Origin of the sequence: Micromonospora sp. CPCC 206171 (genome assembly GCF_036906755.1) — a bacterium.
GTDB classification, from domain to species: Bacteria; Actinomycetota; Actinomycetes; order Mycobacteriales; family Micromonosporaceae; genus Micromonospora; species Micromonospora purpureochromogenes.
In genome coordinates this window covers 286,585-342,484 of sequence record NZ_JBAKHT010000003.1, presented here as the reverse complement: position 1 = coordinate 342,484, position 55,900 = coordinate 286,585, and the positions used below count along the sequence as shown (strand labels likewise).

Below are 55,900 nucleotides of genomic sequence, written 5' to 3'. Positions count from 1 at the left end.
CGCCGTCCGCCTGCTCGGCCGGGGTCGCCGCCGGTTCAGCCGTCAGCACCGTGCCCGCCTTGGTGTTCGGCACCAGGGGCGCCTTCAGCTCGCCGTCGTCGCGTGAGCCGTCGCCGTCCGCGCTGACCAGCAGGTCGACGTCGACCGGGAGCCCGAGGTCGGCCTCGGGCAGCTCGGTCACCGACAGCCGGACGTGGTAGGTGCCGGGCAGCGGATCCGCCGACCAGGGCTCGGCCCAGGAGCGCACCTCGCGCAGGGTGCAGCCGAGCGACACACTGCCGGCCGCCGCGTCCACCGTCGGGGTCTGCGCCCCGGCCGTGCAGGACTGCCGGCGGCGCAGCCCGTCGAAGACCTCGACCGTCCAGGCGGAGGCTCCGGTGCGGGCCTTCGGCAGCGACACCGTCGCGCTGATCTCGTGCCGCTGTCCGGCCGAGGCCGGGAACGACCAGTAGAGGTGGTCGCCGGTGGAGGCGCGCACCCGTACCGGCTGGCCGGCGGCGATGCCGGTGGCGGTGAGGAAGGACGTGCCGGCCCGGGTGACCGGGGTGGCGCCGGGCGACGGGGTGGGGGCGGCCGCCGCGGCGGGAACGGCCGGCAGGGCCAGCCCGGCGGCGAGCGTCGCCCCCGCCAGCATCATCGGGGTACGCATCTCAGTTCTCCCTCCAGGTGGCGACCCACCAGCGGGTGAGCAGCCCGGCGACCAGGCCGGTGAGCAGGCCGGCCAGGGTGAGCAGGGCGAGCAGCACCCAGCCCCGGCCCAGGTCGGGCGCGGCCGGGGCGGGGGACGAGGCGACCACGTCGACGGTCAGTTCGACCGGCATCCCCGGCGTGGCCCGGGTGCCCGGCCGGGGCGCGAAGGAGTTGCTCACCACCAGGCACACCGTCGTGGCGGGGACGGGCGTGGCACCGGGCGTCGGCGTGGCGCCGTCCTCCGTCGCCGACCAGCGCAGGCCCGCCGAGACCACGTCGGTACGCCCACTGCCGGCGTCCACCCCGCGTACCAGTTCCCGGCCGTCGGCGGCGGTGGCCCGCAGCAGCACCCCGTGGTCCGGGTTCACCGGTCGGTCCAGGGCCACGCTGACCGAGGCGCGCAGCTCCTGCCCCGGCCGCACCGGCACCCGGTACCAGCGGTGCTCGGAGAACGCCTCCCGGTCGCTGTAGACGCCCGAGCCGAGCAGCGGCGCGTTCGCGCACTCCGCCGTGCCGCCGACCACGGTGGGCGCGGCGGTGTAGGTCTCCTTCGCCCGGTCCACCAGTTGCTTGATCCGGCCGGTCAGCTCGTCGGCGCTCTGCGCCGCCGTGTACGTGCCGCCGGTCGCGCCGGCGATGCAGAGCAACTGCCGGCGTACCTTCTCGTCCGGGGCCAGGCCGAGGGTGTCGACCACCAGCTTGGTGCCCTGGGCGGCCAGCTCCCGGGCCACCTCGCAGGGGTCCGGCGGGGCGCAGGTGTCCTCGCCGTCGGTGATCAGCACGATCCGCCGGGCGGTGGTGCCGGTGCCGAGGTCCTGCGCGGCGGAGCGCAGGGCCAGCCCGACCGGGGTGAAGCCGGTCGGCCGCAGGGTGGCCACCGCCGCCTTCGCCTGCACCCGGTCGACCGGGCCGACCGGCACGATCTGCTGGGTGTCCAGGCAGCCCTGCTTCTTGTCCTTGCCCCGGTAGGTCGCGCCGAGCACCCGGATGCCGAGCTGGGTCTCCTCGGGCAGCGCGTCGACCACCTCGTTGAACGCCTGCTGGGCGATGGAGATCCGGCTGCGGCCGTCGATGTCCCGGGCCCGCATCGAGCCGCTGACATCGAGCACCAGCTCGACCTTCGGTGGCTCGGCGGGGGTCTCGTCGTCCGCCACGGCCGGCGCCGGACCGGTCAGCACGGTGGCCGCCAGCAGTCCGATCAGGACGGCCGCCGGTCGTCTCTTGTTGATCACCGGGCGGAGTGTAGTGGCGTCCATTTTGGATGATCATTTGGGGGCGGCTGGGCGAGCCTTCCTGTCGCCTTCCGCCCCGGGTGTCCGGCGCGCGACTTCGGCCCGGCGCCCCGTCACGTCCGGGTCGATCGGGTGCGCGTCCGTGTGCTTCTCGTGCGCCGTCCCGGTGCCGGACCCTCCACCGTCCGTCCGGCGGTGATCCTCGTGTTCGGGCAGGAAACGGTACGGACCTACACGCGCTTTGCGGCAGACCGTCGACAGAATGGTGACCATCCGTCAATTGCCGGAGGTAAACCTCTCTCCGCCTTGACATCGGTCGGGAATCTGACCCGAGTCGCCCCGTTGTGCCGGTGCCGAAGGGTGGTTAAGCTTTGTCTTGCGCGCCCCAATCGCCCGCTTCCCCCGTGGCAGGCGATCGGGGCGCGCTTCATTGTGTGCGCCGCCCCCGCGCTGCCGGTGTCTTCCGCCCGGCCCGCCGCGGCCGCCCCCGGGTGCGGGGTCAGATCCAGCGGCCGTCCAGCCACATTCGCGCCGACCAGTCGTCGTACGGCAGCAGGTTGCCCACGAAGATCGGGTAGAAGTACGCGAAGCAGAGCGCCACCAGCAGCACGTACGCGCCGACGATCACCCCGCCGATCAGCCGGCGGTCGTCGCCGCGCGTCAGGTCCGCCTCGGTCGCCGCGCCGCCCTCGGACGGGGTGACGATCGCCCCCAGCACGTAGACCACGGCGAGGACCAGGAACGGCAGCGCCGGGGCCGCGTAGAAGGAGAACATCGTCCGACCGTCGAGGGCGAACCAGAACCAGGGCAGCAGGCCGGCGGCGAGGCTGAGCAGGATCGCCCCGGCGCGCCAGTCCCGCCGGGCCAGGCCCAGCCAGGCGGTCGCGGCCAACGCCGGCAGGAACGACCACCAGAGCAGGGGCGTGCCCAGCAGCAGGATCTCCGAGGCACAGCTCGGCGCCCCGCACGTACCGTCACCCGACCAGTAGAAGGCCACCGGCCGGCCGAGCAGCAGCCACTGCCACGGCCACGACTGGTACTTGTGCGGGGTCTCCAGGCCGGTGTGGAAATCGAACGCCGCCCGGTGGTACTGGTACAGGTTGTTCAGCGCGCCGAGGATCGGGGTGTCGCTCAGCCCCGGGGTGTTCGGGTAGCGGGCGGCCAGCCGGTAGTAGCCGTCGTCGCCGAGCAGCCAGCCCGACCAGGTGGCCAGGTACGTCACGACCAGCAGCAGCCCGGCGAGCACCAGCCAGGGCAGCTCGTCGAGGAGCGCGTCGCGCCACGGACGGCGTACCCCGGCGGAGCGCCGGACGCCGACCTCCCACAGCAACGCCAGCAGCGCGAACGCCGGCACGAAGTACAGCGCGCTCCACTTCACCGCGCAGGCGCAGCCGAGCAGCACCCCGGCGGCCAGCCGCCACCACGGCCAGGTCCGCCAGCCGCCGGCCGGTCGCCCGACCCGCCCCGGCGCGGCCGGGTCGAGCCCGTCGTCCAACGCCCGGGCCCAGCGCCGCCGCCGGGCGTCCCGGTCCAGCACCAGGGCGCCGAACGCGGCCAGCACGAACAGCAGCAGGAAGATGTCGAGCAACGCGGTGCGGGAGAGCACCAGGTGGAAGCCGTCCAGCGCGAGCAGCAGGCCGGCCGCGCAGCCCAGCGTGGTGGAGCGGAACATCCGGCGGGCGATCCGGGTCAGCATCAGCACCGACAGGATGCCGGCCAGCGCCGCCGAGAACCGCCAGCCGAACTCCGGGGCGGTGGTGAACAGGTGCCCCGGCACCGAGATGTTGTGCTCCTGGTCGGCGTAGCCGAAGGCCCACTCGCCGAACCCGATCAGCCACTTGCCCAGCGGCGGGTGCACCACGTACGACGGGCCGTTGTCCTTGTAGTTCCACTCGACGCCCTTGTCGATCAGGCCGTAGCCGTCCCGGGCGTAGTAGATCTCGTCGAAGATCTTGCCCTTGGGGCTGCTCAGGCCGAGCAGGCGCAGGATCGCGGCGATCGCCACCACCACGGCGGTGGCGATCCAGGAGTTCACGTCCAGCCGGGCGTCGACGGTGGCGAGCCGGCGACGCACGACGGCCGGCACGCCGCCACCGTCGGTGGGCGGAATGCCCTGGTCGGGTCGGGTCGCGTTCGCGCTCTGCGCTGTCGACGCACTCGTCACCCGGCGATCGTAGGCTCTGGAGGTGCCCGGTGGCGCCCATCGTCCCCGACATCGGCACGCCGATCGATGAAGGAGCGCTCTCGTGGGTGAAATGTCCGAGCCCGGGCGCCTGGTCCTGCTCGGCGCGCCGCTGGGCAACCCGGCCGACGCCTCCGCGCGGTTCCGCGAGGTGCTCGCCACCGCCGACGTGGTGGCCGCCGAGGACACCCGCCGCCTCACCCGGCTGGCCCGGGACCTCGACGTCACGGTGGCCGGCCGGATCGTCTCCTACTTCGAGGGCAACGAGGAGAGGCGTACCCCGGAACTGGTCGAGGTGCTGACCGCCGGATACCTGGTCGCGCTCGTCACCGACGGCGGCATGCCGAGCGTCTCGGACCCGGGCTACCGGCTGGTCCGGGGCGCGCTGGACGCCGGCGTGCCGGTCACCGCCGCTCCCGGCCCGAGCGCGGTGACCACCGCGCTGGCGCTCTCCGGCCTGCCCTGCGACCGGTTCTGCTTCGAGGGATTCCTGCCCCGCTCGCCCGGCGGCCGGCGGTCCCGGCTGCGCGCCCTGGCGGCCGAGGAACGGACCCTGGTCTTCTTCGAGGCCCCGCACCGGATCGCCGGCGCGCTGGCCGACCTGGCCGCCACCTTCGGCGCCGACCGCCCGGCCGCGCTCTGCCGCGAGCTGACCAAGACGTACGAGGAGATCGTCCGCCGGCCACTCGGGGAGCTGGCGGACTGGGCCGCCGAGGGCGAGCCGCGCGGGGAGATCACCCTGGTGGTCGCCGGGGCTCCGGAGCGGCCGGCGGAACGCCCCGACGACGACGCGCTGCGCGCCGCGGTGGCCGAACGGGAGGCCGCCGGGCTGTCCCGGCGCGACGCGATCAGCGAGGTCGCCGCCGGGTACGGGCTGCGCCGCCGCGACGTCTACACCGTGGTGCACGCCTGACGCGCGTCGGCCTCACCAGGCGGCGATCAGCATGCCCACGGTGATCAGCACCGGTCCGCCGTACGCGCCGGCCGTTGCCCAGCGGCGCTGCCGCGCGTCGGCCAGCCGGGTCGCCCCGGTCCCGCGGGCGATGCCGGCCCCGCAGCCGGCCACCACCAGCAGCCCGAGCAGCCAGCTCAGGTGCCGGCCGAAACCGGTGCCGACGTACGCGGTGTCGTCGCCCGCCCCGGTCATCCGCGCCGCCAGTGCCGTACCGGTGGCCCGGCCCTCGCCCGGCACCCCGCTGACCCGGACCCCGTGGGCGAGGAACCGGCCCCGGTCGGCGAAGAAGACGCCCCGGCAGCGCTGGGTCAGCCCCTTCCCCGTGCAGTCCGTGATCACCACCGTGCCGGTGCGGGCGTGCCCGACCGCGAGCCAGAACGGCCCGGCGCTCACCCAGGCGAAGAACGCCGCGACCAGGCTCAGCGTCACCAGCACCGCCAGCCCCCGTACCGGGTCCGGCGGGTGCGCGGCGCGCGACGGGCGCGCTCGGGCGGGCCCGGCGGGCGGGCGCTCGCCGCGCTTCGGTTCCTCGCGCAGCGGCGTGCCGTCCCAGTGCACCTCCTCGATCGGCGCCCAGAAGGCGGCCTCGGAGTCCGCCGTACCCGCGTCGGTGGCGCGTTCGGCGCGCGGGGCGCGCGCCGGCTGACGGACCGGGACCCGGCGCGGCACCGCGTCGACCGGCGCGCCGGTGGTCGGCTCGACCTCGACCGGCGTCTCGTCCGGTCCCGGCACCACCCGCGGCTGCGGCGCGACCGCGCCACCCCGCGCCGGCGCGGCCGGCGGGTCGGTCCTGGTGCCCGGGGACTTCTCGCCACGCCCGGGTGCCGCTCGTCTGCCCGTCACGGCGTTCATTGGACACCGCGTCGGGGGAGAGGTCGGGCAGCTCAGGCCGCGTGTCGCCGACAAATCGGACGAACGGCCGGAGGTGGATCGACCGTCGGCGGTGTCGACCCCGACACGGGGAGGCCTATTGGTTCGCGGCCACCGGGGCGCGGTCACTAGGCTTGCTGGTCATGAGTCACGTTCTCGCGGCGGTCGCCTGGCCGTACGCCAACGGCCCGCGCCACATCGGCCACGTCTCCGGTTTCGGCGTTCCCTCCGACGTCTTCGCCCGGTACATGCGGATGGCCGGCCACGACGTGCTCATGGTCTCCGGCACCGACGAGCACGGCACCCCGATCCAGGTGCAGGCCGACGCCGAGGGGGTCACCCCCCGCGAGCTGGCCGACCGGTACAACCGGGTGATCGCCGAGGACCTGCGGGCGCTGGGGCTCTCCTACGACCTGTTCACCCGCACCACCACCCGCAACCACTACGTCGTGGTGCAGGAGCTGTTCCAGGGGCTGCACCGCAACGGCTACATCGTGCCCAAGGTCACCACCGGCGCGATCTCCCCGTCCACCGGCCGGACCCTGCCGGACCGCTACATCGAGGGCACCTGCCCGATCTGCGGTTACGACAGCGCCCGCGGCGACCAGTGCGACAACTGCGGCAACCAGCTCGACCCGGTCGACCTGATCGACCCCAAGTCGAAGATCAACGGCGAGACGCCGAAGTTCGTCGAGACCGAGCACTTCTTCCTGGACCTGCCGGCCCTGGCCGATGTGCTGCGGCAGTGGCTCGACACCCGGGAGGGCTGGCGGCCCAACGTGCTGCGCTTCTCGAAGAACCTGCTCGACGACCTCCAGCCCCGGGCCATCACCCGGGACCTGGAGTGGGGCGTGCCGATCCCGCTCGACGGCTGGCGCGACCGCGGCGACAAGCGGATCTACGTCTGGTTCGACGCGGTGATCGGCTACCTGTCGGCCTCCATCGAGTGGGCCCGCCGCACCGGCGACCCGGAGGCCTGGCGGAAGTGGTGGTCGGCCGACGGCGAGGGCAAGGACGCCCGCGGCTACTACTTCATGGGCAAGGACAACATCGTCTTCCACTCGGTGATCTGGCCGGCGCTGCTCTCCGGCTACTCCGGCGAGGGCGCAGGCGACGGCGAGTCGGGCGAGCTGGGCCGGCTCAACCTCCCCACCGAGGTGGTCTCCAGCGAGTACCTGACCATGGAGGGGCGCAAGTTCTCCTCGTCCCGCAAGGTGGTCATCTACGTCCGGGACTTCCTGGAGCGCTACGACGCCGACGCGCTGCGGTACTTCATCGCCGTCGCCGGCCCGGAGAGCAACGACACCGACTTCACCTGGGCGGAGTTCCTCCGCCGCAACAACGACGAACTGGTCGCCGGCTGGGGCAACCTGGTCAACCGGTCGGTCTCGATGGCGGCGAAGAACTTCGGCGCGATCCCGCCCGTCGACCCGGCCGGGCTCACCGAGGCCGACGAGGCGCTGCTCGCCACCGCCCGGGCCGGCTTCGCCGTCGTCGGCGACCTGATCGCCAAGCACCGGCAGAAGCAGGCCATCGGCGAGGCGATGAAGGTGGTCGCCGAGGCGAACAGGTACCTCTCCGAGCAGGCCCCGTGGAAGCTCAAGGACGAGGCGGACAAGCCGCGGATGGGCACCATCCTGCACGTCGCCCTCCAGGTGGTCAGCGACGCCAACACGCTGCTCACACCCTTTCTGCCGCACTCCGCGCAGAAGATCCACGAGCTGCTCGGCGGCACCGGCGTGCACGCGCCGATGCCGGTCATCGAGGAGGTCGACGACCTCGACGGCGGCCCGGCGTACCCGGTGCTGACCGGCGACTACACCGTCGGGGCGCGCTGGGAGTCCGTACCGGTGCCGGCCGGCCGGCCGCTCGCGGCGCCGAAGCCGGTCTTCCGCAAGCTCGACCCCTCCATCGTCGAGGAGGAGCTGGCCCGCCTGGCCGGCTGAGCCGCACGCGGCGGCGCGGCCCCCGGTGTTCCCCGGGGACGCGCCGCCGATCTTTTCGCCCCCCGCCGTCAGGCGCGGGCCATGCTGGGCTGGCTAAAGAAGTCCATCATCGCCCTGGTGACCTCGTCGGCGTGCGTCCAGGGCGTGCCGTGCGGGGCACCCTTCAGCGTGATCAGCTGGCTGCCCGGCAGCATCGGCTGGAGCCGCTGCCCGGTCGCCGGGTACGGCAGCACGTTGTCCTTGTCGCCCTGCACGATCAGCACCGGCACGTCGATCCTGGGCAGGTCACCCCGGAAGTCGGTCTGCCAGGCGGACACGCTGTCGTGGGTGCCCTTCGCCGAGGCCATCGTGCCGATGTTCCAGTGCGCCCGGTACGCCTCCTCGCTGACCGACCTGCCCTTGTTCTCCGAGTAGTTGAAGAAGGCGTCGCAGAAGGACGTCAGGTAGGCGAACCGATCGGCCAGGATGGCCTGCTGGAAGCCGTCGAAGAGCTTCTTGTCGACGCCCTCCGGGTTGTCCGCCGTCTTCAGCAGGAACGGCGCCAGCGGCGCCAGCAGCACCGCCCTGCTCACCCGGCTCGACCCGTACGTGCCCAGGTAGCGGGTCACCTCACCGGTGCCCATCGAATGCCCCACGAGCAGCACGTCCCGCAGGTCCAGCTCCGTCATCAGCACGTCGAGGTCCGCGCTGAAGGTGTCGTAGTCGTACCCCGTCGCCGGCTGGGCGGACGCGCCGAAGCCCCGCCGGTCGTACTTGATCACCCGGTAGCCGGCGTTCAGCAGCGGGATGGAGACCTTCTCCCAGGTCGCGCCGTTGAACGGGAACCCGTGGATCAGCACCACCGGCTGGCCGGAGCCGTGATCCTCGTAGTACAGGTCGATGGGGGCGGAGTTCTCCGCCCCGACGGTGATGAAAGGCATGCGGGTCTCCTGAGCCGTGGAAATCGGACGCCCGCGCTTTCCCGACCCGCTGCCCCTTATGCCCACGGCCGCTACAGTGCGTACGGCTGGTTCACCACCTGGTCGTCGGTGACCTCCGCCCCCGGTGCCCACGTCTCGTAGACGCCCCGTTCGTGGCACTGCGACCCGGTGTCGACCACCGAGTCCGGGTCCGGGTGGCACAGCCGCAACCGCAGCCACCCCGCCTCCTCCCGCAACACCAGGCACGGCACGTCCCGCCAGCGCGCGTACCGCAGCCGCCGGGCCACCCACTCCACCGGGTAGCGGGCGGCCCGGGTCATCGCCAGCACCCGGAAGCCGCCGGGCAGGTCGGCCACCGCCTCGTACTCGGTGCCGCCGTGGCCGCCGACCAGCTGCGTCGAGCGGGGCGCGTCGCCGGTGGGCAGGTAATCCTGGTCGGGGGAGAGCTCCGGCACCGCGGCGAGCAGGTGCCGCCACTGCGGGCCGACCATCCGCAGCCAGCCGCGCTGCTCCGCCTGGTAGCTGTAGAGCACCACCTCCACCCCCTCGGCGGTGTACGCCAGCAGGGTGGCGTTCGCCGGCAGCGGCAGGTCGGCGCAGTCCCGGGTGACGAACTCCGGGATGAGCTGCGCGTTGCTCGGCACGAAGCCGGTGCCCAGCACCGGCGGGCCGAGCCGGTCCCGGGGCGGCAGCGCCAGCAGGCCCCGGTGCGCCGGGCCGACCGGCACGTCGTAGTCGACCGGGTCGGCCGCCCGCCAGCGCAGCACGTACGCCACGTCGTCGCCGCCGCCCGCGCCGTCACCGCGCAGCACCGCCAGCGCCGCCGGCGTACGCAGGTGCGCCACGTCGTGCTCCCGGTAGCAGAAGCCGTGCGGCAGCCAACCCCGTACGTAGCCGGCGAGCTGCTGGGCGGAGAGCACCTTGACCATCCGGGTGCCGCGGCGCACCACCGCCGAGGCGCGCACGGTGGTGAGCGTCGGGTCCCCGGCCGCCGCGGGCTGCTGGCTGAGCTGGTGCACGTACGCCCAGCCGCGCTCCCGGTGCAGCGGCACCAGCAGTGGCGACTCCGGCTCCTCGGCCGGCTCCGCCGCCCCCTGCACCGCGCCGACCTCGGTCACGTGGACGAACCTGCGCCACGGCAGCGCCGAGCCGGGCCGGGGCGCCCACTCGAAACCGGGTGCCTCGTCGGCGCGGAACAACTCGTACGCCGCGCCCCGGGCGATCTCCTCCGCCGGGTACGTCGTGCCCTCGTGGACGACGCGCAACCCCGTGTCGCTGGCCTGATGGGTGACGGTCATCCTGCAGACGGTAATCGTGGCTCATGCCAGGCCGGTGAACAGTCGATGGCGTCCCGGAGACATGGCCCGGTGGCGGTGTGTGATGCTGGCCGCGATGAGTGAGCCGACCGAAACCCGCAAGCAGCGGGCCGCCCGCCGGGCCGGGGAGTTCCCGCCCGCGCCGGAGGCGTTGCCCCGACCCGTGCTCGACAGTCACACCCACCTGGACATCACGGTCAGCGAGGCGGGGGTGCCCGGCGGCGGTCCCGCCGACGACCCGGTCGCCGCCGCGATCGAGGTGGCCGCCGCCGTCGGCGTGGACCGGCTGGTCCAGGTCGGCGTCGACGTGGCCTCCTCCCGCTGGGGCGCCGACGTCGCCGAGAAGTACCCGGCGGTGCTCGCCACCGTCGCGCTGCACCCGAACGAGGCGCCCCGGCTGGCCGACCTCGACGAGGCGCTGCGCGAGATCGAGGCGCTCGCCGCCCGGGACCGGGTCCGGGGCGTCGGCGAGACCGGGCTGGACTTCTTCCGTACCGGCGACGAGGGGCGGGGCGCGCAGGAGGAGAGCTTCCGCGCGCACATCGCCATCGCCAAGCGGTACGGCAGGGCTCTGGTGATCCACGACCGGGACGCGCACGCCGACGTGCTGCGCGTCCTCGACGACGAGGGCGCGCCGGACACCGTGGTGCTGCACTGCTTCTCCGGCGACGCCGACTTCGCCGCCGAGTGCGTCCGCCGGGGCTACCTGCTCAGCTTCGCCGGCACCGTCACCTTCGGCAGCGCCGGCGCGCTGCGCGAGGCCGCCGCGCTCACTCCGCTCGACCAGATGCTGGTGGAGACCGACGCGCCGTACCTGACCCCGATGCCGCACCGGGGGCGGCCGAACGCGTCGTACCTGATCCCGCTGACGGTCCGGTTCCTGGCCGACACCACGGGCGCGGACCTCGACGAACTCTGCGCCGCCATCTCCGCCACCGGCGACCGGGTCTTCGGCCCGTGGTGAGCGGGCCCGGTCCCGCCGATACGCTACGGGGCGTGACCGGACTCCTCGGCCCGGCGGAGATCCGGGAACTGGCCGCCCGGCTGGGCGTCGCCCCCACCAAGAAGCTCGGCCAGAACTTCGTGCACGACCCGAACACGGTCCGCCGGATCGTCACCGCCGCCGGGCTGGCCCCGGACGACGTGGCGCTGGAGGTCGGGCCGGGGCTCGGTTCACTCACCCTGGCCCTGCTGCCGGTCGCCGCCCACGTGCACGCCGTGGAGATCGACCGGACGCTGGCCGGCGCGCTGCCGGAGACCGCCGCCCGGCACGCCGGCCCGGACGCCGCCCGGCTCACCGTGCACCACGCCGACGCACTGCGGGTCCGCGCCGCCGACCTGGCCGACCCGGCTCCGACCGCGCTGGTGGCGAACCTGCCGTACAACGTCGCGGTGCCGGTGGTGCTGCACCTGCTGGCCGAGCTGCCCACCCTGCGGCAGGGCCTGGTGATGGTGCAGAAGGAGGTCGCCGACCGGCTCGTCGCCGGTCCCGGCTCCAAGGTGTACGGCGTCCCGTCGGTGAAGCTGGCCTGGTACTCCCGGGCCCGCGCCGCCGGCAAGGTGCCACCGAACGTGTTCTGGCCGGTGCCCAACGTCGACTCCGGCCTGGTCGCCTTCACCCGCCGCGAACCGCCCCGCGCCGACGTCCCCCGGCAGCGCGTCTTCGCCGTGGTGGACGCCGCGTTCGCGCAGCGCCGCAAGACCCTGCGCGCCGCGCTGGCCGGCTGGGCCGGCGGCGCCGACCGGGCCGCCGCGGCGCTCACCGCGGCCGGCGTCGACCCCGGCGCACGCGGGGAGTCACTCACCGTAGAGCAGTTCGCCGCCATCGCCGCGTCGGCTCCGGCCGCCGCGCCCGCCGCGCAGTAGGCTGGCGCCGTGTCCGCCGGGGGCACGCCGCACGTGTACGCGTACGACCTGGTTGACGGCCGCCGCGAGCCGGCCGCCGACTCCGCCGAGGAGCTGATCGTGACCAAGCCGTTCGACATCCGCCCGCGCCGGCGGGACCTCGCCCCGTGACCGAGGCCTGGCGACCGGACGAAGACGACGAGCAGCAGCGGCGCGGCGCCAGCGGACCGGTCCGCGTCCGGGTGCCGGCGAAGGTCAACCTGCACCTCGGGGTGGGGCCGTTGCGCCGCGACGGCTACCACGAGCTGAACACCGTCTACCACGCCATCTCCATCCACGACGAGCTCACCGCCCGTCGGGGCGACACGCTCACCCTGACCATGGAGGGCGAGGGCGCCGGCGAGCTGGCCCTGGACGACACCAACCTGGTGATCCGGGCCGCCCACGCCCTCGCCGGGTACGCCGGGGTGATACCGCACGCCCGGCTGCACCTGCGCAAGCAGATCCCGCTCGCCGGTGGCCTGGCCGGCGGCAGCGCCGACGCGGCCGCGGCGCTGGTCGCCTGCGACGCGCTCTGGGGCACCGGGCTGTCCCGCGACGAGCTGGCCAGCATCGCCGCCGACCTCGGTTCGGACGTGCCCTTCCTGATCCACGGCGGCACCGCGCTGGGCACCGGCCGGGGCGAGGCGGTCAGCCCGGTGCTGGCCCGCCCCACCTCCTGGCACTGGGTGGTCGCCGTCGCCGACGGCGGCCTGTCCACCCCGGCGGCCTACCGGGAGCTGGACCGGCTCCGCGATGCCGGCAGCGCCGGTGAGCCGCTGGGCAGCACCGACGCGCTGCTCGCCGCGCTGCGCCAGCGCGACCCCCGGGTGCTCGCCGCCACCCTCGGCAACGACCTCCAGGACGCGGCGCTGGCGATGCGCCCGTCGCTGGCCGACACCCTCAAGGCCGGCGAGGCGGCCGGCGCGCTGGCCGGCATCGTCTCCGGCTCCGGCCCCACCTGCGTCTTCCTCGCCACCGACGCCGCCCACGCCGAGCGGATCGCCGGCGATCTGGAGGCGGCCGAGGTGTGCCGGGAGGCCCGGGTCGCCCACGGCCCGGTCGCCGGAGCCCGCATCACCTGACCGGCGCGTCGTCCCGCGCCCCTCGACACCCCGGGCGCCGGCCTCGCCCGGGGAGCGCCACGGCGCGTCGCGCCCGCAAGATCGACTCCAGGGCGGCGACCTGGGGGTGTCCGGGTGCCGGGGACACCCCCGTTCCGGCGACCCGGAGTTGATCGTGCGCGCCGGGCCGCGCGGGCGCTCCGGCCCGAGCCGCGCGGCGCGGGCGGCCGGGCGGTCCGCGTACCCTTGGAGGTCAGGCGTCCCCAGGTGCCAGCCGGCACCGGGACGCCTTGATCATGGGAGGTGAGGTCGTGGCCAACATCGTCAATTTGGACCGGGTGTCCAAGGGGTACGGCGCTGCCGGGCCGCTGCTCACCGACGTCTCGCTCGGCCTCGACGACGCCGACCGGATCGGCGTGGTCGGCCTCAACGGCGCCGGCAAGTCCACCCTGCTGCGGCTGCTCACCAAGCAGGAGGAACCGGACGACGGCCGGGTCACCCACCGCCGCGACCTGCGGGTCCTCTGGCTGCCGCAGAGCCTCACCCTCGCCCCCGAGGCCACCGTCCGGGACGTGGTGCTCGGCACCGCCTGGCTCGGCCAGAGCATGGGCGCCGAGCACGAGTGGGCCGGCGACGCCGGCGTCCGCGCCATCCTCGACGGCCTCGGCATGCCGCACCTCGGCCTCGACCAGCCCGTCGGCCCGATGTCCGGCGGCGAGCGGCGCCGGGTCGCGCTGGCCGCGCTGCTGGTCCGCGAGTCGGACCTGCTGATCCTCGACGAGCCCACCAACCACCTCGACGTCGGCGGCGTCGACTGGTTGGCGAAGTACCTGGTCGGCCGCAAGGGCGCGCTGGTCGTGGTCACCCACGACCGGTGGTTCCTGGACGCGGTCTGCAGCTCCACCTGGGAGGTCGCCGACCAGGCCGTCCGCGCCTACGAGGGCGGCTTCGCCGCCTGGACCCTCGCGCGCGCCGAGCGGGAGCGGGTCGCCGCGGCCACCGAGGCCCGCCGGCAGAACCTGCTCCGCAAGGAGATCGCCTGGCTGCGCCGCGGCCCGCCCGCCCGTACCTCCAAGCCGCGGTTCCGGATCGACGCGGCCAACGCGCTCATCGCCGACGTCCCGCCGCCGCGCGACACCATGTCGCTGCAACGGCTCGCCACCGCCCGGCTCGGCAAGCAGGTGTACGACCTGGAGCACGTCCGCCTGCACGCCGGCCCGAAGGAGATCCTGCACGACACCACCTGGCAGGTCGGCCCCGGTGACCGGATCGCCATCCTCGGCCGCAACGGCGCCGGCAAGACCACCCTGCTGCGGATGCTCGCCGGCGTCACCCGGCCCGACGGCGGCCGGTTCCACACCGGCTCCACCGTCCGGCCCGCGTTCCTGTCGCAGGAACTGGCCGAACTCCCGGGCCACCTGCGCGTCCTGGAAGCCGTCGAGGAGATCGCCCGCCGGGTGCAGCTCGGCGACCGGGAGATCTCCGCCGCCCAGCTCGCCGAGATCTTCGGCTTCGACGACCGGCGACTCTGGACGCCGGTCAGCGACCTCTCCGGTGGGGAGCGCCGCCGGTTGCAGATGCTCCGCCTGCTCGCCGGCGAGCCCAACGTGCTGCTGTTCGACGAGCCCACCAACGACCTGGACACCGACACCCTGGCCTCGCTGGAGGACCTGCTCGACTCCTGGCCCGGGACGATCATCGTGGCCAGCCACGACCGTTACCTGATCGAGCGGGTCACCGACGTCGCGTACGGGATGTTCGGCGACGGCCGGCTGGTGCACCTGCCCGGCGGGGTCGACGAGTACCTGTCGCGGGCCGGCGGCGCGGAGCCGGCGCGGGTCCCGGTGGCTCCCCCGGTCGCCCCGGGTGCCGCGGCCCCGGCCGGCATGTCGGCCGCCGAGGCCCGGCAGGCCCGCAAGGAGCTGAGCCGGCTGGAACGGCAGATCGCCAAGCTGGAACAGAAGGAGACCGGGCTGCTCGACCAGCTCGCCGCGCACGCCACGGACTACGCCAAGGTGGCCGAACTCGACGCGCAGCTCAAGGAGGTACGCGCCGAGCGCGAGCGGACCGAGGAGACCTGGCTCACCCTGGCCGACGAGATCCCGCCGCTCTGACCGCCGCCGCGCGCCCGTCCCGCCCCGAGACGGGGGCCGTGTGCGGCGTCACATCCCGGCGTGCGGGACAATCGTCGTCGACCTCTCTCATCCCCACGGCGTTGGAGACTCAGACATGGCCCATACCCCCGTCAACCACCCCGCGCGGCCGATCTACCGGGCGATCGGCGGGCTCGTTGGTCTGTACCTGGTGGTCTTCGGTGTGCTCGGCGTCATCGCGAGCGCCGGCAACGACCTCTTCGCCCAGGATGACACCAAGGTCCTGGGTCAGGGGACGAACCTCGGATTCTCGCTGCTGAGCATCCTGCTCGGCATCGTCGTGCTGGCCGGCACCGTGATCGGCCGCAACCTCGACGTGGCGATCAACCAGTTCCTGGCCTACGGCCTGATGGTGCTCGGCCTGGCCGAGCTGGCGTTCCTGCAGACCGACGCCAACATCGGCAACTTCAGCATCCTCACCGTGATCGTGGTGCTGACGCTCAGCCTGGTCCTGCTGATGGCCGGCATGTACGGCAAGGTCGGCACCGACGAGGAGAAGGAAGCCTTCGAGAAGGCCCGACTCGTCCTCTGATCCTGGTGGTTGCGCTCCGGCGACAACCGTCTGTGGTCCCGCTTCGTCCGTTGGCTTGCTCCCGGGCGGGGCGGGATCTCTCGTTGGCCCGGTGCCCGGCCGGCTGTTCACCGGACGGCGGAGTCCGATCTGAGGGACAATTCTCCGGAAAGAGGTCTTCTCGGATGGAGGGGTCATGGCGCACTTTCCGGTGAACCATCCGGCGCGCCCGCTGTACCGGGTCTTCGCCGGGCTGGTCGGGCTCTACATCCTGGTCTTCGGCGTCTGGGGCGTCTTCGAGACCTGGGGGCAGCCGCTCTTCGACCGGGGCCCCAACTGGGCGCTCGGACTCCGCACCAACCTGGCGTTCTCGCTGGTCTCCGTGGTCTTCGGGATCGTGCTGATGGTCGGGGCGTCCCGGCGCAGCAACCTCGGCCACTACATGAACCTGACCGCCGGAGCGGTCTTCATGGTCACCAGCCTCGCCATGATGTCCGTCCTGCAGACCACCGCGAACTTCCTGAACTTCTCCATGTCCACGGTGATCGTGTCGATGCTCTTCGGGCTGCTGCTGCTCGCCACCGGCCTCTACGACAAGGTCGGCACCGACGAGCACGCCGAAGAGGAGCGCCGCCGCCGGGAACACCCGGTCGCGCGGGCCGGCACCCGCTGAACCGGCCGGCGGTCAGGCCCGCTTGCGGGTGATCAGACCCGGCTTCGCCTCCAGGTGGGACAGCCCGTTCCAGGACAGGTTCACCAGGTGCGCCGCCACCGTCTCCTTGCGCGGCTTGCGCACCTCCAGCCACCAGCGGCCCGTCAACGCCACCATCCCGACCAGGGCCTGCGAGTAGAGCTCGGCCAGCTTCGGGTCGTACCCCCGGGTGGAGAACTCGGCCGCCAGGATGTGCTCCACCTGGTGCCCGACGTCGTTCATCACGCTGCTGAAGTTGCCCGTCGCCGACATCAGCGGCGACTCCCGGACCAGCACCCGGAACCCGCTGGTCTCCTCCTCGATGTAGGTGAGCAGCGCCAGCGCCGCCTGCTCCAGCAGCTCACGCGGGTGCCCGGCGGTCAACGCCGTGGTGATCCGGTCCAGCAGGGCGCGCACCTCGCGGTCGACCACCACCGCGTAGAGGCCCTCCTTGCCGCCGAAGTGCTCGTAGATCACCGGCTTCGACACCTTGGCCCGCGACGCCACCTCCTCGATGGAGGTGGCGTCGAAACCGCGCTCGGCGAAGATCTGCCGGCCGATCGAGATCAGTTGCTCCCGCCGCTGCGACGCGGACATGCGTACCCGGGAGGTGGGCTTCGCGGCCGCCGCGCCCGCCGCCCGCCGCCGTCCGTCGGTGGCCTCGTCCGCCATCTCGTCACCTCGCCGGCGCTCGGTGACGCCCTGTCGTGGGATGTACCTGCCGCCGTGCCCGTCTGCCTCGGTCACCCGGCCATACTGCCAGGTAACCTCCACAGGCATCGCCCGGTTTCAGCGCCGTGCGGCCGGCTTCACCAGTTTGGCGGCGATCCGATCCGGTTTCGGCCAGCGGACGTCCCGCGCCGCGCCGGCCTTCTCCAGCAGCCAGATCACCCGGGCCGAGATGTCCACCTGGCCGCGCAGCACGCCGTGCCGGGCGCTCGTCGGGTCGGCGTGGTGCAGGTTGTGCCAGCTCTCGCCGAACGACAGGAGCGCCAGCGGCCAGAAGTTCGACGCCCGGTCGCCCTGGCGCACGGCGAACGGCCGCTCGCCGTAGACATGGCAGACCGAGTTGATCGACCAGGTCACGTGGTGCAGCAACGCGATGCGGACCAGACCGCCCCAGAAAAGCGCCGTCCACGCCCCGGACCAGGACCAGGTCGCCAGGCCGCCCATCACCGCCGGCCCCAGCACGGAGACCACCACCAGCAGCGGGAAGAGCCGGTCCACCCGCCGGGTGTCGCGGTCGGCCAGCAGGTCCGGAGCGAACCGGGCCCGGTTGGACAGCTCCCGGCCGAACAGCCACCCCACGTGGGCGTGGAACAGGCCCCGGGCCAGCCCACGGACGCTCTCGCCGTAGCGCCACGGCGAGTGCGGGTCACCCTCGGCGTCGGAGAACGCGTGGTGCCGGCGGTGGTCGGCGACCCACTGGATGATCTCGCCCTGCACGGCGAACGAGCCCGCCACCGCCAGCGCCACCCGCACCGGCCGCGGGGCCTTGAACGAGCCGTGGGTGAAGTACCGGTGGTAGCCGATGGTGATGCCCAGCCCGGAGAGCAGGTACCAGAAGGCCGCGATGGCCAGGTCCGGGCCGCTCAGCCAACCGCCCCAGGCGACCGGGACGGCGGCGAGCAGGGCCAGGAAGGGTACGACCACGAAGGCCCACAGGGCGATCAGGATACCCGTGGACTGCGGGCCCTGGGTCAGCGGCTTCGGCCCGGTGGCACTCTCGTCCGTCACGGTCGACATGGCACCTCCCAGCGCAGATATACGCCTACGTCACCGTAACTTAGGGCTCCGTCCTGATGGAGTGAACAGTTGCGGACATGAATAAAGGACGTGCCGTACGCCTGTTCTAACGTTCCGGCCATGAGCGATCCGTCCGCCGACGAGGTGCGCCGCCTGCGTGTCGAGGAGAAGCTGTCCGTCCGCCAGATCCGGGCCCGGACCGGTCTCGGCCGCAACCGGGTGCACGAGCTGCTGCGCGGATCTGCAGCTCCTGGGCGCGGCGATCTACTGGTGCGAGGGATCCAAGTCGAAACCCTGGCGACGTCAGGACCACGTTCAGTTCATCAACAGTGATGCCCGCCTACTCCGGCTGTTCCTCCGCTTCCTTGAAACGTGCGGAGTCGACCGAAACGTGCCGACCTACCGGGTGAGCATTCACGAGTCCGCCGATGTCGCCGCTGCCGAGCAGTGGTGGGTCCACACACTCGAGCTACCGGCCACCCGATTTCAGCGGGCGACGCTGAAGCGCCATCGGCCGACGATCCGCTACAACACGCAGGAGGAGTACCACGGCTGCCTGGTAATCGATGTGCCGCGGAGCCGAGAGCTGTACTGGAGGATCGAGGGTCTCGTCGCAGGGCTCGGTGCAGCGATCACGTAGGGGTGGGGCCCCTGAGAGGGAGGCGCTAAGCTGTCTTGCGTCACAGTCGGCCGTGGTGTAATTGGCAACACCCGGGTCTTTGGTACCCGTGTTTCAGGTTCGAACCCTGGCGGCCGAGCCTTCTCTGATATCGCGCCGCACGTGGGGTATGGGACTAAGTGCCCGTCAGTCTGGTTAGCATGACCGCGAGACTGTCGCCTTCCCGACGGGAGCCACGTCGTGCCCCAGCCCCACCTCCGTACCGTCGTCGTGCTCGCCGCCGGTGAGGGCAAGCGGATGAAGTCGGCGCTGCCCAAGGTGCTGCACCCGCTGCTCGGTCGTACGCTGCTCGGTCACGTGCTGACCGCGGCCGCGCCGCTGGCCGCCGACCGCACCGTGGTGGTGGTCGGTCACGGAGCGGAGCAGGTCCGCGCGCACCTGACCGAGATCGCCCCGGACGCGACCCCGGTCCTCCAGGCGCAGCAGCTCGGCACCGGGCACGCCGTGCGGATCGCGCTGGACGCGGTGCCGGAGGCCGCCGGCACGGTGGTCGTGATCAACGGGGACGTTCCGCTGCTGCGCGCCGAGACGGTGGCCGCGCTGGTGGCGGCGCACGAGGGCGAGGGCGCGGCGGCGACCGTGCTCGCCGCCGAGGTGCCCGACCCGACCGGCCTGGGCCGGATCGTGCGCGATTCCGCGGGGCGGCTGGAGCAGATCGTCGAGGAGCGGGACGCGACCCCGGCGCAGCGCGCGCTGCGGGAGATCAACGCCGGCATCTACGCGTTCGACGCGGTGCGGCTGCGGGATGCGCTGGGCAAGCTCTCCACCGACAACGACCAGGGCGAGGAGTACCTCACCGACGTCTTCGGCCTGCTCGTCTCGGCCGGGGAGCCGGTGGGCGTGCACGTCGCCGCGGACCACGTCGAGACGCTGGGCTGCAACGACCGGGTGGAGCTGGCGGGGCTGCGCCGGCTGCTGCGCGACCGGGTCAACGAGGCGTGGATGCGGACCGGGGTGAGCATCCTCGACCCGGAGACCACCTGGATCGACGTCACCGCCACCGTGGAGCGGGACGCGGTGATCGACCAGAACACCCAGCTGCGGGGCACGACGGCCGTCGGCGCGCAGGCCGTCGTCGGGCCGGACGTGACGCTGATCGACACCCTGGTGGGGGCGGCGGCGACCGTGCTGCGCAGCCACGCGGTGGGTGCCGAGGTGGGTCCGGGGGCCAGCGTGGGGCCGTACGCGTACCTGCGCCCGGCCGCCCGGCTGGCCGAGAAGGCGAAGGTCGGCACCTTCGTCGAGGTGAAGAACTCCGAGATCGGTCCGGGCGCCAAGGTGCCGCACCTGTCGTACGTGGGTGACGCGACGATCGGGGCGAAGGCCAACATCGGCGCGGCGACGATCTTCGTGAACTACGACGGTGTGAACAAGCACCGCACCGTGGTGGGCGAGGCGGCCTTCATCGGCTGCGACACCAGCCTGATCGCGCCGGTGGAGGTGGGCGCGGGGGCGTACGTGGCGGCGGGTAGCGCGATCTCGCAGGACGTGCCGCCGGGCGCGCTCGGGGTGACCCGGGCCCCGCAGCGCAGCATCGAGGGCTGGGTGGCCCGCAAGCGGGCCGGCACGGTGTCGGCCGCGGCGGCGGAGCGGGCGCTGGCGGAGGGTGCGTCGGCCGACACGCCGGTCGCAAGGGAAGGTGAGGCAATCCACGGGGATGCCGAGACCGTGGGAAGGCCGTCGGCCGCGGGGGATACTGCAACCGAATAGTCCCCGGCTTCCGCCGCCGGGAACCACCGACCAACGGGAGCAGACGGGCCCATGGGCAGCATCGTCGCCGAAAACCGCAAGAGCCTGATGCTCTTCTCCGGACGTGGCTTTCCGGAGCTGGCCAAGGAGATCGGTGAGGTGCTCGGCGTCGCGCCGACGCCTTCCGACGCGTACGAGTTCGCCAACGGCGAGATCTTCGTACGGTTCAAGGACTCGGTGCGCGGTTCGGACGCCTTCGTGGTGCAGTCCGTCACGCACGGGGTGAACACCTGGGTCATGGAGACCCTGATCATGATCGACGCGCTGAAGCGCGGTTCGGCCAAGCGGATCACCGTGGTGCTGCCGTTCTACCCGTACGCCCGGCAGGACAAGAAGCACCGGGGTCGGGAGCCGATCTCGGCCCGGCTGGTGGCCGACCTGCTGAAGACCGCCGGCGCGAACCGGATCCTCACGGTCGACCTGCACACCGCGCAGATCCAGGGCTTCTTCGACGGCCCGGTGGACCACCTCTTCGCGATGGACGTGCTGGCCGAGTACGTGGAGCACAAGTACGCCGGCCGGCCGATGACGGTGGTCGCGCCGGACTCGGGCCGGGTGCGGGTGGCTGAGCGGTGGACCGACCGGCTGGGCGGCTGCCCGCTGGCGTTCATCCACAAGACCCGGGACCCGCTGAAGCCGAACCAGGTGGTGGCGAACCGGGTGGTCGGCGAGGTCGAGGGTCGGGTCTGCCTGATCGTCGACGACATGATCGACACGGGTGGCACGATCAGCAAGGCCGCCGACATCCTCAAGGAGTCCGGTGCGGCGGAGATCGTCGTCGCCTCCACCCACGCCCTGCTGTCGGACCCGGCGACCGAGCGGCTGAAGAACAGCCCGATCAGCGAGATCGTGGTGACCAACACGCTGCCGCTCCCGCCGGAGAAGCAGCTCGACAAGCTCACCGTGCTGTCGATCGCGCCGCTGCTGGCCCGGGCGATCCGCGAGGTCTTCGACGACGGGTCGGTGACCACCCTCTTCGGCGGCCTGAGCTGAGCGCGGCGCCGCGGCGGTGACCGCGGCGCCGCACCGTTCCCGCCGGCCGACGCGCCGGCGGCAACGGTGATGAGGGGACTGCCGGAAACCTCGGAATCAGCTCGGGTAGACTGGTGCGGTTGCCACGGCGAGGGTGCCCGGCGGGCCGCTGAAAAGCGCCGCACGGAGGCACCGTCATCGACGCGGTGCTCCGGGCAGTCGTTCATGACGCATGAGCCCCAGCGAGCCCCTCGCCCCAGCACCGCAAGACGACAAGCCGCCGTAGCGAAAGCATCAGGAGTTTCCCCGTGTCCGAGGTAAAGATCAGCGCCGAGCCCCGTACCGAGTTCGGCAAGGGTGGTGCCCGTCGTACCCGCCGGGCCGGCAAGGTGCCCGCCGTGCTGTACGGCCACGGCGAGAAGCCCAAGCACATCGCGCTTCCGGCGCGCGAGTTCGCGGCCGCGATCCGCAAGGGCGGCGCGAACCAGCTCTTCGCGATCGAGGTGAGCGACGGCACCCAGGTGCTGGCGCTGCCGAAGGCGATCCAGCGTGACCCGATCAAGGACACCTTCGAGCACGTCGACCTGCTGCTGGTCCGCCGGGGCGAGAAGGTCACCGTCGAGGTCGCGGTCCAGCTGACCGGCGAGGCCGCCAGGGACACCCTGATCGTGCACGACCACGACACCCTCTCGGTGACCGCCGACGCCACCAAGGTGCCGGACCACCTGGAGGCCTCGATCGAGGGCCTGGAGGCCGGCACCCAGGTGACCGCCGGCGACGTGCAGCTGCCGGCCGGCGTCGAGCTGGCCGCCGACGCGGAGCTGTTGGTCGCCTCGGTGACCGCCGCCCCGACCGCCGAGCAGCTCGAGGCGACCCTGCCCGAGGTCGAGGTGGCCGACGAGCAGATCGAGGCCGGGGTCGGCGAGGAGACCGCCGAGTCGTCCGAGGGCGCCGAGGCCGGCGAGCCGGCCGCCGCCGGTGGCGAGGAGAGCGCCGAGGCCAAGACCGAGGCCTGATCGGTTCGCAACGTTTACGGCAGGCGCTCCCGGCGGACAGCGGGGGGCGCCTGTCGGCGTATCGGGACACGTGCGGTGTGGTCCGATGGCGCCAGCGGGCGAGGCGGGACGGTGACGGCGGTGCTGCCCGGCGGCGCCGGCGGGCGAGGCGGGACGATGACGGCGGTGCTGCGCGGAGCGGGAGGGACGGGACGTGACGGACGAGGTGGGGCCGTGGCTGGTGGTCGGCCTGGGCAACCCCGGTCGGGAGTACGCCGGTAACCGGCACAACGTCGGTTTCATGGTCGCCGACCTGCTGGCGGGTCGGGTGGGGGCGAAGTTCGGTCGGCACAAGCGGGCGGTGGCGGAGGTCGCCGAGGGGCGGCTGGGGTTCGGTGGGCCGAAGCTGGTGCTGGTCAAGCCGCTGACGTACATGAACCTCTCCGGCGGTCCGGTGGTGGCGCTGGCCCAGTTCCACAAGATCCCCGCCGAGCGGGTGATCGCGGTGCACGATGAGCTGGACATCCCGTACGGCCAGTTGCGCATCAAGATCGGCGGCGGCGAGGGCGGGCACAACGGCCTGCGCTCGATGTCGAAGTCGCTGGGGACGAAGGAGTACGTCCGGGTGCGGTTCGGCATCGGCCGGCCGCCGGGGCGGCAGGACCCGGCGGACTACGTACTGTCGGATTTCGGCGCTGCGGAGCGCAAGGAGCTGGAGTTCCTGGTGGACCGGGCGGCGGACGTGGTGGAGTCGGTGGTCACCAAGGGTGTGGAGCCGACGCAGAACGCGTACCACGGGGCCTGAGGGCGGGGCGTACCGGGCACGGGCCGCCCCGGCCGGTAGTCTGCGCCTTCTGGCGTGCCGCGACCCGCGACCTGGATCGCGGCGAGGCGACGGGAGTGGTACGTGGGCAGTCCTCCGATGATCGACGGCGCGTTCGCCCGGTGGCTGGCGGCGCGGGCCGGGCAGGCGTTGCTGGGGTTGCGGGCCGAGATGGGCTTCGCGGACCCGGGTGCCCTGAAGTCGGCCGGGGACAAGGTCTCGCACGACCTGATCCGTACCGAGCTGGCCCGGTGGCGGCCCGGTGACGCGGTCCTGTCGGAGGAGGACGAGGGCTCGCGGCTGGCCTGGGCGGCGGAGGTGAACCCCGCGGCGGTGTCCCGGCTGACCGCCGACCGGGTGTGGATCGTCGACCCGCTGGACGGCACCCGGGAGTTCGCCGAGGAGGGGCGCTCGGACTGGGCGGTGCACGTGGCGCTCTGGGCGCGCAACGCGCCGACGCCGCACGGGCTGGTGGCGGGGGCGGTGGGGCTGCCGGCGCAGCACCGGGTGCTCGGCACGGACTACCCGCCGGCGTACCCGCCGCTGACGTTGGAGGCGGCGACCGCGGGTGGCGGGCGGACGCTGCGCCTGGCGGCGAGCCGGAGCCGGCCGCCGGTGTTTCTGACCGATCTGGCGGAGGACGTGGGCGCGCACCTGGTGCCGATGGGCTCGGCCGGTGCGAAGATCGCCGCGGTGGTGACCGGTGAGGTGGACGCCTACATCCACGCGGGCGGCCAGTACGAGTGGGACTCGGCCGCTCCGATCGCTGTGGCGACGGCCACCGGCCTGCACGCTTCCCGGATCGACGGTTCTGCGCTGAAATACAACGAGGCGGATCCGCGGCTGCCGGACCTGTTGGTCTGCCGCAAGGATCTCGCCACTCGGTTGCTTGCAGCGCTGCAGAGACATTCCGGGTAGCCTGAGCGCTTGTTCTTGATGTATCCGACCGGAAAGGTCTGGAATCCATGAGCGGATCCGCGCCGATCGAGACCGTGTCATGACCGCCCCCGCCCGCTTCTACCAGGTCTCGCACCTCGACGCGCTGGAGGCGGAGAGCATCTTCGTGATGCGCGAGGTGGTCGCGGAGATGGAGCGCCCGGTGCTGCTCTTCTCCGGCGGCAAGGACTCGATCGTCATGCTCCGGTTGGCCCAGAAGGCGTTCGCCCCGGCCAACATCCCCTTCCCGGTCATGCACGTGGACACCGGGCACAACTTCCCCGAGGTCCTGGAGTACCGCGACCAGCGGGTCGCCGAGCTGGGCCTGCACCTGATCGTGGCCAGCGTGCCGGAGGCCCTGGCCAACGGCATGGTCCGCGAGTCCGGCGACGGCATGCGCAACCGGATCCAGACCCCGGTGCTGCTGGACGCGGTGGAGAAGCACCGCTTCGACGCGCTCTTCGGCGGCGCCCGCCGCGACGAGGAGAAGGCCCGCGCCAAGGAGCGGGTGTTCAGCTTCCGCGACGAGTTCGGCCAGTGGGACCCGAAGAACCAGCGTCCCGAGCTGTGGTCGCTCTACAACGGCCGGCACCACCCGGGCGAGTCGATCCGGGTCTTCCCCCTCTCCAACTGGACCGAGCTGGACGTCTGGCACTACATCGCCCGCGAGCGCATCCCGCTGCCCTCGATCTACTACGCGCACGAGCGCGAGGTGGTCGAGCGCGACGGCATGCTCTACGCGGTGAACGAGTTCTTCCGCCCCCGCGCGGGGGAGGAGCGGTTCAAGGCCCGGGTGCGCTACCGCACCGTGGGCGACGCCTCCTGCACCGCGGCCGTCCGCTCGGACGCCGACACGGTGGAGAAGGTGATCGAGGAGGTGGCCGCCACCCGGATCACCGAGCGCGGCGCGACCCGCGGCGACGACCGGGTCAGCGAGGCCGCCATGGAGGACCGCAAGCGGGAGGGCTACTTCTGATGAGCACCGAGACCATCGCCGGAGGCGCGGCGGACAGCCGCGCCGCCACCGGGGCCGGGCCGGAGGCCCGGCCGATGGACCTGCTGCGCTTCGCCACCGCCGGCAGCGTGGACGACGGCAAGTCCACCCTGATCGGCCGCCTGCTGTACGACACCAAGTCGCTCTTCACCGACCAGCTCGCCGCGGTCGAGGCGGTCAGCGCGGCCCGGGGTGACGAGTACACCAACCTGGCGCTGCTCACCGACGGCCTGCGCGCCGAGCGGGAGCAGGGCATCACCATCGACGTGGCGTACCGCTACTTCGCCACCCCCCGGCGGAAGTTCATCATCGCCGACACCCCGGGGCACATCCAGTACACCCGGAACATGGTCACCGGCGCCTCCACCGCCGACCTGGCGCTGATCCTGGTGGACGCCCGCAAGGGCCTGGTCGAGCAGTCCCGCCGGCACGCCTTCCTCTGCTCGCTGCTGCGGGTGCCGCACCTGGTCCTCTGCGTGAACAAGATGGACCTGGTCGACTACTCGCAGGAGGTGTTCGAGCGGATCGCCGACGAGTTCACCGCGTTCGCCGCGAAGCTCGACGTGCCGGACCTGACCGTGGTGCCGATCTCCGCGCTCAAGGGCGACAACATCGTCACCCGCTCGGAGAACATGTCCTGGTACGAGGGCCCGTCGCTGCTGCACCACCTGGAGCGGGTGCACATCGCCTCGGACCGCAACCTGGTCGACGTGCGGTTCCCGGTGCAGTACGTGATCCGTCCGCAGTCCACCACCGTCACCGACTACCGGGGCTACGCCGGTCAGGTGGCCTCGGGCGTGCTCAAGCCGGGGGACGAGGTGATGGTGCTGCCCTCCGGCTTCACCAGCCGGATCTCCTCGGTGGAGACGGCGGACGGCCCGGTGGCCGAGGCGTTCCCGCCGATGTCGGTGACCGTCCGGCTGGAGGACGAGATCGACATCTCGCGGGGCGACATGATCTGCCGGCCGAACAACTCGCCAGCGGTGTCGCAGGACATCGAGGCGATGGTCTGCTGGATGGACGAGACCCGCCCGCTCCAGGTCGGCGGCAGGTACGCGATCAAGCACACCACCCGGTCGGCCCGGGCGATCGTCCGCGGCCTGCACTACCGGCTGGACATCAACACCCTGCACCGGGACGAGGCGGCCGGCGAGCTGAAGCTCAACGAGATCGGCCGGGTCCGGCTGCGCACCACCGTGCCGCTGCTGGCCGACGAGTACCGCCGCAACCGCACCTCCGGCGGTTTCGTCATCATCGACGAGACCACCAACCGCACCGTCGCCGCCGGCATGATCGTCGACACCGCCTGACCCACGCCGCCCCCGGATTTGCGGGCGCACTTTCCGAGAAAGAGTGGCTATTCCAGCGTGGATAGCCACTCTTTCTCGGAAAGAGGCCCCCTGGTGCCGCCGGGGTGGAAGGGGGGTTAGGCGAGGCGGGTGGCGCCGGGGGCGGGGAGGACGGTGGCGTGGGCGGGGGCGGGGAAGCCGCGGGCGGCGTAGGCGTCGGTGACGGCGCTCGCCACGGCGTCGGACCGGTCGGCGTCGACCAGGGCGAGGACGCAGCCGCCGAAGCCGCCGCCGGTCATCCGGGCGCCGAGCGCGCCGGCCGACAGGGCCGCCTCGACCGCGGTGTCGATCTCCGGGACGGTGATCTCGAAGTCGTCCCGCATGGAGGTGTGCGAGGCGGTGAGCAGCGGGCCGATCTCGCGTACCCGGCCGGCGCGGAGCAGGTCGACGGTGTCCAGCACCCGCTGGTCCTCGGTCACCACGTGCCGGACCCGCCGGCGGATCTCGTCGTCGTCGAGCCGGGCCAGCGCGGCGTCGAGGTCGGCGACCGGCACGTCGCGCAGCGCCGGCACCCCGAGCAGCGAGGCGGCCCGTTCGCAGGCGGCGCGGCGGGAGGCGTACTCGCCGTCGGCGTGCCGGTGCGGGGCGCGGCTGTCGACGACGAGCATGGCCAGCCCGGCGGCGTCGAGGTCGAACGGGATGTGTTCGACGGCCTCGGTGCGGCAGTCCAGGAAGAGGGCGTGCCCCTCGCGGCAGCGGATCACCGCGGACTGGTCCATGATCCCGGTCGGCGCGCCGACGTAGGCGTTCTCGGCCCGCTGGGCCAGCCGTGGCTGCTTCTCGGCGGGAAGGTCCAGCCCGCCCAGGTCGACCAGGGCGGCGAGCACCGCCGCCTCGATGGCCGCCGAGGAGGAGAGGCCGGAGCCCACCGGGACGTCGGAGGCGATCGCCAGCCGCGCCCCGGGCACGTCGTACCCGGCCTCACGCAGCGCCCAGACGACCCCGGCCACGTACGCCGCCCAGCCGGTGACCCGGCCCGGCTCGTCGACCTCGTCGGCGCCGAACTCCACCGCCTCGTCGGAGAGTTCCGACCGGACCGTCCACCGCGCACCGGGCTGCGGGGCGGCGGCGACCACGGTCCGCAGGGTCAGCGCGAAGGGGAGCACGAAGCCGTCGTTGTAGTCGGTGTGCTCGCCGATCAGGTTGGCCCGGCCGGGAGCCGCCCAGCGGCCGGCGGGCGGCTCGCCGTACGCGGCGTGGAAGCCGGCGGCGGCGCGGGCCGCGACGTCGCCCGACGCGGCCCCGGGTGGCGCGGTCCGCGCGGCCGGCCCGCTCATCGCTGCCCCAGCACGTGCGCGCGGTAGAAGGCCCAGGCGTCGCCGACCATGTCGTGCAGGGTCGGCTTTTCCGGCGTCCAGCCCAGCTCCTCGCGGGCCAGCGCCGAAGAGGCGACCAGCTCGGCCGGGTCGCCCTCCCGGCGCGGCGCGATCTCCACCGGCAGCGGGTGGCCGGTGACCTCGCGGACGACGTCGACCACCTGGCGGTTGGTGAAGCCGTTGCCGTTGCCCAGGTTGTAGATCCGGTGCCGGCCGGGCACGGCGGCGCTGAGCGCCAGCAGGTGCGCCCGGGCCAGGTCGGCCACGTGGATGTAGTCGCGCACGCAGGTGCCGTCGACGGTGGGGTAGTCGTCGCCGAAGAGTTGGAGCTTCTCCCGGCGGCCGGCGGCGACGTCCAGCGCGATCGGGATCAGGTGGGTCTCCGGGTCGTGCCGTTCGCCGATCGCCAGGTCGTCGCGCAGGTACGCCCCGGCGACGTTGAAGTAGCGCAGCGAGACGGCGGCCAGGTCGTGGGCGATCGCCTCGGAGGTGAGCGCCATGTCGACGGCGAGCTTGGTGGCCCCGTACGTGTTGGTGGGGGCCTTGACCGCGGTCTCCGGGATGGGCAGCTCGGTCGGGTTGCCGTAGACGGCGGCGGTGGAGGAGAAGACCAGGCGGGGCACCCGGGCGGCGCGGACGGCGTCGATCAGGGCGATCGAGCTGACCGTGTTGGCGTGCCAGTACAGCTCCGGGCGGACCATCGACTCGCCGGCGGCGATCAGCGCGGCGAAGTGCAGCACCCCGTCGAAGCCGGCCTCCGGGGTGAGCACCCGGGCGGCCTCGTGGACGGGCAGCTCGACGTGGGTGGCGTCCGGCGCGAGCGCGGCCCGGTGGCCGGTGCGCAGGTCGTCGAGGACCGTCACGTCGTGGCCGTTGTCGAGCAGCATCCGGGTCACCACGCTGCCGATGAAGCCGGCGCCGCCGGTGACGAGCAGTTTCACGTCGGGTCCTCCTGCCTGGCCGCGTCCCGTCGCGGCCGTTCGTGATCACCCTACGGCCGCACGCTGTGCCCGCGCTCAGCGTCGCGGCCCGCCCTCATTCCATCATAAACCTTCACGATTGAACAGATCCGAACATCGCCGGTCGGCGGTGACGCGCAGCCTTACCATCTTTTCCATGCGGGAAGCGGGCGGTCCCGGGCTGCGTCGACGCGCGTCGGGGCGGCCCCGACGCCGGCCCGGGCCGATCGCCCGGACGGTGGCCCGGCTCGTCGTCCGGGCCGCCGACGGCGCCACCCGCCTCGTCACCGACCTGCTCGGCGCCAGCCCGGCGGCCGGTCGGGAGCGGATCAGCGAGGACGAGCTGCGCGACCTCGTCGCCGCCAACACCCGGCTCCACCCGGACGAGCGGCGGATCATCGACGAGGTGCTGGTGGCCGGCGCCAGCCTGGTCCGCGAGGTGATGATGCCCCGCACCGAGGTCGTCTTCCTCTCCGCCGGGCTGACCATCGCCGAGGCCGAGCGGGTGGTCCGGGCCGAGACGCACACCCGCTACCCGGTGGTCGACGGCACCCAGGACGACGTGGTCGGCTTCGTGCACCTGCGGGACGTGCTGCTCCGCCCCGACCTCGACCCGTGCACCACCGTCGGCGAGCTGACCCGCGAGGTCAAACAGCTGCCCGGCAGCAAGCGGGTGCTCGCCGCGCTGACCGAGATGCGCAAGGAGGGACACCACCTGGCGGTGGTGGTCGACGAGTACGGCGGCACCGCCGGCATCGTCACGTGCGAGGACCTGATCGAGGAGCTGGTCGGGGAGATCCACGACGAGTACGACGCCGACCCCGAGCCCGCGCACGCGGGCCTGCCCGCAGTGGTGGACGGCCGGCTCAACCTCGCCGACTTCGCCGAGCGCACCGGGGTGCCGCTGCCCGTCGGGCCGTACGAGACGGTCGGCGGCTACCTGATGGCGGCGCTCGGCCGGCTGCCGGTGGCCGGCGACGAGGTGCCGGTGTCCCCGGTCAGGGCCGAGGCGCCGGACGAGCCGGTCGACGGCTGGCTGCTGCGGGTGCTGGCCCTGGAGGGGCGCCGGGTGTCCCGGGTCGCGGTCTCCGCGGCGCGCCTGCCGGAGCAGCGGCGCGAGGTCACCACCCCCGCCGGGCCGGCGGCGAGCCGACCCGCCGGCCCGTCATGACGTACGCCGGGCGTTGCTGACAGAATTGCCGTCATGTCCGACGTTCCCGCCCGCCCGCGCGTCTTCTCCGGCATCCAGCCGACGGCCGACTCGTTTCACCTCGGCAACTATCTCGGCGCGGTGCGGCACTGGGTGGCGTTGCAGGAGACCCACGACGCGTTCTACTGCGTGGTCGACCTGCACGCGATCACCGCGGGGCACGACCCGGCGGTGCTGAAGCAGCGCTCCCGGGTGGCCGCGGCGCAGCTCTTCGCGGTCGGGATCGACCCGGAGCGCAGCACCCTCTTCGTCCAGTCGCAGGTGCCCGAGCACTCGCAGCTGGCCTGGGTGCTCGGCTGCATCACCGGTTTCGGCGAGGCCAGCCGGATGACGCAGTTCAAGGACAAGTCGCAGAAGCAGGGCAGCGAGCGGGCCAGCGTCGGCCTCTTCACGTACCCGATCCTGCAGGCCGCCGACATCCTGCTCTACCAGGCCAACGCGGTGCCCGTCGGCGAGGACCAGCGCCAGCACCTGGAGCTCTCCCGCGACCTGGCGCAGCGGTTCAACTCGCTGTTCGGCCCGACCTTCACGGTGCCCGCCCCGCACATCGTCAAGGACACCGCGAAGATCACCGACCTGCAGGACCCGACGGCGAAGATGTCCAAGTCGTCGTCCTCGCCGGCCGGCATCATCGACCTGCTGGAGGAGCCGGCCCGCTCGGCCAAGAAGATCCGCTCCGCGGTGACCGACACCGGCCGCGAGATCGTCTTCGACAGCGAGACCAAGCCGGGCATCTCCAACCTGCTGACCATCTACTCGGCGCTCTCCGGCCGGAGCATCGACGACCTGGTCGTCGCGTACGCCGGCAAGGGTTACGGCGACCTCAAGAAGGACCTCGGCGAGGTGGTCCGGGAGTTCGTCACCCCGATCCAGGAGCGCACCCGCGCCTACCTCGACGACCCGGCGCAGCTGGACAAGCTGCTCGCCGCCGGCGCCGAGAAGGCCCGCGCGGTCGCCGCGCCGACGCTGCGCGCCGCGTACGACCGGATCGGGTTCTTCCCCCCGGTCCGCTTCGAGTAGCGGCTCCGGGCCGACGGGTACGGGTGGAGGGGTGGCGCGGAGCGTGGATCGCAGGGACGGGGCGCCGGTGAACGGCGGCACCATCCAGATCGGGATCGCGGTGGACGTCCCGGAGCCGTGGGGCGGCATGCTCACCCGGCGTCGGGCCGAGTCCGGCGACCCGCAGGTGGTCCCGGCGCACGTGACGCTGCTCGGGCCCACCGAGATTCCGGTGGCGGCGCTGCCGGCGGTCGAGGAGCACCTGAGCCGGGTGGCCGCCCGGCACCTGCCGTTCACCCTGCACCTGCGGGGCACGGGCACGTTCCGGCCGGTGACCCAGGTGGTGTTCGTGACGGTGGCCGCCGGGATCAGCGAGTGCGAACTGCTCGCCGCCGCCATCAACGCCGCACCCGAGCTGCACCGGGAGGCCCGCTTCCCGTACCACCCGCACGTCACCGTCGCGCAGGACGTCGCCCCCGAGGCGCTGGACCGGGCGTACGAGGACCTGGCCGACTTCTCGGCCATGTTCGAGGTGGACTCGTTCACGCTCTTCTCGCACAGCGGTGCGACCCGGTGGCAACCCCGCCGGGACTTCCGGCTCGGCGGCTGACCGGGCCGGGGGCCACAGGCCCGCCCCGCGGCGGGAGATCGGCGAGGATGACGTGGTGGACGCGTGGGGCCGGCTGACGGGCGGGATCGACCGCCGGTTCACCACGGCCCGACACCGGTGGCCCCGCTTCGACCACCTGTGGCGGGCCGTCGACCTCTACGCGAACGTGCTGGGCGGGCGGCTGGCCGCGGCGATCGCCTACTACGGCTTCTTCGCCGTCTTCGCGCTCGCCCTGGTGGCGTACTCGATCTTCGGGGCGATCCTGGAGGACAACGACGAGGTCAGCGACGCCGCGGCCGACTTCCTGCGGGAGAACCTGCCGTTCCTCGACCCCGGGCAGATCGCCGAGAGCAGCAACACCGTCGGAGTGATCGGCCTGGTCATCCTGGTCTTCACCGGGATCGGCTGGGTGGAGGCGATTCGCTCCTCGCAGCGGCTGATGTACGGCTTCAACCAGCAGCCCGGCAACCTGGTGGTGCGCCGCCTGGTCGACCTGGGCGTGCTGGTGCTGGTCTTCGTGATGCTCGGCGTCTCGGTGGCGGCCGTCGACGCCCTGGAGTCCCTGCTGCGCTTCCTGCTGCGGGCCACCGGCTCGGTCGGGCTGACCACGGTCAGCGCGGCGCTCAGCGTGGTGGTCAACGCGGTGCTGGCGACGGCGCTGCTGGTGGCGGTGCCCCGGCTGCGGATGAGTCGCCGGCGGCTGCGGCCGGTGGTGCTGATCGTCGCGGTGGGCATCACGCTGCTCAACACCGTCGGGCGCTACTACGTGGTGCGGACCGAGCGGAACCCGGCGTACACGGTGGTGGCCGGCGCGGTCGGGCTGCTGCTCTACCTGTACCTGCTCAACCAGCTCGTGCTCTTCGGCGCGGCGCTCGCCGCGACCAGCCGGCACGGGCGGGTGGTCGACCTCTCCGACGGGCCCGTCCCGGCGGACCTCGACGTCGAGACGGACCCGGACACCGATCCGGGGACCCCGGGAGGGGCGGGCTGACGTGCTGATCGAGATCGACCCGGGCTCGGCGGTGCCGCCGTACGAGCAGGTGCGCGGGCAGCTGGCCGCGATGGTCGGCGACGGGCGGCTGCCGGTGGGCACCCGGCTGCCGCCGGTGCGCCAGTTCGCCGCCGAGCTGGGATTGGCGGCGAACACCGTGGCGCGGGCGTACCGGGAGCTGGAGGCGGCCGGGCTGCTGGAGACCCGGGGGCGGCACGGGACGTACGTCGCGCCGGGCCGCGACGACGCGACCGACCGGTTGCAGCGGGCGGCGGCCCGGTACGCCGACGAGGCGGTGCGGCTGGGCGTGCCGCCGGATCGGGCACTCGCCCTGGTCCGCGCCGCTCTCGACGCCGCCCGCCCGGGTTGAGTCGACGGACGAACAGGTCAGGAAACCGACCCATGCGCGAACCGGCAGTTGCCGCAAATGCCACTCACCTTTCGGCCGTGACCAGCCATGATGAGCGCGTGGGCGCACTCGTGACATTGGACCTGCCGGACGACTCGCCGATGCTCGGCCTGCCGTGGATCATCACGTTCGGCCCGCTCGGCGACCCCGCCGAGTGGGAGCCGGTGGTCTGCGGCCCGTACGAGCGCCCGCACGCCCTGGCCCTGGCCGAGGCGGTGGTGGCCGAGGAGCAGCTGATGGCGGTGGTCGAGCCGCTGGTGCCGGCGTTGTCGGCCGAGGAGGTGCGCGGCGAGATCGCCGCCGCGCAGATCGCCGCCGAGGACGAGGCGGCCCGGATCGACGAGTCCGACCTCTACGGGGACTTCGAGGACGTGATCGACGAGGAGCTGGAGCAGGCGGCCGCGCGGGCCGAGCACCCGGTCGCGCCGCAGCCGGCACCCAGCGAGGACGAGCTGCGGGCCGGGTTCGAGCGGATCTCGGAGCTGCTGCGGCGCAAGGGCCGCTGACCCGTCAGCGGGGCGGGCCGTCCAGCACGCAGAACTCATTGCCCTCCGGGTCGGCCAACACGGCACGTGGCGCGGGGCCGGGCCGAGGAGGACACCGGCGCCCCGGGGAACTCCCCGAGGCGCCGGTGCCACCTCACCCCCCACCACAAGGGGTCGGCAGGCCCAGTCGCCCGTCGGCGCGAAGCACAACGGACGACCAGGTCAATGGCGGGTTACCCGGCTCAGCGCCGTTCGAACCACGCAGCCGCGTCCACCGGCAGGAGATGACCCGACCCCTGCTCGGTGAGGTCCTCGCTCGCGACGAGCGGCCGGCCGTAACCCTCGACGAGGGCCGGCGCGCCGCTGATGTTGACCACGCAGGTCAGCGTGGTCCCGCCGCCGGTGCGGCTGAAGGCGAGCATGCCGGGCCCGCCCTCCAGCCAGGTCACCCCGCCGCTGGTGCCGGCCAGCGCCGGGTGCTCGTGCCGGATCCGCAGCGCTGCCCGGTACAGCTCCAGTGTGGAGCCGGCGACGCCGGTCTGGGCGGCCACCGAGAGGGCGCGCCAGGTCGCCGGGGCCGGCAGCCAGCTCAGCTCGCTGCTCTTTGGGCCGAAGCCGTACGGGGCCAGCTCGCCGCTCCACGGGATCGGCACCCGGCAACCGTCGCGGCTCTCCCCGGTGCGCAGGAACGCCGGGTCCTGGCGCAGCGCGTCGGGGATGTCCAGCACCTCCGGCAGGCCCAGCTCCTCGCCCTGGTAGACGTAGGCGCAGCCGGGCAGGGCCAGCATCAGCAGGGCGGCGGCCCGGGCCCGGCGCAGGCCGACCTCGCCGTCGCCGTACCGGGTGACGTGCCGCTGCCGGTCGTGGTTGGACAGCACCCAGGTGGTCGGGGCGCCCACGATGGTGGACTCGGCCAGCGCGGTGTCGATGACCTTGCGGAACGAGTCGGCCGACCAGGTGGCGTCGAGGAAGTCGAAGCTGAACGCCTGATGCAGCTCGTCCGGGCCGATGTAGCGGGCCAGCCGCTGCGGGGTCTCCGCCCACGCCTCGGCCACCGCCATCCGGCCGCCCGGGTAGCTGTCCAGGATCGGCCGCCAGGCGCGGTAGATCTCGTGTACCTCGTCCTGATCGAAGTAGGGCAGGCGGCCCTTGCCGAGCAGCTCGGACTGGCGCTGGCCGGTGGTCATCGAGCTGAAGCCGACGTCCGGCAGCCCCTCGGCCTTGATCATCCCGTGCGCCACGTCGATCCGGAACCCGTCGACGCCGCGGTCCAGCCAGAAGCGGAGCACGTCCTCGAACTCCGCGCGCACCCGCGGGTGCCGCCAGTTCAGGTCGGGCTGGGCCGGGTCGAACAGGTGCAGGTACCACTGGCCGTCCGGCACCCGGGTCCAGGCCGGGCCGCCGAAGATGCTCTCCCAGTCGTTCGGGGGCAGCTCGCCGTGCTCGCCCTTGCCGTCGGCGAAGAGGTAGAGCTCCCGCTCCGGCGAGCCCGGGCCGGCGGCCAGCGCGGCCTGGAACCAGGGGTGCGCGCTGGAGGTGTGGTTGGGCACCAGGTCGACGATGATCCGCAGCCCGAGGGCGTGCGCGTCGGTGATCATGGCGTCGAAGTCGGTGAGCGTGCCGAACAGCGGGTCGACGTCCCGGTAGTCGGCGACGTCGTAGCCGGCGTCGACCTGCGGCGAGGTGTAGAAGGGGGTCAGCCAGAGCGCGTCGACCCCGAGCTCGCGCAGGTACGGCAGCCGCTCCCGGATGCCCCGGAGGTCACCGACACCGTCGCCGTCGGCGTCGGCGAAGCTGCGGACGTAGACCTGGTAGACGACCGCGGACCGCCACCAGTCGGCGTCGGCGGCCGGCGGTGCCGGGTTGGTGGCGTCGGTCATCGGTGACGATCCCCGTTCTGTAGAGCGCCCGGAGTGGGCCCGGGGGCGCGGATGCCAGTGCAGAATGCCGCCCGGTTGCTGCAAGAGTCAAGCATTTCTTGCGCAAGAAATGATGGCCCGCACACCCTCCGGCCGGCCTGGCCGTCCGGTGCGGCCGTCTCAGCCGGCGGGACGGCACCGGGCCGGCCGCCGTCGTGGCGGCCGTCCGGGGTGGGGTCAGGCCGGGACGGCGAGGGCGGGCGGTGCCGGCCGGTGCCGGGTGCCGCCCTGGACCGGGTCGGCGCCGGCCGGGCGGACGACCGCGGTGGAGCCGCGCACCACCAGCTCCGGGCGGAACAGGTACTCCGAGTGCGGCGCCCCGTGGCCGTTGATCTCGTCGACCAGGGCCCGCACCGCGGCGACCGCCATCGCGGCGACCGGCTGGCGCATGGTGGTCAGCGGCGGATCGGTGAAGGCCATCAGTGGGGAGTTGTCGTAGCCGACCACCGAGAGGTCCCGCGGGACCGACATGCCGCGCTGCCGCGCCGCCCGGATCGCGCCGAGCGCCATCAGGTCGGAGCCGCAGACGACGCCGGTGACGCCGCGTTCGATGAGCCGACCGGCGGCCGCCTCGCCGCCCTCCACGCCGAAGAGCGAGAGTTCGGCCAGCTCGGCCAGGTCCTGCTCGGCCGCGCCGGCGAGCCGGGTCATCGCGGTCCGCCAGCCGGCCACCCTGCGCTGCACCGGCACGAACCGGTCCGGGCCGGTGATCAGGCCGATCCGGCGGTGGCCGAGCGCGACCAGGTGTGCGACGGCCAGCTCGGCGGCCTCACCGTCGTCGCAGGAGACGAAGGGGGCGGCGACGTTCGGGACGTACCCGTTGATCATCACGACGGGCAGCGGGCGGGCGATCAGCGCGCGGTACCGGTCGTGGTTGGCGGCGGTGTCGGCGTGCAGGCCGGAGACGAAGACGATCCCGGAGACCTGCCGGTCCAGCAGCATCTCGACGTACTCGTCCTCGGTGACCCCGCCGGGGGTCTGGGTGCACAGCACCGGGGTGAACCCGCTCTGGGCCAGGGTCGACTCGATGACCTGGGCGAACATCGGGAAGATGGGGTTGTCCAACTCCGGGACGACCAGCCCGACGAGCCCGGCGCTGCGCTTGCGCAGCCGGGCGGGGCGCTCGTAACCGAGCACGTCGAGGGCGGTCAGGACGGCCTGCCGGGTCTCGGGGGCCACGCCGGGGCGGTCGTTGAGCACCCGCGACACCGTGGCCTCGCTGACTTCGGCCTGCTGGGCGATGTCGGACAGTCGAGCGCGCATGGCGGAACTTTAGCTCACGGGCAAGTTCTTGCGTGCACTCCTGCAAGCCCTTCCATTCCCTGCAACCTCTTGCTAACGTCCCCGCAACATGCGAGAGCAGCGGCGCAGCACCGCAGCGCCGGTTGGCAAGAACTTACAGAGGTTCCCACTGGCGGGCCGCCCTTCCCCCGGCGGTCGCCACAACGACAGGAGTACCGATGCGCATCCGTACCGCGGGTGTGGTCGCCGTTCTCGGTCTGGCGCTCGCGGCGTCCGGCTGCGGCGACAACAGCAAGGACGAGCCGGCCGCCAAGGATTCCCCCAAGGCCGCGAGCGGCAAGCTCGTCATCTGGGCCGACGACAAGCGGGCCGCGGCCCTCAAGCCGTTCGGTGAGAAGTTCGGCCAGGAGAACGGCGTCACCGTCGAGGTGCAGGCCGTCTCCAAGGACCTGCAGACCAACTTCGTCACCGCCTCCCAGCAGGGCAGCGGCCCGGACGTCGTGGTCGGCGCGCACGACTGGATCGGCAACCTGGTGCAGAACGGCGCCATCGACCCGGTGCAGCTCGCCGCCGAGCAGAAGAGCGCCTTCAACGAGACCGCCGTCAAGGCCGTGACCTTCAACGGTCAGGTCTACGGCGTGCCGTACGCGACCGAGAACATCGCGCTGATCCGCAACACCGAGCTGGCCCCCGAGGCGCCGAAGACGATCGAGGACCTGGTCGCCTCCGGCAAGAAGCTCAAGGCCGAGAAGAAGGCCAGCGAGATCCTCTGCCTCCAGTCCGGACAGAACGGCGACGCGTACCACATCTACCCGCTGTACACCTCGGCCGGCGGCTACCTCTTCGGCACCGCCGCCAACGGCGACTACGACCCGAAGGACCTGGGCGTGGGCAAGCCGGAGTCGATCACGGCGTTCCAGAAGATCGCCAAGCTCGGCGAGAAGGGTGACGGTGCGTTGAAGCGCTCCATCACCGGCGAGAACTCGATCGCCACCTTCACCGGCAAGAAGTGCGCCTACCTGGTCTCCGGCCCGTGGGCGATCGCCGACGCCAAGAAGGCCGGCATCAAGTACGACATCTCCCCGGTCCCCGGCTTCGCCGGTGGCAAGGAGGCCCAGCCGTTCGTGGGCGTCCAGTCGTTCTACGTCGCCGCCAAGGGCAAGAACAAGGCCCTGGCCCAGGAGTTCGTCACCAACTACGTGACCAAGCCCGACCTGGCCGTGGCGCTGTACAACGCCGAGCCGCGTCCGCCGGCGCTGACCGCCGCCTTCGACCAGGTCAAGGGCACCGACCCGGACCTGGCCAAGTTCTCCGAGGCCGGCAAGAACGGCCAGGTGCTCCCGGCGATCCCGGCCATGGCCGCGATCTGGGACCCGTTCGGCAAGGCCGAGGCCGCCGTCATCGGTGGCGCCGACCCGACCAAGACCGTCACCGCCGCCGGCAAGACGATCTCCGGTCAGATCAAGTAATGAGCGCGTCGCTGTCCGGCCCGGGGTCTGCCACGCAGGCCCCGGGCCGGGGGCCCGTCCGCTCCGGGCTCCCGCGCAAGTCCCGTGACGCGCGGCACCACGCGCCGATCACCCTGACCGGCCTCCTCGTCAAGGTGGTCCTGCTCGGCCTGGTGGCCGGGATCGCGATCTGGGCGGCCTTCCCGCTCATCGAGGCCGAGAAGTGGGTCGGGCTGGCCATCCTGTCGGCCACCACCGCCGGCCTGTTCTACCTGTACCTCACCCGCCGACACATCCCGGCGAAGTACCTGGTTCCCGGCACGATCTTCCTGATCGCCTTCCAGATCTTCCCGGTGCTCTACACCGCCAGCACCGCCTTCACGAACTTCGGCGACGGTCACCGCGGCGAGAAGTCCGAAGCGATCGTCGCCATCCAGAGCTCGTCGGTGAAGCAGGTCCCCGGCTCCACCCAGTACCTCCTCTCCGTCGCCACCAAGGGCGACCCGGCCACCGGGCCGCTGGTCTTCCTGGTGACCGACCCGAAGAGCGGCACCGTCTCCGCCGGCGACGCCGGCGGCCTGACCCCGCTCGACGCCGCCGAGGTCACCGTGGCGCCGGGCGGCAAGGTAACCGCCGCCGAGGGCTACCAGGTGCTCAACTTCGGTCAGGCCAGCGCCCGCAGCAAGGAGATCACCGACCTGGTCGTCCCGACCTCCGGCGGCGCGCTGCGCTCCTCCGGTCTCTCCCGCGCGTACGAGGGCAGGGCGATCCGGGCCTACGACGCCGGGTGCGACTGCGTCAAGGACACCGAGACCGGCAAGACCTGGACGGCCGACGAGGAGATCGGCGCGTTCGTCGCCGCCGACGGCGAGCAGTTGGCCCAGGGCTGGAAGGTCAACGTCGGACTCAAGAACTTCGATCGGGTGCTCACCGACCCGGCCATCTCCGGTCCGTTCTTCGGCACCCTGGTCTGGAACTTCGCCTTCGCGCTCGGCTCGACCGGCTTCACCTTCCTGCTCGGCCTGGCCATCGCGCTGGCGCTGCACTCGCCGCGAATGCGCGGCACCAACCTCTACCGGATCCTGCTGATCCTGCCGTACGCCATGCCGTCGTTCGCGATGCTGCTGGTCTGGCGGGACATGTTCAACACCGACTTCGGTCTGATCAACAACCTGTTCGGGCTCGGCGTCGACTGGTTCGGGCAGGAGTGGTCCGCCCGAATCGCGGTGATCCTGGTGCAGCTCTGGCTGGGCTACCCGTACATGTTCCTGGTCGCCACCGGTGCGCTCCAGGCGATCCCGCGCGAGCTCACCGAGGCCACCTCGGTCGACGGCGCGTCGCCCTGGCAGTCGTTCCGCGCGGTCACCCTGCCGCTGCTGCTGGTGGCACTCTCCCCGCTGCTGATCTCGTCGTTCGCGTACAACTTCAACAACTTCAACGCGATCTACCTGACCACCGAGGGTGGACCGTTCCCGGCGGACAACCCGACCTCCGGTGCGACGGACCTGCTGATCACGTACACCTACCGGCTGGCCTTCGGTGCCCAGGGGGCCCAGTTCGGCCTGGCGGCGGCGGTCTCGATCTTCATCTTCACGATCGTCGCGGTGGTCTCCGCGGCCAGCTTCTCGCGGACCCGCAAGCAGGAGGAGGTGTACTCGTGAGCACCCACGCGAACGCCCCGGTCACCCGGAGCAGCACGGCCGGCAGGCGGAAGAACCGCTGGTTCGCCCAGGTCGGCTGGCGGCACGTGGTCGGGGTGGTGGCGGTGGCGTTCAGCCTCTTCCCGATCCTGTTCGTGCTCTCCGCGGCGCTCAACCCGCTCGGCACCCTCTCCTCCACGGACCTGGTGCCCACCAGCGGCGTGTCGTTCGAGAACTTCACCAACCTCTTCGACCGCACCTCGTTCGGGTGGTGGTTCCTCAACTCGCTGGTCGTCGCCGGGGTGGCGAGCTTCGCCTCGATCTTCCTCTCGTCGCTGGCGGCGTACTCCTTCTCCCGGATGCGCTTCGCCGGCCGTCGGGTCGGGCTGCTCTCGCTGCTGCTGATCCAGATGTTCCCGCAGTTCCTGGCCATCGTGGCGATCTTCCTGATCTTCACCACGGTCACCGACCTGTGGCCGGCGATCGGCTTCAACACGCCGTGGGGCCTGCTGCTGCTCTACCTGGGTGGGGCGCTGGGCGTGAACACCTGGCTGATGAAGGGTTTCTTCGACACGCTGCCGCGGGAGCTGGACGAGTCGGCGACCATGGACGGCGCGTCGCACGCCCAGGTCTTCTTCCGGATCATGCTGCCGCTGGTGGCGCCGATCCTGGCGGTGACCGGGCTGCTCGCCTTCATCGGCACGATCAACGAGTTCCTGATCGCCAACGTGTTCCTCACCAACCCCGAGTCCAAGACCCTCGCGGTCGGCATGTTCGGTCTGGTGGCGGGCGAGCGCAACAACAACTTCGGGATCTTCGCGGCGGGCACCCTGCTCACCGCCGTCCCGACGGTGCTGGTGTTCCAGTTCCTTCAGCGCTACATCGTCTCCGGCCTGACCGCCGGAGCCGTAAAAGGATAAATCGGAGGGGTGGCCGCTCACCGCGCAGCGCGAGCTGAGCGGTCCGGCTCCGTACAACGGCCGGGGCTGAGTGGTCCGGGTCCGGACATGGGCCGGGCTGAGTGGCCCCGCCTGCGCGGAGCTCGACCGCTCAGCCCGGGCCGCGCGGAGAGTGGCCACCCCTCCGATCAGTCGTACACCGGAGCAGTCACGGGTTGGCCGCCGCGGCCGGGACACCGGCCGCGGCGGTGGCCCCTTTCTCTCCCCGTCCGACCGACCCGAAGGGGTTCTGTCATGTCCCTGTTGCCGCACCACGACGGATCCGCCCTGTACGTACCCGAGCAGGAGCCGGCGCTCGGTCAGACCGTGCCGGTCTTCGTCCGGGTACCGGCGGGCGCCGACGTGCGCACCGTGCACGTGCGGACCACCGGCGACGGCGAGCCCCGGTTCGCCGAGGCGGTCGTCGACCGCACCGAGGGCGGCGAGGTCTGGTGGCGGGCCGACGTCGAGGTCCGCAACCCGGTCAGCAACTACCGCTTCATGCTCTCGCAGACCTCCGGCTACCGCTGGCTGAACGCCGCCGGGGTGGTCGCCCACGACGTGCCCGACAACGGCGACTTCAAGCTGGTCAGCTACGCCCCGCCACCGGCCTGGGCGCGGGACGCGGTGATCTACCAGATCTTCCCGGACCGGTTCGCCCGCTCCGCGGCGGCCGCCGGCCGCACCCCGCCGGACTGGGCGATCCCGTGCGACTGGGACACCCCGGTGATCGGTCGCGGCCCCGAGACGCCGTACCAGTTCTACGGTGGCGACCTGGACGGTGTCACCGAGCGCCTGGAGCACCTGGCCCGGCTCGGCGTGAACACCCTCTACCTCACCCCGATCTTCCCGGCCCGCTCCAACCACCGCTACGACGCGGCCAGCTTCGACACCGTCGACCCGCTGCTCGGCGGCGACGCCGCGCTGGCCCGGCTCGCCGCCGCCGTCCGCGCCCGGGGCTGGCGGCTGCTCGGCGACATCACCAGCAACCACACCGGCGACGCGCACGAGTGGTTCACCGCCGCCGCCGCGGACGTGCGGGCCGCCGAGCGGGAGCTGTACTACTTCGACCAGGCCACCGGTGACTACGAGTCCTGGAACGGCGTCACGTCGCTGCCGAAGCTGAACTGGGGCAGCGCGGAGCTGCGCCGGCGGTTCGCCACGGCCGACGACTCGCTGCTGCGGCGCTGGCTGCGCCCGCCGTACGGGCTGGACGGGTGGCGGGTCGACGTGGCCAACATGACCGGCCGGCGCGGCGCGGACGCGTACACCCACGAGGTGGCGCGGCTGCTGCGCGAGGTGGTCGCCGACACCCGCCCCGACGGCCTGCTGCTCGCCGAGCACGGCCACGACCACACCGGCGACCTGGACCGGGACGGCTGGCACGGGACGATGAACTACGTCGGCTTCACCGACCCGGTCTGGTCCTGGCTGCGGCACGGCGACGAGCCGGTGCCGAACTTCCTCGGCACCCCGGGCGGGGTGCGGCGGCGCGACGCCGAGGCCGTGCTCGCGACGATGGACACCTACCGGTCGCTGATCTCCTGGCGCGCGTACACCCACTCGTGGCAGCTGCTCGGCTCGCACGACTCGGCCCGGATCCGCACCGTGGTCGGTGACGCCGCCCGGCAGGAGGTGGCCGCCGGCCTGCTCGCCACCATGCCGGGCACCCCGGTGGTCTTCGCCGGGGACGAGCTGGGGCTGACCGGCACCAACGGCGAGGGTTCGCGGACCCCGATGCCGTGGCACCGGCCGGAGAGCTGGGACCGGGCCACCTTCGCCGCGTACCGGGGGCTGCTGGCGCTGCGCCGCGACGAGCCCGCGCTGCGCCACGGTGGCCTGCGCCGGGTGCACGCCGACGCCGACACCCTGGTCTTCCTGCGCGAGGCCCCGACCGGGGCGGTGCTGGTGCTCGCCCGCCGGGCCGCCGGCCGGCCCGTCCGGCTGACCGGCCTCGGGGCGGGGGAGAACGCGTACGGCGGTGCCCCGGCGCTGCGCCCGGACGCCGACGGCGTGGTCACCCTCCCCGCCGACGGCCCCACGTTCCAGGTCTGGCGGCTGTCCTGACCCGGGCCCGCCCGGCACGGGGTCAGGCGGCTGGCTGGCCGAGCAGGGTGCGGACGCCGGCGAGGTAGCTGCGGCGGTCCGGCCGGCCGGTGAGCACCTTCTGCATCAGGTAGCCCGGGACCAGGCCGAACAGCGCGGTGCCGACGGCCTCGGGGTCGGCGTCGGGGGGCAGCTCACCCGACTCCCGGGCCCGCCGGGCCAGCAGCGTGAAGCGGTCCCGGAAGCCGCTGTACGTCGCGTTCACGAACGTCGCCAGCGCCGGGTCGCGCAGCGACTCGCTCCACACCTGGATCGCCAGCGGCAGGATGCCGTCCTCGCCCGCCTGCGCGTCGACGTAGGTCAGTGCCCGGTCCAGCGCCTCGACCAGGGGCAGCGGCGGCTCGGCGGCGGCCAGCTCGGCGAAGACCGCGTCCGCCCCGCCGATCACCGCCTGGGCGATCGAGGTGATCAGGTCGTTCTTGCTCGGGAAGTAGCGGTAGACCGCGCCGACCGACAGCCCCGCCTCGGCGATCACGTCCTGCATCGAGGTGTTGTGGAAGCCGTCGCGCAGGAAGCAGCGCCGGGCCGCGTCGAGGATCTGCTGTCGACGGGCCGCGAGGTGGGCGTCCGATACGCGTGGCATGACCCACAGTATAAAACGAACGCTCGTTCTTGACTCCGGACGGCTCGGAAGCGCACGCTGACTTCAAAGAGAACGAGCGTTCGTTTTAAGGAGTGGGCATGTCCCGGTCACCCCGGTCCCCGATGCTGCTCGCCGTGCTGGTCGCCGCCCTCGCGGTGGCGGCGCAGGCGCTGCTCGTACCCCTGTTCGCGGGGCCCGCCGCGAACCTGGCGCCGCGCGACCTGCCGGTCGCCGTCGCCGGGCCGGCGCCGGCCAGTGCGGAACTGGCCGGCCGGCTGGCGGCGGCCCGTCCCGGTGCCTTCACCGTCGCCGAACTGCCGGACGCCGCCGCGGCCGACCGGGCGCTGCGCGACCGCGAGGTCTATGCCGCCTTCGTCGTCGGCCCAGACGGCGTCGGGCTGCACACCGCCCCGGGCGCCAGCCCCACCGTGGCGGCCCTGCTCACCGAGGCCGCGGCCGGACTCGCCGGCGGACGGCCGGTGCCGGTCACGGCGGTGGTGCCGGCCGACCCGGACGACCCGCGCGGGGCCGGTTTCGCCGCCGGTTTCCTGCCGTTGGCGCTGACCAGCATGCTCGTCGGCGTCCTGCTCACCGTCCTGGTCACCGGCCGGCGCGCCCGGCTGGTCGGGCTGCTCGGCTACGCCGTGCTCGCCGCGCTGGTCGGCACCGCCGTGCTGCACGGCTGGCTCGGGGTGATCGGGGGCGACCCGGCGGCCGAGGCCGCGGCGATCGGGCTCTTCGCGCTCGCCGCCGCCGGTGCCGTCGCCGGGCTGGGTGCGCTGCTCGGCGGCCCCGGGCTCGGCCTCGGGGCGCTGCTGGTCTTCCTGGTCGGCAACCCGCTCTCCGCGGTCAGCGCCGCGCCGGAGCTGCTGCCGCAGCCGTGGGGCACCGTCGGGCAGTTCCTGCCCGTCGGGGCCGGCGGAACCCTGCTGCGCTCGGCCGCCTTCTTCGACGGTGCGGGCGCGGGCCGCTCCGTCGCCGTGCTGGCCGGCTACGCGGTGCTCGCGATCGGCCTGGTGCTGGCCGGCCGGCGCGCCTCGCCCGGGATCGGCCTGGCGCCGGCCGGCCGGAGCGGCTCGCCCCGGCCGTCCTCCACCGAGATCACGGTATGAGCTCAGCCCGGCGGGGCGGCTACTACAAACTGTCGTTGATGGGGCAGGATGGCCGGCGTGGAAGCTCTTCGGCTGGTACTTCTCTACGTCCATCTGATCGGGTTCGCCCTGCTGCTCGGCGGCGCGATCGCCCAGTACGTCAGCGGCCGGCTGCGGATCAACGCGGCCATGCTCTGGGGATCGGTGATCGGTCTGCTCACCGGCATCGGGCTCGCCGCCCCACTGCGCGAGGGTGACGAGCCGGCACCGGCGAAGCTTGTTACCAAGTTGGTGCTGGCTCTGCTGATCTTCGTCATGGTCTTCTTCTCCCGGAAGCGGGATCAGGTCAATCGCGGGCACTTCCTCGCTATCGTCGGGTTGACGCTGCTCAACGCCGCTGTCGCGGTGTTCTGGAGGTAGCCGTCCGGACCCGCTCGCGGGCCCGGGGAAAGGGACGTTCGGGACAGCGAACGGGTCACGTACCAGCACTCTGAGTGATCTGCCCCACGCCAGGGTTACGCCCGGATAACAGGCGTTCAACAGTCGTGCACGATTGGCGGCCGGTGGGTGGGCGCGGGCGTACGCTCCCGTCCGTAACGTGGGATGCCGGCAGCACAGCGCTGGTCGGTTCAAGGGCTGCCACCGCACGAGGCGCGGTGTGCAATGGGAAGGAGACGTCTTGCGCTCTGTGCGTGGGATGCGGATCGCCTCCGCGATCGCGGCGGGTGGGCTCGTGCTGGGCGCCGCCGCGTGTGGTGAGGCCCCCGAGGACGACAACAACGCCGGCAACGGCGCCAAGAAGTACAGCGCCTGCATGGTGACCGACGTCGGCGGCATCGACGACAAGTCGTTCAACACCTCCGCCTGGAAGGGTCTCCAGGAGGCCCAGAAGGCGAACAGCAACATCGACATCAAGAACGTCCAGTCGAAGGCCGAGGCGGACTACGAGGTCAACCTCAACGGCTTCGTCAACCAGAAGTGCGACTTCATCCTGGCCGTCGGTGGCCTGATGCAGGACGCCACCAAGAAGGCCGCCGCGGCGCACCCGGACCAGCAGTTCGGCATCGTCGACGCGAACCCGGGCGTGGACAACGTCTACCCGATGCAGTTCGACACCGCCCAGGCCGCCTTCCAGGCCGGCTACCTGGCCGCCGGGATGAGCAAGACCGGGAAGGTCGGCACCTACGGTGGCCTGCCGATCCCGCCGGTGACCATCTTCATGGACGGTTTCGCCGACGGCGTGGCCTACTACAACAAGGCCAAGGGCAAGAACGTCCAGGTGCTGGGCTGGGACAAGGCGACCCAGAAGGGTTCCTTCACCAACGACTTCGTCAAGCAGGACGAGGGCAAGAAGGTCTCCGACACCCTGGTCGCCCAGGGCGCGGACATCATCATGCCGGTCGCCGGCGGCTCGGGCCTCGGCACCACCGCCGCGGCGCAGGCCTCGGGTGGCAAGTACTCGGTGGTCTGGGTCGACGTCGACGGCTGCGAGAGCACCCCGAACTGTTCCGCGCTGCTGACCACGGTCGTCAAGAACATCCCGGACGCCGTCAAGGAGGCCGTGCTCAAGGCCGCCGGTGGCGAGAAGCTGCAGTCCAAGCCGGGCTTCGTCGGCAACCTGGCCAACAACGGCGTCTCGATCGCCCCGTACCACGAGTTCGAGAGCAAGGTTCCGGCCGAGCTCAAGGCCGAGGTCGACAAGATCAAGGCGGACATCGCCGCCGGCACCATCACGGTCACCTCGAAGGCCCAGCCGACCAAGTGACCGCCTCCCCGGCCGCCACGATGGGATCATCGGCAGCGGAGGCCGGCGGGCACCAGGCATGACGATCGGCCGCCTCGGCGTACACGGGACACCCGCGTGCGCCGGGGCGGCCGATCCGCTCCACCCGCGGCCGGCCCCGTCAGCCGGCCGACCGGCAGCTAGGCTGCACCATCGCTCGCACTCCAGGAGGTTGCGCTGAGACTCCAACTGCGCGGCATCACCAAGCGGTTCGGTGATCTGGTCGCCAACGACCACATCGACCTGACGGTGGAGCCTGGAGAGATCCACGCCCTGCTCGGCGAGAACGGCGCCGGCAAGTCGACCCTGATGAACGTGCTCTACGGGCTCTACCAGCCCGACGAGGGCGAGATCCTGGTCGACGGCCAGCCGCTGAAGCTGAAGGGCCCCTCCGACGCGATCGCGGCCGGGATCGGCATGGTGCACCAGCACTTCATGCTGGTGCCGGTCTTCACGGTCGCCGAGAACATCATGCTCGGCGCCGAGCAGGTCCGGGGCGGCATCGCCGGCTTCCTGGACCGCCGGCGGGCCCGCCGCGAGGTGGCCGAGGTCTCCGAGCGGTACAACCTGCGGGTCGACCCGGACGCGGTGATCGAGGACCTGCCGGTCGGCATCCAGCAGCGGGTCGAGATCGTCAAGGCGCTCACCCGCGACGTCGACCTGCTCATCCTGGACGAGCCGACCGCGGTGCTCACCCCGCAGGAGACCGAGGAACTGCTCACGGTCATGCGGTCGCTGAAGGCCGCCGGCAAGTCGATCGTCTTCATCACCCACAAGCTCGGCGAGGTCAAGGCCATCGCCGACCGGATCACCGTGATCCGGCGCGGGAAGACCGTCGGCACCGCCTCTCCGGAGGCGAGCCGGGACGAGCTGGCCGCGCTGATGGTGGGGCGCAGCGTCCGGCTCACCGTGGACAAGCAGCCGGCCACCCCCGGCAAGCCGATGCTCCAGGTCTCCGGCCTGGTGGTCGACGACGACCGGCGGATCCGCGCGGTCGACGGCGTCGACCTGACCGTGCACGCCGGCGAGGTGCTCGGCGTCGCGGGTGTGCAGGGTAACGGCCAGACCGAGCTGATCGAGGCGATCATGGGCCTGCGCCCGACGCTCGCCGGCACGGTCACCCTGGACGGCGAGGCGGTGCACGGCTGGTCCACCAAGAAGGTACTGCGGGCCGGCGTGGGCTACGTCCCCGAGGACCGCAGCGTCGACGGCCTGGTCAAGGAGTTCTCCGTTGCGGAGAACCTGGTCCTGGACATCTACGACCGGCCGCCCTTCGGCAAGGGCCTGGCTCTCAAGCCGGACGCGATCGCGAAATCGGCGAAGGAGCGGATCGAGCAGTTCGACGTCCGTACCTCCTCGGCCGACGCCGCCGTGGGCACCCTCTCCGGCGGCAACCAGCAGAAGGTGATCGTGGCCCGGGAGCTGTCCCGGCCGCTGAAGCTGCTCATCGCCGCCCAGCCCACCCGGGGCGTGGACGTCGGCTCGATCGAGTTCATCCACAGCCGGGTGATCCGCGAGCGGGACGTGGGCACCGCCGTCATGGTGGTCTCCAGTGAGCTGGACGAGGTCATCGGCCTGGCCGACCGGATCGCGGTCATGTACCGCGGCCGGATCATCGGCATCGTCAGCCCGGACACCCCGCGCGAGGAGATCGGCCTGCTGATGGCTGGCATCACCCCGGACGCCGCCGGCGAGACCGCCGGGGCGACCCCGACCGGCGGCGCCGCGGCCCCCGCCCCCGAAGGCCCTGGTAACGAGGACGAGGCATGACTGACCCGAACGTGACGTCGGGCTCCCCGGACAAGGAACCGGCGACCGAGGCGCAGGCGGCGCAGAGCACCTCCGGCGGCACCGACCGTAACGCCACCATGACCGCCCCGAAGCAGCCCGCGGAGCAGCCCCGGCCCACCCTGGGTCGGCTCTTCCTGGACAACCTCTGGGCGGCCAACACCGTCACCGTGACGGTGCTCGCGCTGGTGCTGGCGATGGTGGTCGGCGCGATCCTGATCATCGTCTCCGACCCGGAGGTGCTGGCCACCTACAGCTACATCACCGCGCGGCCGGGTGACGCGATCAACTCCAGCTGGACGGTGGTCAGCGAGGCGTACGCGAACCTGTTCAAGGGCGCCGTCTTCGATCCCGAGGCGGTCGGCTTCCAGGCGGCGCTGAGCCCGATCTCCGAGACGCTCACCTACACCGCGCCGCTGGTCTTCACCGGCCTGGCGGTGGCGCTCGCCTTCCGGGGCGGCCTGTTCAACATCGGCGCCCAGGGCCAGGCGACCATCGGCGTCATCCTCGCCGCGGTGGCCGGCTTCGCGCTGCCGCTGCCGCCGGTGCTGCACCTGCTCGTCGCGCTGATCGCCGGTGCCGCCGGTGGCGCGATCTGGGGCTTCATCCCCGGCATCCTCAAGGCGCGGACCGGCGCGCACGAGGTGATCAACACGATCATGCTGAACTACATCGCGGTCTACTTCCTCTCCTGGATCATCGTCCAGAACGGGGTGCAGAACCCGGACCGCGCCGATGCGATCAGCAAGCCGGTCGACTCCTCGGCGCAGCTGCCCCGCCTGCTCGGCGACAACCTGCGGGTGCACGCCGGCATCCTGCTCGCGGTGCTGGTCACCTGGTTCATCGCCTGGCTGCTCAACCGCTCCACGCTCGGCTTCGAGCTGCGTGCCGTCGGCGCCAACCCGGACGCCGCCCGGACGGCCGGCATCAGCGTCACCCGGACGTACGTGCTGATCATGGTGATCTCCGGCCTGCTCGCCGGCCTCGGCGGCACCCAGATGGTGCTGGGTTCGACGGCGAACGCGCTGACCCCGCTGGTGGTCGCGCAGATCGGCTTCGACGGCATCCTGGTGGCGCTGCTCGGCCGGGTGAAGCCGTGGGGCGTGCTGCTCGCGGCGCTGCTCTTCGGCGCGCTCCAGGCCGGCGGCAACCGGATGCAGTCGTACTCGGGGATCTCGCTGGAGCTGGTCACCGTGCTCCAGGCGCTGATCGTCATCTTCATCGCCGCACCGGCCCTGGTGAAGGCGATCTTCCAGCTTCGGGCCGCCCGTGCCGCCCGGTTGCAGACGAGCCTGGCGAAGGGCTGGTAAGGCATGTCCACCATGGCTGTCCCCGACGTCGCGGTCGCGAAGGTCGAGCAGGGCTTCTGGACCCGCAACCGCAAGATCGGCGCGGTCCTGCTGGCGCTGGGCGTGCTCGCCGCGGTGCTCTTCGGCGCCCTCGCCACCGGCCAGCAGGCGCGCTTCACCCTCAGCGAGACCGAGGGCGGCGCGGCACTGGAGATCAACGGTACGGTCGGCGCGATCCTCTTCGGGATCATCGCCGCCGCCGCCGGAGCGGCCCTGCTGGCCGGCATCCCGACGCGCTGGTTCACCCTGGTGCTCGGCGTCGGGCTGGTCGCCTTCGTGCTGAGCTTCCTGTGCTGGCAGGTGTCGGCCGCCCCCGAGGGCCGCAATTTCATGCCCATGGTCAACATCGTCCGGGGCACCTTCGTCCTGGCCCTTCCGCTGATCTTCGGCGCCCTGGCCGGCGTGCTCTGCGAGCGGTCCGGCGTGGTCAACGTGGCGATCGAGGGGCAGCTGCTGATGGGCGCCTTCAGCGGGGCGCTCTTCGGCAGCATCTCCGGCAACGTCTGGGTCGGCCTGGTCGCTGCGGCGATCGGCGGCGCGTTCATCTCGCTGCTGCTGGCCGTCTTCGCGATCCGCTACCTGGTCGACCAGGTGGTCATGGGCATCGTGCTGAACCTGCTGGCGGTCGGCGTGACCGGCTTCCTCTACGAGCGGCTGATGCAGACCCAGGCGGAGAAGTACAACAGCGCGCCGCGCTTCTCCAACTGGGAGATCCCGCTGCTCAAGGACATCCCGCTACTCGGCCCGGCGCTGTTCCGCGGCAACATCTTCCTCTACCTGGGCCTCCTGCTGGTGCTGGTCATCCACATCGCGCTGTTCCGCACCCGGTGGGGCCTGCGGACCCGCTCGGTGGGTGAGCACCCGACCGCGGCGGACACCCTCGGCGTCAAGGTGCTGGGGCTGCGCTACCGCAACGTGCTGATGGCCGGAATGGTCGCCGGGATCGGTGGCGCCTCGTACACGCTGGCGCTCTACTCGTTCACCAAGAACATGATCGGCGGTAAGGGCTTCATCGCCCTGGCCGCGCTGATCTTCGGCCGGTGGAGCCCGACCGGGGCGCTGCTCGCCGCGCTCTTCTTCGGCTTCGCCGACCAGCTCGGTACCTACCTGGGTGCCATCGGCAGCAGCATCCCGAGCCAGTTCCTCGCGATGCTGCCGTACCTCGCGACGATCCTGGCGGTGGCCGGCCTGGTCGGCCGGGTGCGCGCTCCCGCCGCGGACGGCAAGCCGTACATCAAGGGCTGAGCCTGCGGCACCAGCCAGCTCCGTGCCCGGTGGGGATCGCCCCGCCGGGCACGGTCGTTTTCCGGGCCGGGGGCGGGCGCGGGCGGGTGTCGGTGGACACCAGGGGTACCCCTTCCCGCGCCCGACCAGGGTGACTTGGGCAGAATGGTGGGATGACCGAGATCGACTGGGAGCGACTGCGGGCCGCCGCCACCGAGGTGATGCGGCACGCGTACGTGCCGTACTCGAAGTTCCCGGTCGGGGCGGCCGCCCTGGTCGACGACGGCCGGGTGGTGACCGGCTGCAACGTGGAGAACGCCGCGTACGGCGTCACCCTCTGCGCGGAATGCGGAGTGGTCTCCGCCCTGCACGCCAGCGGCGGTGGCCGGCTCGTCGCGATGTCCTGCGTCGACGCCACCGGCGAGCCGCTGATGCCGTGCGGGCGCTGCCGGCAGCTGCTCTGGGAGAACGGCGGGCCGGAGTGCCTGGTCGAGTCCAAGGGCCGGCCGCTGCGCATGGCGGAGCTGCTGCCGCACGCCTTCGACGTGGCCGACATCGAGGCGGTGACCGGGGAGCAGCCGGTCCCGGTGGTGCCGGAGCGGCTGGCCGCCTGGCGGGGGCGGGGCACCGTCTTCGTGCATCCCGACATGTCCGCCGGGCAGCAGGTCTGGACGGCGTACTGGGAGCGGTCGGCGGGGGACGCCGAGGGCGCCGAGACCGGGGTGCTGGAGGAGGCCCCGAGCTGGGACGAGCCCGCCGAGGCGATCACCTGGGGGCACGCCCGGACGCCCCGGGTGGTGGTGGTCGACGCGAGCGGCACCATCTTCTGGGCCGGCGAGGGCGAACCGCCGATGGAGATCCCCACCCGCTGGCCCGCGGGCTGAACCCCTGCGCGGCGTACCGCCGATCAGCAGAACCAGGACAAGCAGAGGAACTCGACGATGAGTGCGTTCACGGCGGTCGACGTCATCCGTACCAAGCGGGACGGGGGAGTGCTGAGCGACGCCCAGATCGACTGGGTGGTCGACGCGTACACCCGGGGGCTGGTCGCGGACGAGCAGATGTCGGCGCTGGCCATGGCGATCCTGCTGCGCGGGATGACCCCGCCGGAGATCGCCCGGTGGACCGCCGCGATGATCGCCAGCGGCGAGCGGCTGGACCTCTCGCCGGTCTCCCGGCCCACGGTGGACAAGCACTCCACCGGCGGCGTCGGTGACAAGATCACCCTGCCGCTCACCCCGCTGGTCGCGGCCTGCGGGGGTGCGGTGCCGCAGCTGTCCGGGCGCGGCCTGGGGCACACCGGCGGCACGCTGGACAAGCTGGAGTCGATCCCCGGTTGGCGGGCGGCGCTGAGCAACGACGAGTTCATCTCCCAGCTGCGCGAGGTCGGCGCGGTGATCTGCGCGGCCGGCGAGGGGCTGGCCCCGGCCGATCGCAAGCTGTACGCGCTGCGCGACGTCACCGGCACCGTCGAGGCGATCCCGCTGATCGCCAGCTCGATCATGAGCAAGAAGATCGCCGAGGGCACCGGCGCGCTGGTGCTCGACGTCAAGGTCGGTTCCGGCGCGTTCATGAAGTCCGTCGACGACGCGCGGGAACTGGCCCGGACCATGGTCGAGCTGGGTGGTGCGCACGGTGTGCGGACCGTCGCCCTGCTCACCGACATGTCCACCCCGCTCGGCCTGACCGTCGGCAACGCGGTCGAGGTGACCGAGTCGGTGGAGGTGCTGGCCGGGGGCGGCCCGGCCGACGTGGTGGAGCTGACCCTGGCGCTGGCCCGGGAGATGCTGGACGCCGCCGGCCTGCGGGACGCCGACCCGGCTGCCGCGCTGCGCGACGGGCGGGCGATGGACGCCTGGCGTGCGATGATCCGCGCCCAGGGCGGCGATCCGGACGCGCCGATGCCGACCGCCAACGAGGTCGAGGTGGTCCGCGCCCAGGCCGACGGCTTCGTCGAGTCCGTCGACGCGTACGCGATCGGGGTGGCCGCGTGGCGACTCGGCGCCGGGCGGGCCCGCAAGGAGGACCCGGTCAGCGCCGCCGCTGGCGTGGTGCTGCACAAGCGGCCCGGCGATCCGGTCCGGGCCGGCGACCCGCTCTACGAGCTCCGCGCCGACCAGGCCACCCGGATCCCGGCGGCGCGGGCCGAGGCCGAGCGGGCGGTCCGCCTGGCGCCCACCGCGCCGACCGCGTCGTCGCTGGTCATCGAGCGGATCGGCTGAACGGCCGACCGCCCGCGACCGGTCGGCCGGTGGGGGAACCTCGGCATGGTGCCGACCCGCCACGGGCGCTATTCTCCCAGCCCAGGGGGAGAGGCCGGCGGTGACGCCGGCGCGAGCAGACAGGGACTTCGACCGTGTTGGTACCCGCCCCCGATCCCCGGGAAGTCCGTGAGGCGAGCCTGGACGAGCTGTCCCGGTTGCGCCTGCCGTTGCCGCCTCCCCAGTTTCCGCTGGTGTGGGAGCCGGGCGACGAGATCGAGTTGCGTCCCACCGGGGAGATCGAGGCGCGCATCGCGGTCCTGCACCTGATCCTGGCCCGCTGCTTCGGGATGCCGCCGCAGGCGGCGATGAGCTGGCTGCTCGACTCGCACCTGGTCGAGCTGGTCACTCCGCCCGAGTGGCAGTTCGTGATGGGTGGCAAGGGCGACCACCGCTCGTTCGTGCTGCACCACGACGCGCTCTTCTCGCTGGCCTGGGTGCTCGGCCTGAGCAAGCAGCTCGACCCGACCATCCCGGTCGACGAGCGGTTGGTGGAGCGGATGCCGCACCTCGCCGATGGGGAGACGTTCGGCCAGTGGCGGGCCCGGATCCTGGCCGCGCCGCAGCACCCGGCCGATGCCGCCGCCCTGCTCGACCTGCACTACTGCCTGGACTGGGCGTACCTGGAGGCGGAGAAGCGCGGTCAGCCGCTGCCGGGGCTGGTCGACGCCAACGCGATCGGTCAGCGGCGCTGGGCGCTGGAGTGGGCGGTGATGCTGCGCGGGCCGTACCACGACGAGCCGCCGGGCTGGGAAGAGGTCGATCTCTCCACCTGAGCCGGCCTCAGCGCGGCCGCCAGACGGTGAGCCGGACCGCGGCGGTGACCGCGACCGGCTCCGGCAGCGTGGCGATCCGGGCGGCGAGCCGTTCCGGGTCGGTGTGCCAGGCGCTGGGGCCCATCCCGACCAGCGTCGCCACCTCGGCCGGGCTCAGCCGTAGCCGGGCGGTGTGCGCCTCGCCGCGCTCCTCGGTGAAGTGACCGGCCAGGCTGTCGGCGACCCGGTCCGCCTTGGCCGGGTCCACCCGCAGCAGGTCGAGCGCGTCGACCAGCTCGGCGAGGTGCGCGTCGGTCGGGGTGACCACCAGCAGCGCCCCGGTCGGATCGAGGACCCGGTGGAACTCGGCGCCGTTGCGTGGGGCGAAGACGTTCAGCAGCACGGCGGTCGAGGCGTCGGCCAGCGGCAGCCGCTGCCAGGTGTCGGCCAGCGCCGCCGCGGCCCGCGGGTGGGCCCGGGCCGCGCGGCGCAGCGCCGGCTTGGCGACGTCCAGGGCCAGACCCACCGCGTCGGGCAGCGCCGCCAGCACCGCGGCGAGGTGCCGGCCGGTCCCCGCCCCGGCGTCCACCACCAGCGGGTACGCCCCCACGCCCGGCTCGCCGTCCGCCCGCCGGCCGGCGCTCGTCGGTTTGACGACCCGGGTGGCCGCGTCGGCCAGCGCGGCGGAGATGACGTCGTAGTGCCCGGCGGCCAGGAAGTCCGCCCGGGCGGCGACCATGTCGGCGGTGTCGCCGACGTGCGGGGCGCGCCCGGTGAGCAGGTTGACGTACCCCTGCCGGGCGACGTCGAAGCTGTGTCGGCGCGGGCAGCGCAGCGCGCGGGTGTCGGGGGCCGGGGCCAGTGGTTCGGCGCAGACCGGACACCGCAGCCGGGCCAGCACGGCCGGGGGCATCCCGGCCCCGGGCTGCTCGGACGGGGGCGGCGCGGTCACCCGGTGAGCCTACGGGAGCGGCTCGGGACCCCGGCCGGGCGCGCGCCCGCCGTCGCCGGTCCCGGTCAGGCGGTCGACGACCCGGTGGGTGAACCGGTCGAGCGCGGCCAGCTCGTCCGGCTCCAGCAGGTCGATCAGGTGCCGGCGGACGGCGGCGACGTGGCCGGGGGCGGCGGCCCCGATCGCCCGTCGGCCCTCGGCGGTGAGCACCACCACCGAGCCACGGCCGTCGGTGGCGCACTCCGCGCGAACGACCAGCCCGCGCTGCTGCATCCGGCTCAGGTGGTGGGAGAGGCGGCTGCGCGACCAGAGCATCCGGTCGGCCAGCTCGCCCAGCCGCAGCCGCCCGTCCGGCGCCTCGGAGAGGTCGGAGAGCACGTCGTAGTCGGGCTCGGAGAGCCCGGCGTCGCGCATCAGGTCGCGGGCCAGCTGGAGGTCGAGCAGCCGGCGCATCCGGCGGTAGCCCCGCCAGGCGCGGTCTTCGCGGTCGTCGAGCCAGCGGGGTGCGTCCATGGCGACCAGCCTAGCCGGATGGTTGACACGTCATCTACATCGCTTCTAGGTTGGTGACATGTCAACCAGATTGTGGGAGCTCTTCGGCGAGCGGGGTCGCGGCGTGCTGGTGACGCTGCGCCGCGACGGCCGGCCCCAGCTGTCCAACCTCGACTACCTCGCCGAACCGGGCCTGATCCGCTGCTCGACCGTCGGCGACCGGGCCAAGGCGCGCAACCTGCGCCGCGACCCCCGGGCCAGCTTCCACGTCACCACCGGAGACGGTGGCGCGTACGCCGTGGCCGAGGGGACCGCCACCCTCACTCCGCCCGCCGCGGCCGAGGACGACGCCACCGTGGCGGAGCTGGTCGAGGTCTACCGCCGGATCCGGGGCGAGCACCCCGACTGGGCGGAGTACCGGGCGGCGATGGTCGCCGACGGTCGCCTGGTGATCCGGCTGGCCGTCGAGCGGGTGTACGGCTGGTGCCCCTGACCGGGTCCACGGTCGCGACACGGGGAGCGACCGTGGACCCGCGCGACGGGGCCGCTCAGCGGGGGCCGCTCTGGCTCGGGGCCGGCTCGTCGAACGACCGGTACGCCCCGGCGACCACGCAGCCGGGCCCGGGTAGCCGATAGAACGCCCAGCCCGAGAGATAGCTGCCGTTCACCTCCTGCTGGCGCAGATGCACCGCG

54 protein-coding genes and 1 tRNA gene (2 of these 55 running past the window's edge) are annotated in these 55,900 nt (G+C 72.7%); 39 read left to right on the top strand and 16 right to left on the bottom strand.

Annotated features, from left to right (window positions below):
- The 3 genes from V6U89_RS06625 to V6U89_RS06615 form a co-directional block, all read right to left on the bottom strand.
- A protein-coding gene (locus V6U89_RS06625; protein ID WP_334569747.1) for a peptidase crosses the window boundary here: on the bottom strand, positions 1–649 show its 5' portion. 122 nt of this gene lie to the left of the window's left edge; 649 of the gene's 771 nt are visible here — the first part of the coding sequence; it begins with the start codon at positions 647–649; its stop codon lies off the left edge, out of view.
- Between the two features lies 1 nt (position 650).
- Positions 651–1,922 (bottom strand): VWA domain-containing protein, encoded by a 1,272-nt coding sequence (locus tag V6U89_RS06620; RefSeq protein ID WP_334569746.1) that lies wholly within the window; start codon positions 1,920–1,922, stop codon positions 651–653.
- Positions 1,923–2,421: 499 nt separating this feature from the next.
- Entirely contained in the window at positions 2,422–4,086 is a 1,665-nt protein-coding gene (locus V6U89_RS06615; protein WP_334569745.1) for a dolichyl-phosphate-mannose--protein mannosyltransferase, read from the bottom strand.
- 91 nt (positions 4,087–4,177) lie between these two features.
- Here V6U89_RS06615 and rsmI point away from each other — a divergent pair, with 91 nt between their 5' ends.
- Positions 4,178–5,017, top strand: a complete 840-nt coding sequence (rsmI, locus tag V6U89_RS06610; protein WP_442933880.1) for a 16S rRNA (cytidine(1402)-2'-O)-methyltransferase — start codon at positions 4,178–4,180, stop codon at positions 5,015–5,017.
- A 12-nt stretch (positions 5,018–5,029) separates the two neighbouring features.
- Here the strand turns inward: rsmI and V6U89_RS06605 are convergent, their stop codons facing one another.
- The gene (locus tag V6U89_RS06605; protein WP_334569743.1) at positions 5,030–5,911 is read right to left on the bottom strand and encodes a hypothetical protein; all 882 of its coding nucleotides are present in this window, start codon (positions 5,909–5,911) and stop codon (positions 5,030–5,032) included.
- A 161-nt stretch (positions 5,912–6,072) separates the two neighbouring features.
- Here V6U89_RS06605 and metG point away from each other — a divergent pair, with 161 nt between their 5' ends.
- Positions 6,073–7,875, top strand: a complete 1,803-nt coding sequence (gene metG / locus V6U89_RS06600; RefSeq protein WP_334569742.1) for a methionine--tRNA ligase — start codon at positions 6,073–6,075, stop codon at positions 7,873–7,875.
- 68 nt (positions 7,876–7,943) lie between these two features.
- Here metG and V6U89_RS06595 read toward each other — a convergent pair whose 3' ends face one another.
- Together V6U89_RS06595 and V6U89_RS06590 are read right to left on the bottom strand one after the other, a co-directional pair.
- Positions 7,944–8,795 (bottom strand): alpha/beta fold hydrolase, encoded by an 852-nt coding sequence (locus tag V6U89_RS06595; protein WP_334569741.1) that lies wholly within the window; start codon positions 8,793–8,795, stop codon positions 7,944–7,946.
- 71 nt (positions 8,796–8,866) lie between these two features.
- Positions 8,867–10,093 (bottom strand): hypothetical protein, encoded by a 1,227-nt coding sequence (locus tag V6U89_RS06590; protein ID WP_334569740.1) that lies wholly within the window; start codon positions 10,091–10,093, stop codon positions 8,867–8,869.
- Between the two features lie 82 nt (positions 10,094–10,175).
- On the opposite strand from V6U89_RS06590, the gene V6U89_RS06585 reads away from it, so the two are divergent.
- The 7 genes from V6U89_RS06585 (at position 10,176) to V6U89_RS06555 (ending at position 16,396) form a co-directional block, all read left to right on the top strand.
- Positions 10,176–11,075 carry a TatD family hydrolase gene (locus V6U89_RS06585; protein ID WP_334569739.1) on the top strand — a complete coding sequence of 300 codons (900 nt, stop codon included), beginning with the start codon at positions 10,176–10,178 and terminating at the stop codon, positions 11,073–11,075.
- Positions 11,076–11,107: 32 nt separating this feature from the next.
- The gene (gene rsmA, locus V6U89_RS06580; protein ID WP_334569738.1) at positions 11,108–11,977 is read left to right on the top strand and encodes a 16S rRNA (adenine(1518)-N(6)/adenine(1519)-N(6))-dimethyltransferase RsmA; all 870 of its coding nucleotides are present in this window, start codon (positions 11,108–11,110) and stop codon (positions 11,975–11,977) included.
- Between the two features lie 9 nt (positions 11,978–11,986).
- Entirely contained in the window at positions 11,987–12,127 is a 141-nt protein-coding gene (locus tag V6U89_RS06575) for a hypothetical protein (RefSeq protein WP_334569737.1), read from the top strand.
- On the top strand, positions 12,124–13,080 hold the full coding sequence (locus V6U89_RS06570; RefSeq protein WP_334569736.1) for a 4-(cytidine 5'-diphospho)-2-C-methyl-D-erythritol kinase: 957 nt from the start codon (positions 12,124–12,126) through the stop codon (positions 13,078–13,080). The genes V6U89_RS06575 and V6U89_RS06570 overlap by 4 nt, the downstream gene beginning before the upstream one ends.
- A gap of 290 nt (positions 13,081–13,370) precedes the next feature.
- Positions 13,371–15,173 (top strand): ABC-F family ATP-binding cassette domain-containing protein, encoded by a 1,803-nt coding sequence (locus tag V6U89_RS06565; protein WP_334569735.1) that lies wholly within the window; start codon positions 13,371–13,373, stop codon positions 15,171–15,173.
- Positions 15,174–15,288: 115 nt separating this feature from the next.
- A complete protein-coding gene (locus tag V6U89_RS06560; protein ID WP_334569734.1) occupies positions 15,289–15,744 on the top strand; it encodes a DUF4383 domain-containing protein in 456 nt (151 codons plus the stop codon).
- Positions 15,745–15,919: 175 nt separating this feature from the next.
- Positions 15,920–16,396 (top strand): DUF4383 domain-containing protein, encoded by a 477-nt coding sequence (locus V6U89_RS06555; protein WP_334569733.1) that lies wholly within the window; start codon positions 15,920–15,922, stop codon positions 16,394–16,396.
- A gap of 12 nt (positions 16,397–16,408) precedes the next feature.
- On the opposite strand, the gene V6U89_RS06550 is transcribed toward V6U89_RS06555, so the two are convergent.
- Positions 16,409–17,086 (bottom strand): TetR/AcrR family transcriptional regulator, encoded by a 678-nt coding sequence (locus V6U89_RS06550; RefSeq protein WP_334569844.1) that lies wholly within the window; start codon positions 17,084–17,086, stop codon positions 16,409–16,411.
- 117 nt (positions 17,087–17,203) lie between these two features.
- On the bottom strand, positions 17,204–18,160 hold the full coding sequence (locus tag V6U89_RS06545; protein ID WP_442933874.1) for an acyl-CoA desaturase: 957 nt from the start codon (positions 18,158–18,160) through the stop codon (positions 17,204–17,206).
- A gap of 120 nt (positions 18,161–18,280) precedes the next feature.
- On the opposite strand from V6U89_RS06545, the gene V6U89_RS06540 reads away from it, so the two are divergent.
- The 10 genes from V6U89_RS06540 to cysN all read left to right on the top strand — a co-directional run bounded on the left by V6U89_RS06540 (position 18,281) and on the right by cysN (position 26,618).
- A complete protein-coding gene (locus V6U89_RS06540) occupies positions 18,281–18,493 on the top strand; it encodes a hypothetical protein (protein WP_334569731.1) in 213 nt (70 codons plus the stop codon).
- A 58-nt stretch (positions 18,494–18,551) separates the two neighbouring features.
- On the top strand, positions 18,552–18,800 hold the full coding sequence (locus V6U89_RS06535) for a hypothetical protein (RefSeq protein WP_334569730.1): 249 nt from the start codon (positions 18,552–18,554) through the stop codon (positions 18,798–18,800).
- Positions 18,801–18,846: 46 nt separating this feature from the next.
- Positions 18,847–18,918, top strand: a tRNA-Gln gene (locus tag V6U89_RS06530).
- 101 nt (positions 18,919–19,019) lie between these two features.
- Entirely contained in the window at positions 19,020–20,549 is a 1,530-nt protein-coding gene (gene glmU, locus V6U89_RS06525) for a bifunctional UDP-N-acetylglucosamine diphosphorylase/glucosamine-1-phosphate N-acetyltransferase GlmU (protein WP_334569728.1), read from the top strand.
- A gap of 51 nt (positions 20,550–20,600) precedes the next feature.
- Positions 20,601–21,581, top strand: a complete 981-nt coding sequence (locus V6U89_RS06520) for a ribose-phosphate diphosphokinase (protein WP_238449438.1) — start codon at positions 20,601–20,603, stop codon at positions 21,579–21,581.
- A gap of 287 nt (positions 21,582–21,868) precedes the next feature.
- Positions 21,869–22,576: a 50S ribosomal protein L25/general stress protein Ctc gene (locus tag V6U89_RS06515; RefSeq protein ID WP_334569727.1), complete on the top strand. Its 708-nt coding sequence runs from the start codon at positions 21,869–21,871 to the stop codon at positions 22,574–22,576.
- 193 nt (positions 22,577–22,769) lie between these two features.
- Positions 22,770–23,360 (top strand): aminoacyl-tRNA hydrolase, encoded by a 591-nt coding sequence (pth, locus tag V6U89_RS06510; protein ID WP_334569726.1) that lies wholly within the window; start codon positions 22,770–22,772, stop codon positions 23,358–23,360.
- A 117-nt stretch (positions 23,361–23,477) separates the two neighbouring features.
- Complete coding sequence (locus tag V6U89_RS06505; protein WP_334569843.1) at positions 23,478–24,296, top strand: 3'(2'),5'-bisphosphate nucleotidase CysQ; 819 nt, start codon at positions 23,478–23,480, stop codon at positions 24,294–24,296.
- Between the two features lie 79 nt (positions 24,297–24,375).
- The gene (gene cysD, locus V6U89_RS06500; protein ID WP_334569725.1) at positions 24,376–25,290 is read left to right on the top strand and encodes a sulfate adenylyltransferase subunit CysD; all 915 of its coding nucleotides are present in this window, start codon (positions 24,376–24,378) and stop codon (positions 25,288–25,290) included.
- Positions 25,290–26,618 carry a sulfate adenylyltransferase subunit CysN gene (cysN, locus tag V6U89_RS06495; protein WP_334569724.1) on the top strand — a complete coding sequence of 443 codons (1,329 nt, stop codon included), beginning with the start codon at positions 25,290–25,292 and terminating at the stop codon, positions 26,616–26,618. Before cysD ends, cysN begins: the two co-directional genes overlap by 1 nt.
- A 116-nt stretch (positions 26,619–26,734) precedes the next feature.
- Here cysN and galK read toward each other — a convergent pair whose 3' ends face one another.
- Together galK and galE are read right to left on the bottom strand one after the other, a co-directional pair.
- Positions 26,735–27,934: a galactokinase gene (galK, locus tag V6U89_RS06490; RefSeq protein WP_334569722.1), complete on the bottom strand. Its 1,200-nt coding sequence runs from the start codon at positions 27,932–27,934 to the stop codon at positions 26,735–26,737.
- Entirely contained in the window at positions 27,931–28,860 is a 930-nt protein-coding gene (gene galE, locus V6U89_RS06485; RefSeq protein ID WP_246158277.1) for a UDP-glucose 4-epimerase GalE, read from the bottom strand. Before galE ends, galK begins: the two co-directional genes overlap by 4 nt.
- 229 nt (positions 28,861–29,089) lie before the next feature.
- Between galE and V6U89_RS06480 the strand changes: the two genes are divergently transcribed.
- From V6U89_RS06480 to V6U89_RS06455, 6 genes are all read left to right on the top strand, one after another.
- A complete protein-coding gene (locus tag V6U89_RS06480) occupies positions 29,090–30,103 on the top strand; it encodes a hemolysin family protein (protein WP_334569721.1) in 1,014 nt (337 codons plus the stop codon).
- Between the two features lie 33 nt (positions 30,104–30,136).
- The gene (gene trpS / locus V6U89_RS06475) at positions 30,137–31,162 is read left to right on the top strand and encodes a tryptophan--tRNA ligase (protein ID WP_334569720.1); all 1,026 of its coding nucleotides are present in this window, start codon (positions 30,137–30,139) and stop codon (positions 31,160–31,162) included.
- A 43-nt stretch (positions 31,163–31,205) separates the two neighbouring features.
- Positions 31,206–31,751 carry a 2'-5' RNA ligase family protein gene (locus V6U89_RS06470; protein WP_334569719.1) on the top strand — a complete coding sequence of 182 codons (546 nt, stop codon included), beginning with the start codon at positions 31,206–31,208 and terminating at the stop codon, positions 31,749–31,751.
- A gap of 55 nt (positions 31,752–31,806) precedes the next feature.
- Positions 31,807–32,742, top strand: coding sequence for a YihY/virulence factor BrkB family protein (locus V6U89_RS06465; protein WP_442933873.1), 936 nt, complete (start codon positions 31,807–31,809; stop codon positions 32,740–32,742).
- 1 nt (position 32,743) lies between these two features.
- Positions 32,744–33,112 (top strand): GntR family transcriptional regulator, encoded by a 369-nt coding sequence (locus tag V6U89_RS06460; protein ID WP_154939716.1) that lies wholly within the window; start codon positions 32,744–32,746, stop codon positions 33,110–33,112.
- Positions 33,113–33,210: 98 nt separating this feature from the next.
- Entirely contained in the window at positions 33,211–33,657 is a 447-nt protein-coding gene (locus V6U89_RS06455) for a hypothetical protein (RefSeq protein WP_210775092.1), read from the top strand.
- 221 nt (positions 33,658–33,878) lie between these two features.
- Here V6U89_RS06455 and V6U89_RS06450 read toward each other — a convergent pair whose 3' ends face one another.
- Both V6U89_RS06450 and V6U89_RS06445 read right to left on the bottom strand, forming a co-directional pair.
- Positions 33,879–35,516 carry a glycoside hydrolase family 13 protein gene (locus V6U89_RS06450; protein WP_334569716.1) on the bottom strand — a complete coding sequence of 546 codons (1,638 nt, stop codon included), beginning with the start codon at positions 35,514–35,516 and terminating at the stop codon, positions 33,879–33,881.
- A 216-nt stretch (positions 35,517–35,732) separates the two neighbouring features.
- Positions 35,733–36,818, bottom strand: coding sequence for a LacI family DNA-binding transcriptional regulator (locus tag V6U89_RS06445; protein ID WP_334569715.1), 1,086 nt, complete (start codon positions 36,816–36,818; stop codon positions 35,733–35,735).
- A gap of 197 nt (positions 36,819–37,015) precedes the next feature.
- On the opposite strand from V6U89_RS06445, the gene V6U89_RS06440 reads away from it, so the two are divergent.
- From V6U89_RS06440 to V6U89_RS06425, 4 genes are all read left to right on the top strand, one after another.
- Positions 37,016–38,266 carry a sugar ABC transporter substrate-binding protein gene (locus V6U89_RS06440; protein ID WP_334569714.1) on the top strand — a complete coding sequence of 417 codons (1,251 nt, stop codon included), beginning with the start codon at positions 37,016–37,018 and terminating at the stop codon, positions 38,264–38,266.
- Entirely contained in the window at positions 38,266–39,906 is a 1,641-nt protein-coding gene (locus tag V6U89_RS06435) for an ABC transporter permease subunit (protein WP_334569713.1), read from the top strand. The genes V6U89_RS06440 and V6U89_RS06435 overlap by 1 nt, the downstream gene beginning before the upstream one ends.
- On the top strand, positions 39,903–40,805 hold the full coding sequence (locus tag V6U89_RS06430; RefSeq protein WP_334569712.1) for a sugar ABC transporter permease: 903 nt from the start codon (positions 39,903–39,905) through the stop codon (positions 40,803–40,805). The genes V6U89_RS06435 and V6U89_RS06430 overlap by 4 nt, the downstream gene beginning before the upstream one ends.
- 273 nt (positions 40,806–41,078) lie before the next feature.
- A complete protein-coding gene (locus V6U89_RS06425) occupies positions 41,079–42,890 on the top strand; it encodes a glycoside hydrolase family 13 protein (protein ID WP_334569710.1) in 1,812 nt (603 codons plus the stop codon).
- 22 nt (positions 42,891–42,912) lie between these two features.
- Here the strand turns inward: V6U89_RS06425 and V6U89_RS06420 are convergent, their stop codons facing one another.
- Positions 42,913–43,512 (bottom strand): TetR/AcrR family transcriptional regulator, encoded by a 600-nt coding sequence (locus V6U89_RS06420; RefSeq protein WP_334569709.1) that lies wholly within the window; start codon positions 43,510–43,512, stop codon positions 42,913–42,915.
- A gap of 98 nt (positions 43,513–43,610) precedes the next feature.
- Here V6U89_RS06420 and V6U89_RS06415 point away from each other — a divergent pair, with 98 nt between their 5' ends.
- The 9 genes from V6U89_RS06415 (at position 43,611) to V6U89_RS06375 (ending at position 53,784) form a co-directional block, all read left to right on the top strand.
- Positions 43,611–44,624, top strand: a complete 1,014-nt coding sequence (locus V6U89_RS06415; protein ID WP_334569708.1) for a hypothetical protein — start codon at positions 43,611–43,613, stop codon at positions 44,622–44,624.
- 57 nt (positions 44,625–44,681) lie between these two features.
- Positions 44,682–45,023: a hypothetical protein gene (locus V6U89_RS06410; protein WP_334569707.1), complete on the top strand. Its 342-nt coding sequence runs from the start codon at positions 44,682–44,684 to the stop codon at positions 45,021–45,023.
- 277 nt (positions 45,024–45,300) lie between these two features.
- The gene (locus tag V6U89_RS06405; RefSeq protein ID WP_334569840.1) at positions 45,301–46,368 is read left to right on the top strand and encodes a BMP family lipoprotein; all 1,068 of its coding nucleotides are present in this window, start codon (positions 45,301–45,303) and stop codon (positions 46,366–46,368) included.
- Between the two features lie 195 nt (positions 46,369–46,563).
- On the top strand, positions 46,564–48,156 hold the full coding sequence (locus V6U89_RS06400) for an ABC transporter ATP-binding protein (protein ID WP_334569839.1): 1,593 nt from the start codon (positions 46,564–46,566) through the stop codon (positions 48,154–48,156).
- 98 nt (positions 48,157–48,254) lie between these two features.
- On the top strand, positions 48,255–49,484 hold the full coding sequence (locus V6U89_RS06395; RefSeq protein WP_442933879.1) for an ABC transporter permease: 1,230 nt from the start codon (positions 48,255–48,257) through the stop codon (positions 49,482–49,484).
- A gap of 3 nt (positions 49,485–49,487) precedes the next feature.
- Positions 49,488–50,768 carry an ABC transporter permease gene (locus V6U89_RS06390; RefSeq protein WP_334569705.1) on the top strand — a complete coding sequence of 427 codons (1,281 nt, stop codon included), beginning with the start codon at positions 49,488–49,490 and terminating at the stop codon, positions 50,766–50,768.
- A gap of 152 nt (positions 50,769–50,920) precedes the next feature.
- Positions 50,921–51,631, top strand: coding sequence for a cytidine deaminase (locus tag V6U89_RS06385; protein WP_238450002.1), 711 nt, complete (start codon positions 50,921–50,923; stop codon positions 51,629–51,631).
- Between the two features lie 57 nt (positions 51,632–51,688).
- A complete protein-coding gene (locus V6U89_RS06380; protein WP_334569704.1) occupies positions 51,689–52,969 on the top strand; it encodes a thymidine phosphorylase in 1,281 nt (426 codons plus the stop codon).
- 134 nt (positions 52,970–53,103) lie between these two features.
- Positions 53,104–53,784 (top strand): DUF4272 domain-containing protein, encoded by a 681-nt coding sequence (locus tag V6U89_RS06375; protein ID WP_334569703.1) that lies wholly within the window; start codon positions 53,104–53,106, stop codon positions 53,782–53,784.
- Between the two features lie 7 nt (positions 53,785–53,791).
- On the opposite strand, the gene V6U89_RS06370 is transcribed toward V6U89_RS06375, so the two are convergent.
- Positions 53,792–54,676 carry a putative RNA methyltransferase gene (locus tag V6U89_RS06370; protein WP_334569838.1) on the bottom strand — a complete coding sequence of 295 codons (885 nt, stop codon included), beginning with the start codon at positions 54,674–54,676 and terminating at the stop codon, positions 53,792–53,794.
- Between the two features lie 48 nt (positions 54,677–54,724).
- Entirely contained in the window at positions 54,725–55,228 is a 504-nt protein-coding gene (locus V6U89_RS06365; protein WP_334569702.1) for a MarR family winged helix-turn-helix transcriptional regulator, read from the bottom strand.
- A 58-nt stretch (positions 55,229–55,286) separates the two neighbouring features.
- Here V6U89_RS06365 and V6U89_RS06360 point away from each other — a divergent pair, with 58 nt between their 5' ends.
- Positions 55,287–55,700 (top strand): PPOX class F420-dependent oxidoreductase, encoded by a 414-nt coding sequence (locus V6U89_RS06360; RefSeq protein ID WP_334569701.1) that lies wholly within the window; start codon positions 55,287–55,289, stop codon positions 55,698–55,700.
- Between the two features lie 55 nt (positions 55,701–55,755).
- Here V6U89_RS06360 and V6U89_RS06355 read toward each other — a convergent pair whose 3' ends face one another.
- Positions 55,756–55,900: the end of a hypothetical protein gene (locus tag V6U89_RS06355; RefSeq protein WP_334569700.1), read on the bottom strand. 512 nt of this gene lie beyond the right edge of the window; the window shows 145 of its 657 coding nt (coding positions 513–657); its start codon lies beyond the right edge, outside the window; it ends in the stop codon at positions 55,756–55,758.

What these genes read in the sequence shown, in the direction of transcription:
- rsmI (WP_442933880.1), top strand. Translation starts at nt 4,178, where the DNA reads ATGTCCGAGCCCGGGCGCCTGGTCCTGCTCGGCGCGCCGCTGGGCAAC.
- V6U89_RS06605 (WP_334569743.1), bottom strand. Translation starts at nt 5,911, where the DNA reads ATGAACGCCGTGACGGGCAGACGAGCGGCACCCGGGCGTGGCGAGAAG.
- metG (WP_334569742.1), top strand. Translation starts at nt 6,073, where the DNA reads ATGAGTCACGTTCTCGCGGCGGTCGCCTGGCCGTACGCCAACGGCCCG.
- V6U89_RS06595 (WP_334569741.1), bottom strand. Translation starts at nt 8,795, where the DNA reads ATGCCTTTCATCACCGTCGGGGCGGAGAACTCCGCCCCCATCGACCTG.
- V6U89_RS06590 (WP_334569740.1), bottom strand. Translation starts at nt 10,093, where the DNA reads ATGACCGTCACCCATCAGGCCAGCGACACGGGGTTGCGCGTCGTCCAC.
- V6U89_RS06585 (WP_334569739.1), top strand. Translation starts at nt 10,176, where the DNA reads ATGCTGGCCGCGATGAGTGAGCCGACCGAAACCCGCAAGCAGCGGGCC.
- V6U89_RS06560 (WP_334569734.1), top strand. Translation starts at nt 15,289, where the DNA reads ATGGCCCATACCCCCGTCAACCACCCCGCGCGGCCGATCTACCGGGCG.
- V6U89_RS06555 (WP_334569733.1), top strand. Translation starts at nt 15,920, where the DNA reads ATGGCGCACTTTCCGGTGAACCATCCGGCGCGCCCGCTGTACCGGGTC.
- V6U89_RS06550 (WP_334569844.1), bottom strand. Translation starts at nt 17,086, where the DNA reads ATGGCGGACGAGGCCACCGACGGACGGCGGCGGGCGGCGGGCGCGGCG.
- V6U89_RS06545 (WP_442933874.1), bottom strand. Translation starts at nt 18,160, where the DNA reads ATGTCGACCGTGACGGACGAGAGTGCCACCGGGCCGAAGCCGCTGACC.
- V6U89_RS06540 (WP_334569731.1), top strand. Translation starts at nt 18,281, where the DNA reads ATGAGCGATCCGTCCGCCGACGAGGTGCGCCGCCTGCGTGTCGAGGAG.
- V6U89_RS06520 (WP_238449438.1), top strand. Translation starts at nt 20,601, where the DNA reads ATGGGCAGCATCGTCGCCGAAAACCGCAAGAGCCTGATGCTCTTCTCC.
- V6U89_RS06505 (WP_334569843.1), top strand. Translation starts at nt 23,478, where the DNA reads ATGATCGACGGCGCGTTCGCCCGGTGGCTGGCGGCGCGGGCCGGGCAG.
- cysD (WP_334569725.1), top strand. Translation starts at nt 24,376, where the DNA reads ATGACCGCCCCCGCCCGCTTCTACCAGGTCTCGCACCTCGACGCGCTG.
- cysN (WP_334569724.1), top strand. Translation starts at nt 25,290, where the DNA reads ATGAGCACCGAGACCATCGCCGGAGGCGCGGCGGACAGCCGCGCCGCC.
- galK (WP_334569722.1), bottom strand. Translation starts at nt 27,934, where the DNA reads ATGAGCGGGCCGGCCGCGCGGACCGCGCCACCCGGGGCCGCGTCGGGC.
- galE (WP_246158277.1), bottom strand. Translation starts at nt 28,860, where the DNA reads ATGCTGCTCGACAACGGCCACGACGTGACGGTCCTCGACGACCTGCGC.
- V6U89_RS06480 (WP_334569721.1), top strand. Translation starts at nt 29,090, where the DNA reads ATGCGGGAAGCGGGCGGTCCCGGGCTGCGTCGACGCGCGTCGGGGCGG.
- trpS (WP_334569720.1), top strand. Translation starts at nt 30,137, where the DNA reads ATGTCCGACGTTCCCGCCCGCCCGCGCGTCTTCTCCGGCATCCAGCCG.
- V6U89_RS06450 (WP_334569716.1), bottom strand. Translation starts at nt 35,516, where the DNA reads ATGACCGACGCCACCAACCCGGCACCGCCGGCCGCCGACGCCGACTGG.
- V6U89_RS06445 (WP_334569715.1), bottom strand. Translation starts at nt 36,818, where the DNA reads ATGCGCGCTCGACTGTCCGACATCGCCCAGCAGGCCGAAGTCAGCGAG.
- V6U89_RS06440 (WP_334569714.1), top strand. Translation starts at nt 37,016, where the DNA reads ATGCGCATCCGTACCGCGGGTGTGGTCGCCGTTCTCGGTCTGGCGCTC.
- V6U89_RS06435 (WP_334569713.1), top strand. Translation starts at nt 38,266, where the DNA reads ATGAGCGCGTCGCTGTCCGGCCCGGGGTCTGCCACGCAGGCCCCGGGC.
- V6U89_RS06425 (WP_334569710.1), top strand. Translation starts at nt 41,079, where the DNA reads ATGTCCCTGTTGCCGCACCACGACGGATCCGCCCTGTACGTACCCGAG.
- V6U89_RS06420 (WP_334569709.1), bottom strand. Translation starts at nt 43,512, where the DNA reads ATGCCACGCGTATCGGACGCCCACCTCGCGGCCCGTCGACAGCAGATC.
- V6U89_RS06415 (WP_334569708.1), top strand. Translation starts at nt 43,611, where the DNA reads ATGTCCCGGTCACCCCGGTCCCCGATGCTGCTCGCCGTGCTGGTCGCC.
- V6U89_RS06405 (WP_334569840.1), top strand. Translation starts at nt 45,301, where the DNA reads ATGCGGATCGCCTCCGCGATCGCGGCGGGTGGGCTCGTGCTGGGCGCC.
- V6U89_RS06395 (WP_442933879.1), top strand. Translation starts at nt 48,255, where the DNA reads ATGACCGCCCCGAAGCAGCCCGCGGAGCAGCCCCGGCCCACCCTGGGT.
- V6U89_RS06390 (WP_334569705.1), top strand. Translation starts at nt 49,488, where the DNA reads ATGTCCACCATGGCTGTCCCCGACGTCGCGGTCGCGAAGGTCGAGCAG.
- V6U89_RS06385 (WP_238450002.1), top strand. Translation starts at nt 50,921, where the DNA reads ATGACCGAGATCGACTGGGAGCGACTGCGGGCCGCCGCCACCGAGGTG.
- V6U89_RS06380 (WP_334569704.1), top strand. Translation starts at nt 51,689, where the DNA reads ATGAGTGCGTTCACGGCGGTCGACGTCATCCGTACCAAGCGGGACGGG.
- V6U89_RS06370 (WP_334569838.1), bottom strand. Translation starts at nt 54,676, where the DNA reads ATGCCCCCGGCCGTGCTGGCCCGGCTGCGGTGTCCGGTCTGCGCCGAA.
- V6U89_RS06365 (WP_334569702.1), bottom strand. Translation starts at nt 55,228, where the DNA reads ATGGACGCACCCCGCTGGCTCGACGACCGCGAAGACCGCGCCTGGCGG.
- V6U89_RS06360 (WP_334569701.1), top strand. Translation starts at nt 55,287, where the DNA reads ATGTCAACCAGATTGTGGGAGCTCTTCGGCGAGCGGGGTCGCGGCGTG.